The 56,772-nt window shown below is 70.1% G+C and carries 49 protein-coding genes (1 of these 49 only partly in view); 20 read left to right on the plus strand and 29 right to left on the minus strand.

From position 1 onward, the window contains the following. Window positions 1–136: 136 nt before the first annotated feature. The 14 genes from KY661_RS25335 to KY661_RS25400 form a co-directional block, all read right to left on the minus strand. Window positions 137–2,773, minus strand: coding sequence for a glycoside hydrolase family 44 protein (locus KY661_RS25335; protein ID WP_225412670.1), 2,637 nt, complete (start codon window positions 2,771–2,773; stop codon window positions 137–139). After that, window positions 2,770–3,876, minus strand: coding sequence for an exopolysaccharide biosynthesis glycosyltransferase EpsD (gene epsD / locus KY661_RS25340; protein WP_225412671.1), 1,107 nt, complete (start codon window positions 3,874–3,876; stop codon window positions 2,770–2,772). Before epsD ends, KY661_RS25335 begins: the two co-directional genes overlap by 4 nt. Further along, the gene (locus KY661_RS25345) at window positions 3,873–4,520 is read right to left on the minus strand and encodes a hypothetical protein (RefSeq protein ID WP_225412672.1); all 648 of its coding nucleotides are present in this window, start codon (window positions 4,518–4,520) and stop codon (window positions 3,873–3,875) included. The genes epsD and KY661_RS25345 overlap by 4 nt, the downstream gene beginning before the upstream one ends. Before the next feature lie 104 nt (window positions 4,521–4,624). Next, window positions 4,625–6,169: an exopolysaccharide repeat unit polymerase gene (gene wzy / locus KY661_RS25350; RefSeq protein ID WP_225412673.1), complete on the minus strand. Its 1,545-nt coding sequence runs from the start codon at window positions 6,167–6,169 to the stop codon at window positions 4,625–4,627. Window positions 6,170–6,205: 36 nt separating this feature from the next. Next, a complete protein-coding gene (gene epsU / locus KY661_RS25355; protein ID WP_225412674.1) occupies window positions 6,206–7,399 on the minus strand; it encodes an exopolysaccharide biosynthesis GT2 family glycosyltransferase EpsU in 1,194 nt (397 codons plus the stop codon). A gap of 30 nt (window positions 7,400–7,429) precedes the next feature. Continuing rightward, a complete protein-coding gene (locus tag KY661_RS25360) occupies window positions 7,430–8,926 on the minus strand; it encodes a GumC family protein (RefSeq protein ID WP_225412675.1) in 1,497 nt (498 codons plus the stop codon). Continuing rightward, window positions 8,913–9,338 (minus strand): response regulator transcription factor, encoded by a 426-nt coding sequence (locus KY661_RS25365; RefSeq protein WP_075009141.1) that lies wholly within the window; start codon window positions 9,336–9,338, stop codon window positions 8,913–8,915. The genes KY661_RS25360 and KY661_RS25365 overlap by 14 nt, the downstream gene beginning before the upstream one ends. Window positions 9,339–9,368: 30 nt before the next feature. After that, entirely contained in the window at window positions 9,369–9,542 is a 174-nt protein-coding gene (locus KY661_RS25370) for a hypothetical protein (protein WP_177241467.1), read from the minus strand. 18 nt (window positions 9,543–9,560) lie between these two features. Then, window positions 9,561–10,775: a hypothetical protein gene (locus KY661_RS25375; protein WP_225412676.1), complete on the minus strand. Its 1,215-nt coding sequence runs from the start codon at window positions 10,773–10,775 to the stop codon at window positions 9,561–9,563. A 4-nt stretch (window positions 10,776–10,779) separates the two neighbouring features. After that, window positions 10,780–11,421, minus strand: coding sequence for a polysaccharide biosynthesis/export family protein (locus KY661_RS25380; protein ID WP_225412677.1), 642 nt, complete (start codon window positions 11,419–11,421; stop codon window positions 10,780–10,782). A 17-nt stretch (window positions 11,422–11,438) separates the two neighbouring features. Continuing rightward, window positions 11,439–12,998, minus strand: a complete 1,560-nt coding sequence (locus tag KY661_RS25385; protein ID WP_225412678.1) for an oligosaccharide flippase family protein — start codon at window positions 12,996–12,998, stop codon at window positions 11,439–11,441. A gap of 76 nt (window positions 12,999–13,074) precedes the next feature. Then, the gene (gene epsZ / locus KY661_RS25390) at window positions 13,075–14,589 is read right to left on the minus strand and encodes an exopolysaccharide biosynthesis polyisoprenyl-phosphate hexose-1-phosphate transferase EpsZ (RefSeq protein WP_263437353.1); all 1,515 of its coding nucleotides are present in this window, start codon (window positions 14,587–14,589) and stop codon (window positions 13,075–13,077) included. Window positions 14,590–14,963: 374 nt separating this feature from the next. Continuing rightward, on the minus strand, window positions 14,964–16,016 hold the full coding sequence (locus KY661_RS25395; protein ID WP_225412680.1) for a glycosyltransferase family 4 protein: 1,053 nt from the start codon (window positions 16,014–16,016) through the stop codon (window positions 14,964–14,966). A 98-nt stretch (window positions 16,017–16,114) separates the two neighbouring features. Beyond that, window positions 16,115–17,923: a response regulator gene (locus tag KY661_RS25400; protein WP_225412681.1), complete on the minus strand. Its 1,809-nt coding sequence runs from the start codon at window positions 17,921–17,923 to the stop codon at window positions 16,115–16,117. Between the two features lie 368 nt (window positions 17,924–18,291). On the opposite strand from KY661_RS25400, the gene nudC reads away from it, so the two are divergent. Beyond that, window positions 18,292–19,131 carry an NAD(+) diphosphatase gene (gene nudC, locus KY661_RS25405; RefSeq protein ID WP_225412682.1) on the plus strand — a complete coding sequence of 280 codons (840 nt, stop codon included), beginning with the start codon at window positions 18,292–18,294 and terminating at the stop codon, window positions 19,129–19,131. A gap of 10 nt (window positions 19,132–19,141) precedes the next feature. Here nudC and KY661_RS25410 read toward each other — a convergent pair whose 3' ends face one another. Both KY661_RS25410 and KY661_RS25415 read right to left on the minus strand, forming a co-directional pair. Next, window positions 19,142–19,585, minus strand: coding sequence for a hypothetical protein (locus KY661_RS25410; protein ID WP_225412683.1), 444 nt, complete (start codon window positions 19,583–19,585; stop codon window positions 19,142–19,144). Between the two features lie 7 nt (window positions 19,586–19,592). Beyond that, complete coding sequence (locus KY661_RS25415; protein WP_075009148.1) at window positions 19,593–19,874, minus strand: hypothetical protein; 282 nt, start codon at window positions 19,872–19,874, stop codon at window positions 19,593–19,595. A 98-nt stretch (window positions 19,875–19,972) separates the two neighbouring features. On the opposite strand from KY661_RS25415, the gene KY661_RS25420 reads away from it, so the two are divergent. Next, a complete protein-coding gene (locus KY661_RS25420) occupies window positions 19,973–20,275 on the plus strand; it encodes a hypothetical protein (protein WP_225412684.1) in 303 nt (100 codons plus the stop codon). A 1-nt stretch (window position 20,276) separates the two neighbouring features. Here KY661_RS25420 and KY661_RS25425 read toward each other — a convergent pair whose 3' ends face one another. Beyond that, window positions 20,277–22,352: an ATP-binding protein gene (locus KY661_RS25425; protein ID WP_225412685.1), complete on the minus strand. Its 2,076-nt coding sequence runs from the start codon at window positions 22,350–22,352 to the stop codon at window positions 20,277–20,279. A gap of 115 nt (window positions 22,353–22,467) precedes the next feature. Between KY661_RS25425 and cysQ the strand changes: the two genes are divergently transcribed. After that, window positions 22,468–23,268 (plus strand): 3'(2'),5'-bisphosphate nucleotidase CysQ, encoded by an 801-nt coding sequence (gene cysQ / locus KY661_RS25430; protein ID WP_225412686.1) that lies wholly within the window; start codon window positions 22,468–22,470, stop codon window positions 23,266–23,268. Here the strand turns inward: cysQ and KY661_RS25435 are convergent. After that, a complete protein-coding gene (locus KY661_RS25435) occupies window positions 23,265–24,209 on the minus strand; it encodes a hypothetical protein (RefSeq protein ID WP_225412687.1) in 945 nt (314 codons plus the stop codon). The two genes, cysQ and KY661_RS25435, sit on opposite strands and share 4 nt — an antisense overlap. A gap of 142 nt (window positions 24,210–24,351) precedes the next feature. On the opposite strand from KY661_RS25435, the gene KY661_RS25440 reads away from it, so the two are divergent. Further along, window positions 24,352–25,404 (plus strand): hypothetical protein, encoded by a 1,053-nt coding sequence (locus KY661_RS25440; RefSeq protein ID WP_225412688.1) that lies wholly within the window; start codon window positions 24,352–24,354, stop codon window positions 25,402–25,404. Here the strand turns inward: KY661_RS25440 and KY661_RS25445 are convergent. The 3 genes from KY661_RS25445 to KY661_RS25455 all read right to left on the minus strand — a co-directional run bounded on the left by KY661_RS25445 (window position 25,382) and on the right by KY661_RS25455 (window position 26,962). After that, window positions 25,382–26,200, minus strand: a complete 819-nt coding sequence (locus KY661_RS25445; protein WP_225412689.1) for an alpha/beta fold hydrolase — start codon at window positions 26,198–26,200, stop codon at window positions 25,382–25,384. The genes KY661_RS25440 and KY661_RS25445 overlap by 23 nt on opposite strands. 105 nt (window positions 26,201–26,305) lie before the next feature. Beyond that, the gene (locus tag KY661_RS25450) at window positions 26,306–26,548 is read right to left on the minus strand and encodes a GIY-YIG nuclease family protein (RefSeq protein WP_225412690.1); all 243 of its coding nucleotides are present in this window, start codon (window positions 26,546–26,548) and stop codon (window positions 26,306–26,308) included. A gap of 63 nt (window positions 26,549–26,611) precedes the next feature. After that, entirely contained in the window at window positions 26,612–26,962 is a 351-nt protein-coding gene (locus KY661_RS25455; protein ID WP_317987299.1) for a CBS domain-containing protein, read from the minus strand. Window positions 26,963–27,072: 110 nt separating this feature from the next. Here KY661_RS25455 and KY661_RS25460 point away from each other — a divergent pair, with 110 nt between their 5' ends. From KY661_RS25460 to pdxA, 4 genes are read left to right on the plus strand one after another with little or no spacing between them, the layout of a single operon-like run. Then, window positions 27,073–28,092 (plus strand): alpha/beta hydrolase, encoded by a 1,020-nt coding sequence (locus KY661_RS25460; RefSeq protein ID WP_225412692.1) that lies wholly within the window; start codon window positions 27,073–27,075, stop codon window positions 28,090–28,092. A 57-nt stretch (window positions 28,093–28,149) separates the two neighbouring features. Continuing rightward, a complete protein-coding gene (locus tag KY661_RS25465) occupies window positions 28,150–29,142 on the plus strand; it encodes a peptidylprolyl isomerase (protein ID WP_225412693.1) in 993 nt (330 codons plus the stop codon). An 8-nt stretch (window positions 29,143–29,150) separates the two neighbouring features. Further along, complete coding sequence (locus KY661_RS25470; RefSeq protein ID WP_225412694.1) at window positions 29,151–30,119, plus strand: peptidylprolyl isomerase; 969 nt, start codon at window positions 29,151–29,153, stop codon at window positions 30,117–30,119. A 26-nt stretch (window positions 30,120–30,145) separates the two neighbouring features. Continuing rightward, window positions 30,146–31,102, plus strand: coding sequence for a 4-hydroxythreonine-4-phosphate dehydrogenase PdxA (pdxA, locus tag KY661_RS25475; RefSeq protein ID WP_225412695.1), 957 nt, complete (start codon window positions 30,146–30,148; stop codon window positions 31,100–31,102). 6 nt (window positions 31,103–31,108) lie between these two features. Here the strand turns inward: pdxA and KY661_RS25480 are convergent, their stop codons facing one another. Further along, window positions 31,109–32,323 (minus strand): AgmX/PglI C-terminal domain-containing protein, encoded by a 1,215-nt coding sequence (locus KY661_RS25480; RefSeq protein ID WP_225412696.1) that lies wholly within the window; start codon window positions 32,321–32,323, stop codon window positions 31,109–31,111. Window positions 32,324–32,561: 238 nt separating this feature from the next. Between KY661_RS25480 and KY661_RS25485 the strand changes: the two genes are divergently transcribed. Next, complete coding sequence (locus KY661_RS25485) at window positions 32,562–33,329, plus strand: outer membrane beta-barrel protein (protein WP_225412697.1); 768 nt, start codon at window positions 32,562–32,564, stop codon at window positions 33,327–33,329. 42 nt (window positions 33,330–33,371) lie between these two features. Next, window positions 33,372–34,622: an extracellular solute-binding protein gene (locus KY661_RS25490; protein ID WP_225412698.1), complete on the plus strand. Its 1,251-nt coding sequence runs from the start codon at window positions 33,372–33,374 to the stop codon at window positions 34,620–34,622. Window positions 34,623–34,635: 13 nt separating this feature from the next. Here the strand turns inward: KY661_RS25490 and KY661_RS25495 are convergent, their stop codons facing one another. Continuing rightward, window positions 34,636–36,006: an FAD-binding oxidoreductase gene (locus tag KY661_RS25495; RefSeq protein ID WP_225412699.1), complete on the minus strand. Its 1,371-nt coding sequence runs from the start codon at window positions 36,004–36,006 to the stop codon at window positions 34,636–34,638. Between the two features lie 112 nt (window positions 36,007–36,118). Here KY661_RS25495 and KY661_RS25500 point away from each other — a divergent pair, with 112 nt between their 5' ends. The 5 genes from KY661_RS25500 to KY661_RS25520 all read left to right on the plus strand — a co-directional run bounded on the left by KY661_RS25500 (window position 36,119) and on the right by KY661_RS25520 (window position 43,559). Continuing rightward, window positions 36,119–36,700 (plus strand): DJ-1/PfpI family protein, encoded by a 582-nt coding sequence (locus tag KY661_RS25500; RefSeq protein WP_225412700.1) that lies wholly within the window; start codon window positions 36,119–36,121, stop codon window positions 36,698–36,700. 199 nt (window positions 36,701–36,899) lie between these two features. Beyond that, window positions 36,900–38,804, plus strand: coding sequence for a CBM96 family carbohydrate-binding protein (locus KY661_RS25505; RefSeq protein ID WP_225412701.1), 1,905 nt, complete (start codon window positions 36,900–36,902; stop codon window positions 38,802–38,804). A gap of 217 nt (window positions 38,805–39,021) precedes the next feature. Next, window positions 39,022–41,007, plus strand: a complete 1,986-nt coding sequence (locus KY661_RS25510) for a hypothetical protein (RefSeq protein WP_225412702.1) — start codon at window positions 39,022–39,024, stop codon at window positions 41,005–41,007. Between the two features lie 32 nt (window positions 41,008–41,039). Further along, window positions 41,040–42,260 (plus strand): hypothetical protein, encoded by a 1,221-nt coding sequence (locus tag KY661_RS25515; RefSeq protein WP_225412703.1) that lies wholly within the window; start codon window positions 41,040–41,042, stop codon window positions 42,258–42,260. Window positions 42,261–42,320: 60 nt separating this feature from the next. Then, window positions 42,321–43,559, plus strand: a complete 1,239-nt coding sequence (locus tag KY661_RS25520) for a DNA cytosine methyltransferase (protein WP_225412704.1) — start codon at window positions 42,321–42,323, stop codon at window positions 43,557–43,559. 245 nt (window positions 43,560–43,804) lie between these two features. On the opposite strand, the gene KY661_RS25525 is transcribed toward KY661_RS25520, so the two are convergent. Further along, window positions 43,805–44,788 (minus strand): lytic polysaccharide monooxygenase, encoded by a 984-nt coding sequence (locus KY661_RS25525; RefSeq protein ID WP_225412705.1) that lies wholly within the window; start codon window positions 44,786–44,788, stop codon window positions 43,805–43,807. A 127-nt stretch (window positions 44,789–44,915) separates the two neighbouring features. Then, window positions 44,916–46,748, minus strand: a complete 1,833-nt coding sequence (locus tag KY661_RS25530; RefSeq protein ID WP_225412706.1) for a potassium transporter Kup — start codon at window positions 46,746–46,748, stop codon at window positions 44,916–44,918. A gap of 268 nt (window positions 46,749–47,016) precedes the next feature. Between KY661_RS25530 and KY661_RS25535 the strand changes: the two genes are divergently transcribed. Genes KY661_RS25535 through KY661_RS25545 form a run of 3 tightly spaced genes read left to right on the plus strand, consistent with a single transcriptional unit; the run spans window position 47,017 to window position 48,517 of the window. After that, a complete protein-coding gene (locus KY661_RS25535) occupies window positions 47,017–47,556 on the plus strand; it encodes an RNA polymerase sigma factor (RefSeq protein ID WP_075009168.1) in 540 nt (179 codons plus the stop codon). Further along, window positions 47,553–48,215, plus strand: a complete 663-nt coding sequence (locus KY661_RS25540; protein WP_225412707.1) for a DUF1109 domain-containing protein — start codon at window positions 47,553–47,555, stop codon at window positions 48,213–48,215. The genes KY661_RS25535 and KY661_RS25540 overlap by 4 nt, the downstream gene beginning before the upstream one ends. Beyond that, entirely contained in the window at window positions 48,212–48,517 is a 306-nt protein-coding gene (locus KY661_RS25545; RefSeq protein WP_225412708.1) for a Carotenogenesis protein CarS, read from the plus strand. The genes KY661_RS25540 and KY661_RS25545 overlap by 4 nt, the downstream gene beginning before the upstream one ends. Before the next feature lie 21 nt (window positions 48,518–48,538). Here the strand turns inward: KY661_RS25545 and KY661_RS25550 are convergent, their stop codons facing one another. The 4 genes from KY661_RS25550 to KY661_RS25565 form a co-directional block, all read right to left on the minus strand. Beyond that, window positions 48,539–49,198: a hypothetical protein gene (locus KY661_RS25550; protein WP_225412709.1), complete on the minus strand. Its 660-nt coding sequence runs from the start codon at window positions 49,196–49,198 to the stop codon at window positions 48,539–48,541. Further along, window positions 49,195–51,897 carry an AHH domain-containing protein gene (locus KY661_RS25555; protein WP_225412710.1) on the minus strand — a complete coding sequence of 901 codons (2,703 nt, stop codon included), beginning with the start codon at window positions 51,895–51,897 and terminating at the stop codon, window positions 49,195–49,197. The genes KY661_RS25550 and KY661_RS25555 overlap by 4 nt, the downstream gene beginning before the upstream one ends. A 79-nt stretch (window positions 51,898–51,976) precedes the next feature. Beyond that, window positions 51,977–53,371 carry a hypothetical protein gene (locus tag KY661_RS25560; protein WP_225412711.1) on the minus strand — a complete coding sequence of 465 codons (1,395 nt, stop codon included), beginning with the start codon at window positions 53,369–53,371 and terminating at the stop codon, window positions 51,977–51,979. Between the two features lie 3 nt (window positions 53,372–53,374). Beyond that, window positions 53,375–54,694, minus strand: a complete 1,320-nt coding sequence (locus tag KY661_RS25565; protein WP_263437354.1) for an SPFH domain-containing protein — start codon at window positions 54,692–54,694, stop codon at window positions 53,375–53,377. Between the two features lie 166 nt (window positions 54,695–54,860). Here KY661_RS25565 and KY661_RS25575 point away from each other — a divergent pair, with 166 nt between their 5' ends. Continuing rightward, a complete protein-coding gene (locus KY661_RS25575) occupies window positions 54,861–55,898 on the plus strand; it encodes a serine/threonine-protein kinase (RefSeq protein ID WP_225412712.1) in 1,038 nt (345 codons plus the stop codon). 24 nt (window positions 55,899–55,922) lie between these two features. Next, on the plus strand, window positions 55,923–56,772 hold the 5' portion of the coding sequence (locus tag KY661_RS25580; RefSeq protein WP_225412713.1) for a vWA domain-containing protein. Its footprint extends 128 nt past the window's final position; 850 of the gene's 978 nt are visible here — the first part of the coding sequence; its start codon is at window positions 55,923–55,925; the stop codon falls past the right edge of the window.

Raw genomic sequence — 56,772 nt, forward strand, 5'->3', positions numbered from 1 at the left:
CGTCCATCCGCTTTCCTCGTTGCCAAGTTCATTGGTTCAACAACTGAAAGTGGAAAAGTTATTTCCTCCAGCCTCCTAACAGGAATGTTGAGGGCTCCGGCGGTGATGTGCGAGGAGCCCTCGGAGAACTTGAAGGCTATTTCCGGGCGGGCGCCAGCGTCAGGTCCAGCACCGTGATGGAGTAGGGCGGCAGCAGCGCATCCAGCCCATCCGTCTGGAAGGACCCTCCCGGCTGCTCGGCGAAGCCATCGGGCTCACCCGTGTACGTCAGCACCCGCGCATCCCGCAGCGCCCCGCAGCCCTTGAGCTCCACCCGCGCCGCGCGGGCCGTCTCCGGCTGGAGGTTGAGGGCAATCGCCACCACGCGCTGTCCATCCACGCTGCGCGAGGCGAACAGCGAGGTTCCCTCCACCGCCTTGGTGGGCACGTACAGGTCCTGGAAGCGCCCGCCCTTGCCGTCGAAGTCCCGGTACGCCCGGAACGCCCACCACGTGGGGCTGCGGTCCGGCGGATAGGTGAAGTGGAACGCCGCCGTGAGGTTTCCCTCCGCGAAGCGCCCCAGCGCCTCGGCCTGCGCTAGCCCTCCGCTCATGTGCCGCGTGGCGCCGAAGTTGTACTCCCCGAGCGCAATGCCCAGCCCCGGGTAGTTCTCCGCCACCATCTTCTTCAGCCGGGGAATCAGCCGCACCGGCTCGCCAATCCAGGACTCGTCCTTGTAGTTGTCGTCCCAGAGCGCGCGCGTGGAGCGGATGCGCAGCGCCGAGGTGGCCTCGTCCGTCTCCCCCTCCTCCTCCAGGCCGATGCCCTTGCCCTGCGGGTAGAAGTGCACATCCAGCACATCCAGGAGCCGCACGCCCGTCTTCTTCTGGTGCTCCTTCAGCTTGCGCAGGTACCAGGGCAAGAGCGGCACGTTGCCGTGCGCCTTCCGGTCCGCGTCCGCCGGGCGCGACTTGTCCACGTCCGCCGCCGAGCGGAAGTACGCCGTCCACCCCCACTCCGCCGGCCCCGCGATGACCGCCTCTGGATCCGCCTGCCGCACCGCCGTGCCGTAGGCCACCGTGCGCTCCAGCAGCTCGTCGTACGTGGTGGGCTGCGGGTGCACGTCCCGGTGCGTGGAGTTCCACAGCATGGGCTCGTTATCGAGGAAGTACATCTGCACGCTGCGCCCCCGCCCTCCGTCCTTCTGGCGGATGGTGCGCACCCACTCGGCGATGAACTCCGGCGGCGCGGCCACGCTCGTCTGCTCCGGCGGCAGCGGCGGCAGCAGCGCCCCCGAGGGCGACTTGCCGTTGCCCGCCTCCGGCATCTCCGGGGCCGTCTTCTCCTGGGACTTGAACTTCGACACCGGGAAGCTCACCGACGCCGTGTCCTTGGCCACCCAGCCGAGAATCGGCAGCGTGAGCGCCGACTGGAGCCCGCGCGCGCGGTTGCTCAGCAGGAACTCCTCGTAGGTGAACTTCGGCTCATCCCCGGGCGAGGTGTTGCGGAAGTACCAGTCATTGGCCGTGTTCCACGCGTTGATGCGCCAGTTGTAGCGGCTCGTGGGGTTGCCGCCCCAGCGGCGCGCCGTGGCCCCCATCTCCCACAGGTGCGCGTCCTTGCTCTCGCGCAGGGCGTTGAAGGCGATGCCGTAGATGAGCGGGTTGATGGCGTGGGTGGGCGCCGTGCACAGCACCGACAGGGCCGCGGCCTTCGGCGGCCCCACCGCCACGCGCCCCCCGCCCACCGAGAGCGCGCCCACCGCCGCCTCGCTCGTGCCCGTCAGCCCAATCCGGTCCAGTTCCACCCAGTCCGTGCCCACCTTCTTGTAGGCCCGCATGACGATGCGGCGGAAGGGATTCATCTCCGGGTTCAGCTCCGCCAGCGGCACGAGCACCTGCACCCAGTCCTCCTGCCGGCTCACCTGGTGCCGCGCCTCCACGCGCACGCGCGGGAACACCGTCGCGTCCTCGGTGTCCAGCCGCACCTCCAGGAAGTCCCCGTAGCCCGGGGGCGCGCGGTAGCGCAGCGCCAGCCCCCCGAAGGTGCCCTTCAGCGGCTCCTTGTGCCGGAGCGTCCACCCGCCCAGCCCCGCCATCATCACCTGCGCGGGCCCCGTGTCCACCACGCGCTCGGTCCACCCGCTGGCCTCCCAGCCCGGCTTCACCCCGCCGTCGTAGGCCACCTCCTCCAGCACCAGCGACGCCTGCCGCCCGCGGCTCGCCACCTGCGCCCCGGGCCGCGTGAGGCCGATCTGATCCAGCTCCACCCACTCGCGCCCCACGCGCTTCCGGGCCCGCAGCACGAGCCGCTCGAAGGGCCGCTGCTCCGGGTTCAGCTCGCCCATGGGAATGAGCAGCTGCACCCACTCGCCCTCCTGGGCCACCGCGTGCCGTGCCTCCACGCTCACCCGCGGAAAGGTGGTGCTGTCCTGGGAGTCCAGCCGCACCTCCAGGAAGTCCCCGTAGCCCGCGGGCGCGTGGTAGCGCAGCGCCACCCCGCCGAAGGTGGCCTGCACCGGGCCCTCGTGCTCCATGGCCCACGAGCCCAGCTCCGCCATCAGCACCCGCGCGGGCCCCGGCCCCGTCACCTCGCGCTCGGCCCAGCCCACGTCCTTCCAGCCGGACTTGAAGCCGCCCTCGTAGATGACCTGCGCCAGCTCCACCTTCAGGTGGGCCTTGGCCGCGGCCGGCCGGGCGGTGGCGGCGGGGGGACTGCCGCGCGCGGACTCCTGACAAGCCGTGAGCACCAGGGCCCACGCAAGCCCCAGGGCCACCCACCGCCCCGTGCTCATGACGCTCCGCTCGTGTCCTTCCGCCCAGGCCCGGGCGAGGGCTGCGCTTCGCCCCCGGCCGCGGCGCGCCGGTACCGGGAGATGCGCCGCGCCACCTCGCGCCACGAGCCGGCCTCCGCCCGCGCCCCGCGCAGGTACTCCATGGTGTAGGCCACCGACGTGCTCTTGTAGGCCACCTGCGCCAGGCCCAGCCGGTCCGCCAGCTTCGCGGCGCCCATCAGCGCGCCCGTCACCGGCCGCGTCGGCCCCGGCAGCACCACCGCGGTGGCGAGCAGGGGCCGCGCCAGCGCGTTCATCTCGAAGAGCATTCTCCACGGGTCCACCTGCGGCACGTCCGAGTGCCGCTCGGACAGACGCGAGTCCATGATGCCGTAACGGTGCGCGCGCGCGAGCCACTTCTCGAAGCTCGTGTGGTCCGAGCCGTGGAGCACGTACGCCGCGTTGCAGAACCCCACCCGGCAGCCCGCCTTCTCCAGGCGGATGCCCAGCTCGATGTCCTCCGACTGCTTCAGCGCCGGATCAAAGCCCCCCACCGCCAGGTAGTCCTCGCGGCGGAACGAGACATTGCCCGTGTACAGGTTGAAGCCCCGCGCCCCGCCCGCCTCCAGCCGCTGCGCCAGCCGGTCGTGCAGGTACGCATACCAGCGCTCGAACAGGGGCATGTCGTGGATGGCCGGGTCCGGATCAATGCGCCCCAGGATGACGTGGCGCGAGCCGGGCGGGTGCTGCTCCAGGTGACGCTGGAGGAAGTCCTCCGGCACCTGCATGTCGTCGTCGGTGATGAGGACAATGTCCCCGCGCGCCCGGGTGACGCCGCGGTGCCGCGCCGCCGCCGCGCCCGCGTTCTGCTGCACCTCCACCTGGAGCGCGTAGGGCAGCGTCTTCGCCAGCGCCTCAAGGGGCTCGCGGACGGGCTCCTTGGAGCCGTCATCCACCACCACGACTTCGTAGCCGGAAGGGGGCAGCGTCTGCCGCCCGAGTTGCTCCAGCAGCCGCGTCAGCAGGGCCAGCCGGTTGTACGTGGCCATCACCACGCTCAGGCGAGGCCGCTGCGCATCGGCCCGCGGCGCAGCCTCTCGGCTCGCCGGGGGCGAGTCGCTCACTTCTTTCTCCCCTTGGGCTGCAGCGTCACGCTGCCCAGGAAGCGGTGCTTGCCGATCAGCTCCAGCGTCTGGCGCGCCGCGGAGAACTGCGTGGAGCCCAGCGGCACGCACAGGAGCGCGCGCTCGGACGCCATCGCCACCTCGATGCACACCGGGTTGGAGAGGACCGAGTCAATGCAGACCACGACCATCCCACCCTGCTCGACGTGGGCCCGCATCTCCCAGGCCAGGCGGGACCCAGCGCCCGGAGGAAGGCCCTCGGCGCTGATGAAGCGGATGGGCTTCTCGCGGTACTGGTTGCCCACCTCGACGATGGCGCGCGCCGCGTCGATGCCCGAGGCGCCCGGCTGGGCCGGCACCACCACCAGCGAGGACCACTTCTCGCGCTGGGTGAGCATCGCCCACAGGTGCAGCAGCTCGTGGGGGATGGGTTCGGGTTGCGGCGGTGGGGCCGGGACGACCTCGTTGTACAGAGGCTCTTCCGGAACCAGTGGAAGCGGAACAGGCGTCGGCCCACGCACCACCGACCACGGCCGGGGACGGCCCTGTCCTTGCTTCGAGGCATTGGCCTCCCCCCCACGGGGAGTGCCTGCACCACCGGACGTGTCATTCGGCTCGAACATGGACTCGTCCAGTGTACTCATTTCCCGGCGTCTGCCCAATGGCGACACCGTCGCCGGCGGCCGAAGCGTTGACGAGGTGAAATCGCGCCTTTGCTCCGCTCGCCGGGAGTTCCCACCCTTGCGGCTCATGTGCGTCCCACTCCTTCCTTCACCTCCACCATCTCCCCGGTCATTTCGGACGGGGAGGGCGTTGTCGACCCCCACGCCCCGGCCTGCGTCGCCACCTTGCCCGCGCACGTCACCGCCAGCGCGATGAGCAAGTTGCAGTACCAACTGCTGAGCCCCATGTCGCCGAAGCACTGGTTGGTGTAGGCAAGCACCACCGAAACACATACCAGTGCGCCCGCACGCCATACGGGCGGGTGGGCGCGGTGGTAGGCGCGCACGGCGAAGAAGACCGTGAGTGCGACGAACATCCACATGCCGCTGAAGCCCACCACGCCGCCGAAGGCGAGCAGGCCCAGCACCGAGTTGTGCGGGTGGTAGAGGTAGTCCTCGAAGAGGTGGGAGATGTCCGCGAGCTTGATGACCTCTTCAAAGCCGTGGCCGTACCCGGTGCCGAGCATCGGGTTGCGCTGCCAGGTGCTGATGACGTTGAAGTTCTCCACGTCGCGGTAATCCATCTCGCCGGTGTCGTTGTGCTCGCCCACGAGCATCGACTTGAACGTGTTCACAGGCGAGAAAAAGCCCGTGGGATTCGCCCAGCCCACCACGACATAGAGCAGGAACACGGGGGCCAGGATGATGCCCGCGCGCGCTACATAGCGCTTCACCCAAGTCCACGGGCTGATCAGGAAGATGGCGACCAGGCACTGGTTGAAGCTCGCGTACGCCAGGCGCCGGTCGTTGTAGTGCATCCCCATGAGGATGACGCCGCAGACAATCACCATGCGCCAGAAGTTGCGGCGCGTCGGCTCCTCGGAATACGAGGTCACCCCGATGGCCAGCCCCGTCACGTAGATCATCGTGTCCGAGTGCGTGGTGGCGTACTCGGTGTAGAGCCCCCGGGGCCGGGCGATGAAGACGATGAAGAAGGCGCCCAGGAACGCCTTCACGAAGGCGGACGCGACGATGATGCGGCCCAGGAGCTTGAAGTCCTCCGCGCCCTTGATGGACACGGTGAACAGCATGACGATGATGGGCAAGAGCAGCATCTTCTGGAGCTGCCACTTCGCCGGGCGCGGGTCTCCGCCCCGGGCCATGCCCCACAGGTACATCCACACCACGGTGCCAATCACCACCAGCAGGGCAATCACCAGGGGCTTGGGCAGGGGCGTCATCACCCCGTCTATCTTCAGCCCCGCCGCGCGCCGGTAGATGTAGAGCGCGCTCAGCCCGAACACCGACAAGTCGATGAGCGTGAAGCCCAGGCCGGGCACGCCGGTGACGACGTTGAGGTTGATGAAGCACAGCCGGCCGATGAAGGTGAGCGGCGAGTTCCAGTGCCCCGAGTAGGGGTTCTCCACCGCGCAGTCCACCACCAGCAGCACGGTGAGCAGGACGAGCACCGGGTAGCGCACCGGCACCTTCGCCAGCACCCACACCATGATGGCGGCCACCATGGGCAGCAGCGCCACGGCCGGGAAGAGCACGAGCAGGCCCAGCGTGGCCAGCACCAGGCCCGCCAGCAGCGTGAGGAACACCGGTGTGCGCGAGAGGAAGGCTTCCATCACCGCCCGGGGGCAAGACCGTGCCGCACCGCCCCTTTAGGGCTTGCGCGCTTCACGGGTGGTCCGCACCCACTCCCCCTTCTTCTCCTGCGGCCGGCTCAGCACCAGCCACAGCTTCCACACCACGTAGAAGGGCGCTCGCCCCAGGTCCATCAGCCCGCGCACGCCCATGCCCGACACCCACCAGCCGCGCAGCACGTACAGCCCCAGGCTGCCCACGCAGAACGCCGCCAGCAGCGTGGAGAGGGCCACCTGCCCCTGCCACGCCGAGAGCGCCCCCGCGGCCACCATGAGCCCCACAGCGCCCAGCACCACGTAGCTCAGGGGCGGCACCAGCAGGTCCATGGCCAGGTCCAGCAGCACCCCGTCGCGCTTGCGCAGGGCCTCGCCCAGGAGCGGCACGCCGAACTGCTTCGTCATCGCCCACCGGCCGCCCTCCCACCGGCGGCGCTGCGAGCGCGAGGCCTTCTCCGAGGAGACCATCTCCCCGAGCACGTCCGCCTCCCACACGTAGTGCACGCGGTGCCCCGCGCGCCCCAGGCGGATGCCGTACTCCAGGTCCTCCACGATGGAGAACGCCTCGTGCGGCACCTCGCGGATGACGCGGTGGGTGAAGCACATGCCGTTGCCGCGCAGGCCGCAGGAGACGCCCAGCCGCTCGCGCCCCATGGAGCGCACCTTGTGGAACAGCGCCAGGGCAATGGTCATCAGCCGCGTGCGCCACGAGGCGTGCGGGTTGAGCACGCCGTAGTGCGCCTGGAGCGCCTGCGCGCCCGCCTCCAGCCGCTGGGAGAAGGAGTGCAGCAGGTGCGGGGAGACGTGCGTGTCCGCGTCCACCACCACCACTGCATCGGCGAAGCCGTCCTTCAGGCTCTGCGCGAAGGCCAGTTCCAGCGCGTAGCCCTTGCCGCGGCGCTCGGTGTCGTGGCGCTCCAGCACCGTGGCCCCCGCCTCGCGCGCCCGGTCCGCCGTGGCGTCCGAGCAGTTGTCCGCCACCACGAGGATGCGCCGCTGCACCGCCGGGTAGTCCAGCGCGGACAGGTTCGCCACCGTGCTGGCGATGCCCGTCTCCTCGTTGTGCGCGGGGACGATGATGTCGAACGTGCGCGTGGAGGCCCCGCGCGCGGGGGCCGCCTTGCCCGCCGACAGGAGCGTGAGCAGCAGCAGGTAGCCGCAGCCCACGCCCACCGGCAGCCCGAGCACGAGCAGCAGCGCGTCCATCACCATCATGGTGTTACCCCCGGGGCCATCCGCGCCCGCTCACATTCCGCCCGGACGGCGGTCCAGCTCCGCCAGCACCGGCAAGCCCAGGCCGCGCTCCACCTGCCAGCTCTCCAGCACCCGCCCGCTGAGCACATCGCGCGCCAGCGCCGCGAACACCCCCAGCACCAGGCCCGCCACCACCGCGCCCAGGGAGATGACGAGCGCGTTGGGCTTGATGGGCTTCTTGGGGAACTCGGCCGGCGTGAGCAGCGTGAAGCGGTACTTGAACGAGCGCATGGCGATGTTGCGCTCAAGCTTCGCCGAGTCGATGCGCTTGAGGATCTGCTGCTGCGCGCTCAGCCGGCTGCGCAGCTGCTCCAGGGACACCGCCGCGCTCGGGTTCTCCGAGATGGCGGGCAAGAGCCCCATCAGCACGCGCTCCAGGCCGTACGGGTCCGGCACCGGCTCGTCCGGGAATGGCAGCGACTTGCCGCCCAGGTCCGCGTACTCGGCCAGCATCTCCTTCTCCTCGCCCACCAGCGCCTTCACCTGCGGCGAGCCCTGGCGCAGCGAGGCCACCCGGCCCTCCAGCTCCACCACCGAGGGGTGGTCCGGCGCGTACATCTCCCGCTTCTGCGCCAGGTCGTCCTGCATCTCCGTCACGCGCTGGTTGTGCTGCACCTGCGCGTCCGCGATGGCGCGGCGCTTGGCCCGGATGAGGAAGCGCAGCTGCGCCAGCTCCTGGTCCGTGGAGGAGAAGCGCGGAATGAGCCGCGGGTCGCCCACCACGCGCCGGCGCTCCAGCATGATGGCCGAGAACGTCTTCTCGAACTCGTCGTAGGAGAGCTTCACCGCCTCGGCCGCCTGGCGCTCGTGCTCCTCCAGGATGGTGATGGCGTCCTCGATGCTGGAGACTTCCTCGCGCTCGCGCGCGTGGAGGAAGCTCTGCTGCGCCGCGTCCACCAGCTCGTAGGCCAGCTGCGGGTCGCCCCACTCCACCCCGATGGTCACCTTGCCGTCATTGGTGCCCACCGAGAGCTTCTTCTCCAGCACGCCCACCATGCCGTCCATGCGCGCATCCTCGTCCGGCGGGGCGGTGAGCATGCGCATGACCGTGTCCTTGGCGCGCAAGAGCGGCGGCCGCGTGGCCTCCCAGCGGTCGAGCAGGTTCAGCTTCTTCACCAGCGACACCAAGTTGTCGCGGCGCAGCACGGCCTCGGCGGCCGCCTTGGTGGGCGCGTCCACCTCGTTGGCCGGGCGCATGGGGTTGGGCGGATCCGGGTTGAGCAGGTTCGGGCGCTCGGGGTTCACCAGCGCGGCGATGGCCGAGGCGCGCCGCGGCAGGAGCTTCGTCTCCGCGTACCAGGTGCGCGGCAGGAGCTTCGCCGCCGCCAGGCCCAGCCCGGCCGTGAGGAGGAACGTGCCCAGCACCAGCCACCGGTGGCGATTCACCGCGCTCTTCACGTAGCCGAAGTAGTCGCGCAGCTGCTCCCAGTCGAAGAGCTGCGCCTGCTGGCGCTCCACTTCCGGCAGCCGCTCCTCAGGTGCGGGCATCGTTCTTCCCTCCACCCGGTAGAGACTTCACGTTTCTGGCCAACATGGACAGGACTTGCTGGTTAAACTCGTCTTGCGAGAATGGCTTGGTCAAGTAGCCATCCGCACCGACTTCCTCCGCCTGTGCCCGGTCCAATAAGGTGCCTCTCGCGCTGATCATCAGTACTGGCACCGTCGCCAACGCTTTGGTGCCCCGGATGTATTCGCACAAGTCGTACCCCGACACGTCCGGCAGGGTCAGATCCAGGCACACCAGGTCGGGCCGTCCCGCCGCCAGGAACTCCATGGCCGCCCGGCCATTGGAGGCCTCCAGGACGCGCTCGATACCCAGGGCGTGAAGAAACTCCCCCACCATCTTGCGGAACAGGGGAGAGTCCTCGACCACCAGGACCGTTCGTTGCGAGGCGTCCATACGGGGGATTCCGGATCCTCTCCTTCAGGGTCAGTCGTCCATCTGCGGCCAGATGACGAGCACGGCGAACGCGTAAAAGAGGTTGAAGAGGACCATCAGCGCGATGGCTTTCTTGAGGCCTCGAACCGGGTGACGCTCCCGGGCCGCCACGCCCGGAAGCACGACCAATGCGTACAGCACCGACAGCAGCAGGAACTTCTTCATTCGTGCTTCTTGGTGGGATTAAAGCCTACCATTCTCCTGGCGAATCACCAATCCGACGCCCGCAAACCACTTATAGAGGGGGTCGTCGGAGATCAGAAATTCTCGCAGCCTCAAGAGTCGGCCAGACGCCACCACGGCCGAGGTGCGAGTAAGCGGCCATTGGAACTTGAGGGTGACGCGCTCCTCGCCATCCGGCGCGTGGAAGCCCCGCGTCGCCGACTGGGCCAGGGCCATCTCCAGGTTCACCTGGGCCTGGCGCCGGCCCTTCCACTCCAGGGCCACGGCCTGCTCCATGCGGGGGTAGACGATGGTGGTGAACGGGCTGATGTAGGGCACGTACCGCGCCGACAGCTTGGCCTGCACCGGCCAGTGGTAGCCCACCGGCACCGGCACCGTGAGCGAGGCATCCCCCATGGGCTGGAGCAGGAACGGCTTGAGCCCGGAGAACTCCTCGCGCTGCGGCAAGCGCTCGCCCACCGCCACCCCCAGCTCCAGCTTGCCCTGGACGAGCGGGTGGAACTGGTACTGCGTCACCTGGGTGGACTGGAGCTGGGTGAGGCGCGCGCCCGTGGAGAAGTCCACGTCCCGCCCGTACAGGTGCAGCCCCAGCACGAAGCGGCGCGTGAGCGAGTGGAACGCCTGCGCGCGCAGCTCCACGCTGTACTGGGCCGGGGTGACGCGGTCCGTCTCGCTCCGGGTGCGGATGGTGGTGGGCGGATCCAACAGGCCGTTGATGACATAGGCCACGTACGCGCCGATGTAGGTGCGCCGGATCCCCGTCACATCCACGCCCGCCATGGTCTCCGCGTAGATGTAGCGGTTGGCATCCAGCAGCCGGTCCCCGCCGCCGCTCACCGGCGCGGGGACGCGGAAGTCCTCGAAGGGGAAGGTGCCGTAGGTGGCCGACTCCATGGCCCAGACCTTCAGCCCGCGCCGCAGCTGGTACTCGCCCCGGAGGAAGAAGAAGGTGAGCACCTCCAGCGTGGGCTGGGACAGGGTGCGGCGGAGCATGAACTGCGGCTCGAGGATGGCCTTCACCTCCAGCCGCGGCGTGTAGAGGATGGCCTGCCCCCGGGGCGTGAGCACCACGTCCTCCAGCACCGAGCGGTCCGCCCGCTCCGCCAGGCCCGGGGTGCGCACGAACGTCTCCGCCCGGAACGCGCTCGAGTAGCGGATGGCCGGGGAGCTGGCCAGCACGAGCCCCGTCACCAGCGCGGGCAGGAGCGTCGCCATGCGGCTACTCCACCACCACCACGTCGCCGGTGCGCAGGAGGAAGGAGGCCCCCTTGCCCCGCGTGCGGGTGACGGCCTCGTAGTCGAAGCGGATGCGCACCGGCAGCGGGGAGTCCGGCTGCTGCCGCAGCACGAAGATGCCGTCGAGCTGCGCGTAGTCCGTGAAGCCGCCCGCCTGCGCGAGCGCGTGCAGCACGCCGGACTCCGGGGCCAGCTCCTTCATGCCCGGGCTCTTCACCTCGCCCAGCACCGACACCCGGAGCGGCTCGGGCCGGGAGATGCGCACCGAGACGACGGGGTTGTTCACCATGGGCTTGAAGAGCTCCTCCAGCCGCCGCGCCAGCACCGGCGGGGTGACGCCCGCGGCGTCCACGTCGTTGAGCAGCGCCAGGGTGATGCGGCCGTCCTCGCGCACGAGCGTGTCCGCGGACAGCTCGCGCTGGTTCCACACGTTGATGTTCAGCAGGTCTCCCCGGCGGATGATGTAGCCCTCGTCCTGGAGCGACGGGGGCGCGCGGTAGTCATCCACCCAGACATAGCGGCCCGGCCGGTAGCAGCCGGCCACGAGCACGGGCAGCACCAGCAGCAGGGCCCACCAGGCGGGGGGGCGGGACACGGACAGCGCGGAGAGATTCGAACGGCTCATCACACCAAGACTCCAGCTCACGCGGGGGAGGCCGGGGCGGGGGCTCCCCGGCGGCGCACCAGGCGCATCAGGTTTCGCAGTTCCTCCAGGCGCACCGCGCCCGTGGCGAACACGAGAAGGACATACAGCGCGGCGCCCACGGCCAGCCGCACGGCCCCGAGCCCCGCGAGCGCCACGTGCACGCCGCCCACCCCCGCGCAGATGCCGAGCGTCTTGCCCAGCCGCACGAGGCTCTGCCGGTCGAAGGCCTGGTGGCCCACCGCGCGCACCAGCAGGAACACCACCACCGACTCGCAGGTGAAGAGCGCCAGCGCCGAGGCGCACGCGCCGCCCACCGGGCCAAACCACGCCAGGAAGGGCCGCGCCAGCGTGAGGTTGAGCGTGGCGTTGAGCACCATGGACACCACCGAGGTGCGCGTCACCCGCCAGCCCTGCCCCGTCACCGTGAGCACGCTGGCGCACACCATGGCCACGTACGTGAGCGCGAGGATGGGGGCCTGCAGCCGCAGCACCGCCGCGGCGGGCGTGAAGGCCTCGCCGTACACCCAGCCGATCCACACGTCCGCGCCCAGCCCCATGGCGAGCGTGAGCGGAATGGAGAAGGCGAGCACCGCCTCCAGGGTGCGGCGGGTGATGCGGGTGAGCTCCTCGGGCGACTGGGACGCGGCGCGCGACAGGAGCGGCAAGAGCACCCAGGTGAGCACCGGCGCCGCCATGAGCGTCATGCCCGCCAGGTTCCACCCGGCCCCGTACCAGCCCACCTCCGTGGTGTTGGTGAGCAGGCCCAGGAGGAAGATGCCCATGGGACCGTTGGCCGCCAGCGCCGCCTCGTTGAGGAAGAAGGGCAGCGCGCCCGTGAGCGCCTCGCGGGTGCCGCGCGCGTTCACGTGGAACTGGAGCCCCGCGTGCCGGCGCGACAGGCGGAAGAGCACCGCGGCGCGCAGCACCTCCGAGGCGAGGATGGGCGCGCCCAGCCACGGCAGCGGCAGCCCCAGCGCCAGCACGAGCAGCTGCCCGCCGCCCCACACGCACTTGGTGGCGATGTTCGCCACCGAGAGCCCATCCACCCGCTCGCGCGCGTGGAGCACCGCGGCCAGCGTGCCGTTGCACCGGAAGAAGAGCTGGTAGACGCCCAGCAGCAGCACCAAGAGACGCAGGTGCGCCGGCTTGCCGTCGGCCACCATCAGCCCCTGCATCAGCGCGAGGAGCCCCGCGGCCAGGCCCACCTGGAGCAGCAGCGTGCCGCCGAAGAACTCGCTGGCGTGCTCTGGCCGGAGCGCCACCTCCTTGCGGATGTAGACCTCCAGCCCCAGCCCCACGAGCACGAAGAAGACCGCGGTGAAGCCCTCCGAGGCCCAGTTGAACTGGCCGAAGGCCTCCGGCCCCAGCACCCGGGGCAGCAGCAGGCGCACCGCCAGCGCGATGCCGTACGTCACCATCAGCGAGCCGCCCAGCTTCAGGGCATTGCGCACCGACGCCGTGACATCCAGCGCGGGAGACGGTGAGGAGGGGCGAAGCGCCGCGGCGCTCGGGTCGGGGGGCGGCATGGACATGGGCGCGGAAGGAGGGCCAGTCAACGACAGCACCGCACCCGCGTCAATTCGGGGACCGCTTCCCCGCCCCGTCTCCAGCCTGCCACCCGGCCGGGCGCCGCTAGCTGGCCCCGCTGCCGGTGAGCACCACGGGGACCGTCTTCAGGATGAGGTCCAGGTCGGTGCGCAGCGTCCAGTGGTCGATGTACTGCATGTCCAGGTACATCCACTCATCGAAGGTGATCTGGTTGCGCCCCGACACCTGCCAGATGCAGGTGAGCCCGGGCCGCACCGACAGCCTCCGGCGCTGCCAGGCCGCGTACTTGGCCACTTCATTGGGCAAGGGCGGCCGGGGACCCACCACGCTCATCTCCCCGCGCAGCACGTTGAGCAACTGGGGCAGCTCGTCGATGGAGTACTTGCGGATGAAGCGGCCCACGCGGGTGATGCGCGGATCATTCTTGATCTTGAACACGGGGCCCGTCTGCTCGTTCATCGCCTCCAGGCGCGCCTTGAGCTCCTCGGCGTTCACCACCATGGAGCGGAACTTCAGCATGCTGAAGGGCTTGCCGTGCAGCCCCACGCGCTTCTGCTTGAAGAGCACCGGCCCGCGCGAGGTCATTTTGATGAGCAGCGCCACCGTCAGCATCAGCGGCGAGAGCACCAGCAGCGCCGCGGAGGACGAGGTGATGTCGAACAGGCGCTTGATGGCCATCTGGTGCGGCTGGGGCGCGTGCGTGACGAAGTGCAGGTAGCCGTCGGCCACCGCGTGGCCATGCTCGGGGCGCGCCCGGTCCATGCGGAACGGGTGGGCCGGCAGCGCGAACGGGATGCCGAACTTCTCGCACAGCTTGATGGCCGCCTGCATCTCGGTGCCGTGCTTCTGCACGTTGCCGGAGATGTAGACGACATCCACCGGGACCTGGCAGAGCACCTCCTCCAGGCGCTCCACCTTGCCCAGCACGTTCGGCGGGGAGTTCGCGCCCTGCACCTCGTTGCTGAAGGCCAGGTGGCCGCACACCCGGCGCCGCCCGTGCTCGGCCAGGTGCTCGCCGGTGAGCCGGCCCATGGCGCCAATGCCCAGGATGAGCGCCTCGTCCAGCGGCTCCTCGCGCACCGCCAGGCGGCGGAACACCAGGTGGCGCAGCGTCACCACGCCCGTCCACAGCATCAGCGGGAAGAACGTCAGCGCCACCACCGGCATGCCGCCCGCGATCAGCAGCCGCTCCAGGTAGAGCACCCCGGTAATCACCACCACCGTGATGGAGGTGAGCGCCAGGTCATCCAGCGGCGCCCGGTCCGAGAAGCGCGCGTCATACAGGCACAGCGTGGTGCCCACCAGCACCCAGCCCAGTCCCGCCACGCCCAGCAGCAGCCAGAAGTCCAGGTTGGAGAGCTGCAGCGAGTGCCCCGCCAGCAGCGTGGAGCCCAGGAGCGCCACCACCACCCAGGCCAGGTCCGCCAACAGGTTCAACTTCGCGGCGAAGCCCGGCGCCAGGCGCCCGCGCACGGGCTTGTTGGTCCGCATCGGCGCGACAAAGACCCGCGGGGCCTCTGCCACGGCGGCAACCTTGTTAGGTTCGCGCGACGGCGCCGAACTCTCAGCGCTTTCTTTCGGGACCGATGCGGTCTGCATGCCAACCTCCCCACGACCCAGGGAAAAGCCCGGGGCTCGAGTCCCCCGGAATACAGGGGGCGGACTTCACGGCGCCTCCCTGCTCTTAACCTCCTAAGATTGTACGGGTCCTCGAAAAGTGCACGCAAGCACGCTGAAATTCGACGCCGTTAAAATACCTGTTGGGTAGGAGATGCCGGCCTCGTTCCGGAAGAGCAAGCAAGCTCAGCACTTACAACTTCCAGCCACCGACATTCCGCCCCCGGGGCAGGGCCCCGTTGCCTACCCCGCACGTGGGTTGGAGGAACCCCAACAGGTTTTTCCAGGAGTGTACGCATGGCCTTTTTCCGGCTCAACTTGACGCGCCGCGCCAACGTCTGGCCCCCCGGTCGGACTCAGGTGTGCGGTGGCGGCGCATCGCCGGCGAATGGACTGAGGATGCGCTCCACGTACCGCTCCACGGAGAAGTCGCGCACGGCTTTCTCGCGGGCGCGCTGCCCCATGGCCTCGGCCTCGGCGGGGTGGGCCAGCACCCACTGGATGCGCTCGCGCAGCTGGGCCGGGTTGCCCGGGTCCACGAGGAGGCCTGTCACCCCGTCCTCGATGAACCCCTCCACATAGGGGTTGCGCGTGAGGATGACGGGCTTGCCCATGGCCATGCCCTCCAGCACCACGGTGATGCCGCTGATGATGGGCCGCGCCAGGGGCACCACCACCACGCGCGACTCGGCGTAGAGCTGGCGCAGGTTGAGGTAGTTGCCCCAGGAGCGCATCTCCACGTTGGGCGGCAGGGCCTGGGCGTCCTTCTGCTCCTTGCCCGCCACCGAGTAGCGCCAGGCGGTGTCCGCGGCGATCTTCACCTCGGCGTCCAGCCCGGTGGCCGCCGCGATGAGGGTGCCGTAGTCGCGGTTCACCGCGCCCGCGGCGCACACCCGGTGGAGCACGGGCTGTGCTGGCTGGGGCTGGAAGTAGGCCGTGTCCACGCGCGAGTAGATGACGGTGATGCGCTCGCGCGCAATGCCGTATTCCTCCACCAGCACGCGCCGGCTGTGCTCGGACAGGCACAGGAAGTGGTCCACGCGCCGCCCCAGCCCCACCTTCGCCAGCGCCAGCAGGCGCTTCTTGCTCGCCACGTTGTGCACCAGCAGCACGATGCGCCGCTTGCGCCGGCCCAAGAGGGCCTCCCACGCCAGGAATTGGATGCCGGGGAACTCCTCGCCCAGGAGGATGTTCTGGCGCCGGCGCGTGGCGCGCCACGCGGTGAGCGCGAAGCGCGCGCAGTCCACGTTGGAGGCGGGGTTCAGCCCCTGCTGCGCCATGGAGAGCACCTGGGTGAAGGGCCCCTGGCTCATCTCGACGAACTCGCCCCGGGGCACCTTCTTCTCCAGCGCGCCGCTGACATGGCGGGCTGGCTCCCCCACGGCGATGAATGCGGAGTCTTGCGGCATGAAGTCCTCGCGCGCCCCAGAGCCCGGGCGCGGGCCTCATGTAGACGCCGGCCCCCGCGCCGGTCAACCACGGGGCCGCGCCGCCCGCGGGGAGCGGCTCAGCCCATCCCGGGCAGCAGCAGCCGGAAGGTGCTGCCCCCCGAGGCGGCCGGCAGCACGGCCAGGTCCGCGCCCATGCGGCGCAGAATCTGGTACGCCAGCGCCAGGCTCAGGTTCAGCCGCATGGTGCGCCCGCCGTGGGAATCCTCCTGGATGCGCGCATCGAAGATGTCCGAGCGCCGCTCCTCGGAGAGCACCAGCATCGGGTCCTCCAGCCAGATGACGGGCCGGTCCTTGTCGTGGCCCGCGCGCAGGACGACGGGCTCGCGCGAGGCCCCCGGCCGCTCCAGCGGCATCTCACACAGGAACGTCACCAGGCGCGCCAGGCTGCTCTCCAGCTCCTTGCGCCCCACGTGCGCGATGACGGCGTTGGGGGCCTCCACGCGGATGGGCCGCGGCAGGTGCTCCTTCTCCGTCCACGCCTGCAGGAGCGGGGTGACATCCATCTTCTCGAACTGGACCACGGGACAGTCGCCCGACAGCGTGCGCAGCTCGGAGAGCAGCCCCTCCACGCGGCGGATGCCGTCCACGGCGTCCTCGGCCGCGTCCGCCGAGTCCTGGATGACCGCCTGCGCCTCGGAGCCCGTCACCGCGAGCAGCCGCCGGGCCAGCTCCATCAGGCGCGGCTCGCCGCGCGAGGCCAGCTCGTGCGCCACGTCGCGCGTCACCGACGAGAGCGTCTTCACGTTGCGCGAGTAGCCCGTGAGCGCCTGGAGGCTCGCCTTCGTGAAGGCCAGCGGGTTGCTCAGCTCGTGGGTGAGGCCCGCGGCCAGCTTGCCCGCGGTGGCCAGCTTCTCGGCCTTCACCATCTCGCCGCGCGCCGCGAGCATCTCCTTGAGCCGCGCGTCCATCTCGCTGTTGAGCCGCGCGGTCTCCAGCGCCAGCGCGAGCTGGGCGCAGAAGAGGTTGCCCCTCTGAAGCTCGGAGACGGAGAAGGCCGGCTGGGCGATGCCCCGCATGAGGATGAGGCTGCCCGCGGGGGCGCTGCCCGCCTGCAGCGGGTAGGCGATGGCCGCACCCAGGCGGGAGACAGGCGAGAAGGGCCACTCCTTCGCCGCGTGCGTCACGCTCACGGGCTCCTGGCGCCCGATGGCGCGCAGGGCCAGCTCGCGCAGCGCCTCCAGCGGCAGCTCCAGCCCGTCCGGCGGGGAGCAGAGGTGGAGCACGCCCGTGTCCGGATCCGGCAGGAGCAGCCGGAAGGCCTGGTGCGGCACGAGATCCAACGCCAGCTCGCCCAGGTGCGCGAGCACCTCGGCCCGGGTGCGCAGCGACAGCAGCGCGCAGCTCACCTCGTAGAGCGGCACCAGCGAGCGCAGGCGCCGCTTCTCCACGGCGCGCAGCAGCACGTGCCGCAGCTCCTCGATGTCGTACGGCTTGCGGATGTAGTCGTACGCGCCGTAGCGCATGCAGGCCCGCGCCGTCTCGGCGCTCACGAAGCCCGTGGCGACGATGACCTCCATGTCCGGATCCATCTGCCGCAGCACCGAGACGGTCTCCATGCCCTGGGCGTCCTGCGACTTGAGGTCCGTGATGGCCACGTCGAAGCGGCGCGTGGCCAGCAGCGCCACGGCGGCGCGTCCGCCCTCGGCCATCACCACCTCGAACTCGGTGGAGGGCAGGGAGAGGCTGATCAGCTCGCGCATGTCGGGCTCGTCGTCGATGACGAGCACGGAGATGCCGCCCGAGGAGGCCAGTTCCTGCACGGTGCGCCGGGGCAGCGACGAGCCCCCGCGCGGCGGAGCGATGCCCGCGGCGCTGGCGTGCCGCGAGCCAAAACCGTGTCTGCGCCGAGGAGCTCTCTGGTTCATCTCCATGCCGTCATCTCCCTGCCGCCCTCATCCGCGCCGCGCACGTCCCGGGGCCCAACCCGCTTCTTTGCCCCAGGACGGAACCCCTTTACTGAAACACGTTTCCTTGTAACCGGCACGTCAGGTCCTGTCTCTTGGATGACCGGGCAGGCCGTGTAGAAGAAATCAATTTGGGCCCGTGGCACGGCTCTTCCTGCCCGCTCCTGTTCATAGCGAGTTTCTGGAAGATCCCACTTGGCTGCCTAATAGGGCGGGGCTTCGGCTGAGCGCCCGGGGGGGAGGGCATCATCCCCTTCCCGTAACGCTTGCCCTGCGCGAATGCCTCCCCGGATGCGCGCGTCTGCGGCGCCCACGCTATGGTGTCCCGTGTGAATCCCCCCCGCTTCGTCCCAGGCCATGTCCCCCCTCCCCGCGCACGCGAGGCGTGTCTGCTCTTCGCCGCGCGCGGGCTGGAGCTGCTCGTCGCCGAGCGCGAGGGGACGCCCACCGTCCCCTCGGGGGCCGAGCTGCCCAGCCTCCTGGAGGGCGCGCACTTCCTGGGCACCCTGGAGGGGCGGGACTGCTACGCGGTGGCTTACCCCAAGGAGCTGGAGCCGCCCCCGGGCATGAAGCTGGTGACCGCGCGCGGCCTGTTCATGGTGCTGGATGACGTGTGGCTCGGCGTGGCGGGCCGAGCCCTGGCCATCGCTGAGTGGGATGTGACCCACCGCTTCTGCGGCCGGTGCGGCCAGCCTACGGGGCTGGTTCCCGGCGAGCGCGCCCGGCGCTGCCCGGCGTGCCGCACGCCGTACTACCCGCGCATCTCCCCGGCCATCATCGTCCTCATCTCCCAGGGGGAGCGCATGCTGCTGGCGCGCGCCTCCAGCTTCCCCGACGCCTTCTTCAGCACGCTGGCGGGGTTCGTGGAGCCGGGCGAGTCCCTGGAGGAGACCGTCCTGCGCGAGGTGAAAGAGGAGGTGGGCCTCGAGCTGAAGAACCTACGTTACTTCGGCAGCCAGCCCTGGCCCTTCGGGCGCTCGCTCATGGTGGGCTTCAACGCCGAGTACGCCGGGGGCGAGGTGCGGGTGGACGGCCAGGAAATCATCGAGGCCAACTGGTACACCATCGACGCCCTGCCCCGCATTCCGCCCCCGCTGAGCATCGCCCGGCGTCTCATCGACGCGTTCATCGCCCAGGTTCAGGCAAGCAGGCAGGCAGGCGGGCGATGACGGGGAGCCCTCAGTAGATGGCGCCCCGGCTCCAGGCATAGAGCAGGGCCGCCGCCCACAGCCCCAGGAGCAGGAGGTTCACCCCGCCCAGCCCCCGGGCCACCTGGGCCTGGCGCACGCCGCGCAAGGGGCCCTCGCCCCGGTGGATGCGCCGCAGCTCGCGCGCGGGCCACCACAGCCCGGCCGCCGCGGCCAGGAAGTTGAGGAGGGGCACCGAGAAGCCGCACATGGGAAAGCAGACGATGGCCAGCACGTTCAGCGCGAGCACCGCCTGCACCGTGCGCGACGGCGCGCCGTGCTGCCGCAGCCAGAGGACACACGGCTCACAGTAGGCCGCCTCCCCCATCAGCTCCGTGCACTCGCTGCACAGGAAGGTGCCGCACCGGGCACACGGGGCCACCGCGGCCACCCCGGGATGCTTCGCGCACTGCGCGCCCGCGGGCTCCAGGCTCACGGCGGGTTCAGTACCCGGGAGGAGGCAGGCTGGACATGCTCTCCGCGAGCGCGTGCGCCCCCAGCCCCAGGCACACGGCCGCCAGCAACGAGCAGCCGAAGAACCCCGCCAGGATGAGGCTCTTGCGCGGGTGCTCGAACTGGCTGAAGGCGTAGAACAGCACGTAGAAGGGGATGAGCAGCACCATCATCCCGGTGCCCACGCTGCGGCGGAACGCGTGGAGCAGCAGGAAGGCGGCGCAGACGAGCGTCACGAGCGCGAACAGGGCGGCGAGCGGCAGGAGCGGCACGATGGCCCAGAGATAACACGGTCCGGGCTTTGCGGCGGCCCCCCGCGCATATAAATGACGGCCACCGCTTCCCGCCCCCCCCTGCCGAGGTGCCCCCCATGGCCGTGCTCAAGACCCTGCTGACCTTCATGCTCGCGGGGGCCTTCCTGGGCAACCAGGCCGCCACCTACGCGGCCCCGCACTTCATGGCCTGGTACAACGAGACGCCGCTGGCCGCCCAGACGGTGTGCAACCTCCCCCAGGTGGTGCGCGACGTCACCGCGGACCTCATCCAGGCCCAGCTCATCGGCTCGGGCATCGGCGCGGCGGTGTTCCTCGTGCTCGGCATCCTCTGGGTCCGCGCCCGGGCCCGGAAGCAGCGCCCCCAGCCCCCGGCCGCCCCCTCGCCCCACCCGGCCTGAGTCAGGGCGCGTCCGGCGGCGGCTGGGTCTCCTGGATGACGTCCTGCAGCAGGGTGCGCAGCGCGGGCAGCTCCACGGGCTTCTCCAGCCAGTACCGGGCCTGGCCGATGAACGCCTGGGCCCGGGGCGTGAAGGCCCCGCCGGTGAGGAAGATCATCCGCGCGGCCATGTCCGGGCGGTGCTCCCGGAGCCGGTCGTGCAGCTCCATGCCGGTGATGTCCGGCATGGCCAGGTCACACACGATGGCGTCGAACGTCTCGCCGCCCAGCAGCCGCTGCAGGGCCTCCATGCCCAGGAGCATGGTGATGTCGTAGCTGTCCTTGAGCGTCCGCCGGATGGACGAGGCCACCAGCGGCTCGTCATCGATGAGCAGCACCCGCGCCCGCGCCCGCGCCCCGAGGGAAGGCACCGGGGTCCGCTCCTCGGGGACGGCCGGCGGCGCCTCGGTGGCCGGCAGCGTCACGGTGAACGCCGTGCCCTGGCCCACCTCGCTCCAGGCGGAAATCCTTCCGCCCAGCGCCACGATGATGCCGTGGCAGATGGACAGGCCCAGCCCCGTGCCCACCCCCACGGGCTTGGTGGTGAAGAACGGCTCGAAGATGCGCGCGAGCACCTCCGGCTTCATGCCCGAGCCGGTGTCGCGGATCTCCACCTCCACCTGGCCAGAGGCGCCCACGCGCGTGCGCACCGTGACGCTGTGGGCCTCGGGGTTTCCCTCGGGGATGGCCTGCGCGGCGTTCACCAAGAGGTTCAGGAACACCTGCCCCAGGCGCGTCTCGTCGCCCAGCACCGGGGGCACCGGGCCGTAGTCGCGCACCAGCCGGGCCCGGGGGCGCAGCTCCGGGGCCGCCATGTTGATGGCGAAGTCCAGCCCCTGGTGCACGTCCACCGGCACGCGCCGGGCATCCTCCACGCGGGAGAACGTCCGCAGGTCCTTCACGATGGTGCGCACGCGGTTGGCGCCCTCGCGCGCGTCGGCCAGCGCCTTGCGCAGCTCCTCGTGGTGCGGGAGCTGCGCCGCGGCCTGCGTCCCCAGGTTCTCCTCCAGGTAGAGCAGGTTGTTGGTGATGAACGTCAGCGGGTTGTTGATTTCATGGGCCACGCCCCCCGCCAGCGTCCCCAGGGCGGCCATACGGTCGGCGACGGCCAGCCGCATCTCCAGCACCTTGCGCTCGGTGATGTCCTGCGCCGTGCCGCTCAGCCGCACCGGCCGGCCCGAGCCGTCGCGCACCACCTGGCCCCAGATGTGAATCCATCGCACCTCGCCCGAGGCCTGGAGCAGCCGGTACTCCCCGTGCAGCGAGGGCCGCCCCGCCAGCACCTGGTTCAGCTCCTGCTCGAAGGGCGTCCGCTCCTCGGGGTGCATGCTCGCGAGGAGGGCCTTGTGGCTCGCCTCGCCGGGGGCCCGGCCCAGGATGCGGTAGAGCTCGGCGGACCACGTGTGGAGGTCCGAGGAGATTTCCCAGTTCCAGCTGCCCATGTGGGCAATGGCCTGGGCCTCGGCGAGCGCCGCCTCGCTGCCCTTGAGCTGCTCCTCCATCTGGAGGCGCTTCTGCAGCTCGATGCGGGCCACCAGTTGTTCGAGCACCATCCGGGAGCAGATCAGCCCCAGCAGCCCCGCCATCAAGATGAGCCCCAGGTTGAGCAGCACCAGGCCGGGGTGCTCCATGAGCTGCCCCATCAGCGCCAGCATGGCCAGGTAGCAGCCGCTGATGAGGAGCGTGGAGAGCACCGTCGCCCGGGGCGTGTACCGGATGCCGATGACGACGACCGTCAGGCAGATGATGGTGAAGTAGTGGGTGTGGACGCCCCCGGTGGCGTACTGCCACGCCATCACGAAGCCGAAGTCGATGGCGGACGTCACCGAGGCCAGCAGCGCCGCCCGGTACCTCCGGTAGGGCTCCCACCAATAGAGGAAGAGCGCGTAGGCCATCGCCAGAACCAGCACCCCGTAGGCGAACCGGGGCCCCTTCCCGGTGAGGCCCTCCAGCCACGGGTAGGAGAGGCCCCCCACCACGATGATGAGCAGCCGCAGCAGCACCACGCCGCGCTCGGCGGCCAGGAACTTCTCCGCCAACGCCCCTTCCCTCGATGACTCCGACAACTGCGCCATGCTGCCCATGATGGATAATTCAAATATACATGTTTCCGGGTGATCAACGATGGCGCCGCCACCCGGGCGGAAGGACAGGATGCTCGAACTCGATGAGGCACGGGTGGCGGCGGTGTGCGGCGTGGCCCAGGAGGCGGGCCGCGCCACCCTGGCGTTTCATGGCGGCACGGTCGCCTTCGAGCGGAAGGCGGATGACTCGCCCCTGACGGCGGCGGACCGGGCGGCGCACACCCACATCGTGGGGGCGCTGCGGCAGCTCACCCCCCACCTGCCCATCCTCTCGGAGGAGTCCAGCGCGGAGGAGGCGGCCGGGCGTCACGCCTGGAGCACCTTCTGGCTGGTGGACCCGCTGGATGGGACGAAGGAGTTCATCAAGGGCAGCGGCGAGTTCACCGTCAACATCGCCCTCATCTCCGGCACCCGGCCCGTGCTGGGCGTGGTGCACGTGCCCGTCACCGGGGTGACGTACTGGGGCAGCGCGGCGGGCGGCGCCTTCAAGGCCCTGCCCGGCCAGGCCCCCGTGCCCCTGCGCACCCGCCCCGCCGTGCCCGGGCAGCTCACCGTCGTGGCGAGCAAGGACCACGCGGGCCCCCGGGTGGAGGCGCTGCTGCGCCGGCTCGGCACGCCGCGCACGGCCACCCTGGGCAGCTCGCTCAAGTTCTGCCTCATCGCCGAGGGCCAGGCGGACTTCTACCCGCGCTTCCTGCCCACCAGCGAGTGGGACACCGCCGCGGCGCAGGCCGTCCTGGAGGCCGCCGGGGGCAGGGTGACGGACCTCGCCGGGCAGCGGCTCGTCTACAACAAGCCGCAGATCCTCAACCCCCCGTTCCTGGCCTTCGGGGACCCGGGCTACGGCTGGCACGCCCTGCTGGAGGATTAGGGCCGGGGTGGCGTCCCGGGCGCGCTGTCCGGGTTCGCGGGGGGCTCGGGCTCGCGGTGGAACATCTGGGCCAGCAGCCGCTCGGCCGCATCCGCGAGCACGTCGCGCGCCAGCCGGTCCTCCTCGCCGAAGAAGCGCCGGCCCACGCGCGCATCGAGCACGTGGGTGGCCAGCAGCGTGAAGGCCGCCGCCTCGTCGAAGGACGTCTCCGAGGACAGGACGCGCTTGCCCGGGTGCAGGTCCTCCTGGTCGAAGCGGCCCTCCCACGTCTCCCCCAGGGTGACGGAGAAGTACTGCATGGCCACGTTGCCGGGGCGGGCCATGTGCGAGGTGGCCACCACCACGCGCAGCCGCTGCTGCTCCTCCGGCGTCATCTGCCGCTTCCAGGCCTCGACGGTGGCGTGCATCGTCTCGAGCTGGTCCCTCGCCGCGTCCTCCGCGTTGAGGAGCAAGTCGGGAGCCTGCGCGCGCGCGTAGGCGGTGAGCGCCTCGGGGGTGATGCCGCCCGGGGCCAGGGCCTGCACGAGGAGGCCCTGGGTGGACTCGAGGATGCGGCGCTGGCGCGCGGCCTCCCCGGGCGTGAAGCCCCGGTGTTCGAGGCTCTCCAGCGCGGCGGTGAGGAGCCGCTGAATCCCCTGGAGCCGCTCCCGCAGGGGCTCGCCGGGCACGCCCCGCCGCTCCCAGAGCAACATGTGGAGCGCCAGGGGCACGTGCGTGATGGACTTGAACGCGTGGTAGCGCCGGGTGCGCGCGGGGCCCTCGAAGCGCTGGCCGCCCCGCCGGAGAATCAGCACATCGTCGATCTGCGCAATCACCGGGCCCAGCCCCGCGAGGATCTCCTCCCGGCGCGAGGCATACGCCTCCCGGAACGCACCGTTGAGGACCGACAGGGGATCCGTGGGCTCCAAGGCGGCGGGAAGGGGGGCGGAGGACTCGGCCATGGGCCCCCTATAACGCAAGCGCGGCGAGGCCACCGGCCGTCTTCCCGCGGGCGGTGCGCGCCTCCCTGACGCCGGGCCGCGCTCCAGGCGGCCGTCCCTGCGATTCGGGGCAGGCGGTGCCGGGGTGGGCTAAGGTGGGGCCATGTTCTGCGCGCATTGCGGGCAACCGCTTCCCACACCCCCGGGCCGGTTCTGCGCCCACTGTGGCAAGACCACCACCGCCGAGGGCGCCTCGGACGGCCCCCGGCTTCCCCCCGAGGTGAGCCGGGCCGCGGCCTCCGCGGCGGAGGCCACCCGGCGGGCCGCGGAGCACACCGCCCACGCGGTGCAGAACGTCCTGGAGGACCCGCGCCTGCGGGGTCGCCTGCCGGGGCGCTCGCTGGCGCTGCTGGGCGCGGGGCTGGTGGCGCTCGCCATCCTCCTGACCCTGCTGCCCTTCTTCTCCGGCATCGGCTGGATCTGGTCGGTGCTGATGCTCGCGGGCAGCGTGCTCATCGGCGCGCGCGAGCTGCGGGCCGCGGGCCGCGTCCTCCCCACCCCGCTGGTGCGCGCGGCCCAGGTGGCCGAGCACCCGCACTTCCTGCCCCTCTTCACCCTGCTCACGTTCGTGCACGCGTTCATGGTGCTGTCGCTGGGCTTCATCCCGCTGCTGTGGCTGCTGGCCGCCCTCGTGCTCGGCTATGACCAGCGCCATGCCCTGCGCCCGCTCCTGGCCAGCCCGGGCACCCCGGAGCAGCAGCGCCTCGGCCGCTGGGTACTGGTGGGCGCGCTGGTGTGCGTCACCTCGATGTGGGTGCTGACCTGGGGCTACAGCGGCGGCGGCTTCCTCGGGGGCTTCCAGCCCTACCACGTGCGCGAGATGCAGATGGATGGCTTCACGCGCAACTACGTGGACCACTACGAGTTCCGCTACGACTCGATGGTGAACTACATGCCGCCCTATGCCACCTCGGGGCGCGCCCGGCCGTTCTCGGCCCTGGTGGTGCTGGCGCTGGGGGCGCTCGTGGTGCTCACCCGCGCGCGGCCTTTCGAGTTCAGCCGCTACCCGTGGCTGCTGCCCGCGCTGGCGGGGGGCATCACCCTGTGGGCGGTGCTCGGGCTCGTCTCCCGCCCGGGCCCGTGGCTCTTCCTCGCGGGCGCGCTCATCATCGATGTCGCGGTGGCGCGCGGCTTCAGGAGAGCAACGGCGACGTGAGGAACGCGTCCACGGCCTGGGTCACCGCCAGGGGCGCGCTCAGGTGGGGCAGGTGCCCCCGCGCCGGGATGGAGACGAGCGTCGCCTGAGGAATGGTCCGCGCCATGTAGTGGGCCACCGAGTCCGGCACCGCGAAGTCCTCGCCGGCCTGGAGGATGAGCGTGGGGGGCCGCACGCGGGCCAGCTCCTCCCGGTGGTCGGACTGGAAGGTGATCTGCGCGATGGACCGGGCGATGTCCGGCCGCATGCCGCACAGGGTCCGGATGAACTCCTGCGCCAGCTCGGGCCGCTCCGGGTTGCCCACGGCCGCCTTGCCGAAGCCGCTCGCCCACGAGACGAAGCACGCGGACATGGACGCGTACAGCGCGTCGATCTCCGTCTGCTCGAAGCCCCCGACATAGTCCTGGGAGGGATCATTCAGGTAGCGCGGCGAGGCCTTCACGAACACCAGCCGCCGGAAGCGCGTGGGGTCCATGGCCGAGGCCAGCACGCCCACCATGCCGCTCAGCGAGTGGCCCACCAGGGTGCAGTCCGTGAGCCCCAGCTCGTCGCACACCTCCAGCACGTCCTCCGCATAGCGGTGCAGGCTGCGGTAGCGGCGCGCGGAGTAGGCGTTGAAGTCGGACTTGCCGCAGCCCACGTGATCGAAGAGGACGACGCGGTACCGGTCCTGGAACGCCTCGGCCTGGAAGCGCCAGGCGCTCTGCTCCGACCCAAACCCGTGGGCCATGAGCAGCGTCTCCGGCCCCTTGCCCAGCACCGTCACATTGTTGCGCTTCGTGATGACTGAACCCATGACGCCCTGACCGATGGAGTGGAGGAGAGGTGGGGGGGCACCCCACGGGAATTCCTTCCCGGGGCCCGTGGGGAATCAACCACCGGCCCCCTCCCGTTGCTCACTTCAGGACGCCCGGCCTGCCCGGCCGCACACCAGCCGCAGCTTCTCGGCCCGGGTCAGCCGCTTGAGGGCGGCCTCGCGGCGCAGGGCGGCGCTTCGGTCCCCGGCGGGCTCGCTCCACACGAGCACCACGGGCAGCCGGGCCCGCGTGTAGGCCGCACCCCGTCCCTTTTCATGGGTCGCCACCCGGCGCTCCAGGTTGTTCGTGGCGCCGGTGTACAGCGTTCCGTCCCGGCAGCGCAGCATGTAGACGGTCCAAGGGGGAGAAGCGTCCTGCACGCGCGGGACTGTACCGCACCGGGAGAAACTTCAGTGGCTCCCGTGTCCTTCCAGGGTTCCTTCCAGAAGATCCTCCGCCCGGATCAGCTGGACCTCCTTGGGCTCCTCGCCCCCCATGCACAGCTCCATCACCCGCGACACCGGCAGCAAGGGGTCCTCCCCCCAGGCGGCCAGGATGTGGGCCTCGCTGAGGAGCCCCAGCAACCGCCCCGTGTCATCCACCACAGGGAGCAAGCGGACGTGGTGACGCTCCATCACCTGCAAGGCACTCAGCAGTGTGGTGGTGGGTAAAACGGTGACAGCATGGCGGGGAGTTTCTTTCCCATCTGCGCTTTGCTGCTGCATCCCATGGTCCTCCAGGTCAGTGTGGGGATGTGGCATTGCAACCTCCCTGCCGTTCTTGAGGATGCTCACTTTTCAACGAAGCGCACGGCGTGCCACCCAGGTACAATTATTTTGTGACGCGAGCACAGGAGCCCAGGCTCCACCGAATGGCAGATCTTTTCTCCCGGACGGTACGGACGGGGGCTGAAGGTCCGCTCACCCTGACCTTCCGGCCCGATGAGCTGTACCGGGTGCCCACCGATGACGGGGCGGCCATTTGTTTAGGCCGCTACCATCCCCGGGGGGAACGGCGCTACGCCGAGCCGGTCATCCTGTGCCATGGACTGGGAGCCAACCGCTTCCACATGGACTTCGACGAGCACTACAGCCTGGCCCGGCACCTGGCGCGTGCGGGCTTCGAGACGTGGGTGCTGGAGCTGCGCGGCCGGGGACTGGCGGGGCCCAGCGGGGACTTCACCTTCGATGACCAGGCCGAGCACGACGTGCGGGCCGCCCTGCGTACCGCGCTGTCCACCGGGGCCAAGGAAGTCCTCTGGGTGGGCCACTCCAAGGGCGGGCTGATGCTCTACGCGCACCTGGCCCGCAACCCCCAGGCCCCCGTGCGCGCCGCCGTCGCCCTGGGCAGCCCCTTCACCTTCGCCGTGCAGCCCGGCCTGCGCCTCTTCATTCAACGCATCGAGCCATTGTTGCGGCTCAAAATGATTCCCACGCGGCGCGTCGCGGGGCTGGCGTTCTTCGGGGCGCCGCCGGGGCCGCTGACGCGCTACATGATGCTCGCGGCCAACATGGAGACGGAGGTGGTGAAGCGGGCGCTGGCCAACGTGCCCTCGGACATCTCCGGCGGGGTGGCGCGCCAGTTCGCGCGGTGGGTCTCCACCAACGCCTTCACCTCCTATGATGGTGGGTTCGACTACCGGGTGCCGCTGGCCGGCGCGCGGATGCCGTTCCTGCTGCTGGCGGGCAACAAAGACTTGCTGGCCCCGCCGCTGGCGGTGGCCCGGGCGCAGGAGTACCTGGGGGGGCCGGTGAAGCTGGTCATCGCCGGGAGGGACCACGGGTTCGCGGAGGACTACGGCCACGCGGACCTGGTGCTGGGGCGCCGGGCGCCGGACGAAATCTTCCCCCTGCTGGAGACGTTCCTCTCGGCGCACGCCACCCGGCTCTAGGGGCGGGGCGGCGGGCACTGTTGCCCTTTGGCCCGGTCCTGCTACAGGAAGTTCCGCATGTGCCCCACCCTTCCGCGCGCCCCCCTGCTGGTCCTCTGCCTGCTCCTGGGCCTGGGGGGCTGTGACAAGCCGCAGCTCGAGGCCCCGGACGCCAACGTGGTGGCCATGGTGAACGGCGAGGTGCTGGGCCGGGCCGAGTTCGAGCAGGAGCTGTGGCGGGAGCTGTCCTCCGCGGAGGGGCCCGAGCGCACCCCCGAGGAGGTGGAGCCCTTCAAGCGGGCGCTGCTGGACACCCTCATCAAGCGGATGCTGCTGTTGCAGCAGGCCAAGCAGTACAACCTCACGGTCACCCCGGACGAGGTGGACCGGCGGATGCTGCGGCTGTCGGGGGACTACCCTGCGGAGGGCTTCAGCGACGTGCTGGCGCAGGGGCAGCTGTCGCTCGCGGAGCTGCGGGCGCGCGAGGCGAACCGGCTGCTCATCGAGAAGCTCTTCACGCACCATGTCTACTCGCGCGTGGCGGTGACGGAGGAGGAGCTCCGGGCGTACTACGCCGCGCACGAGGCGGAGTTCCAGGAGCCCGAGCAGGTGCACGCCGCGCAGCTCGTGGTGAAGGGGCTGGACGAGGCGCGGCGGGTGCAGGCGCAGCTCAAGGCGGGCAAGAAGTTCGCGGACCTGGCGCGGCTCTACTCGCTGAGCGCGGATGCCAAGGTGGGAGGAGACCTGGGCTTCTTCCCGCGCGGGCAGATGCCGCCCGCCTTCGATGAGGTGGTGTTCAACCTGCGGCCGGGGCAGGTCTCGGACGTGGTGTCCACGGAGTACGGCTACCACCTGTTCCGGGTGCTCGAGTTCAAGCCGGCGCGCAAGCGGGAGTTCGCCGAGGTGCGGGCGCAGGTAGAGGCCCGCGAAGTCAAACGCAAGCAGGCAGAGGCGCACGAGGCCTTCGAGAAGGCGCTCCTGGACAAGGCGAAGCTCTCGGTGAACGAGAGCACGCTGCAGTCCATCCGGGGGCGGCCTACGGCTCAGGCCGCGGCGGCCAAGGGAAGATGAGGAACGGGATGAAGACGAAGCTGGGTGTCATCGCGGCGGCCGCGCTCCTGTGGGGCAGCGGCGCGCGCGCGGAGCTGGTGGACCGGGTCGCCGCGGTGGTCAACCGCGACATCATCACGCTGTCGGAGGTGAACCAGCGCGCGGCCCCCGAGCTGGCGCGGCTCGCCGGGGAGAAGGATGCGCGCCGGCGCGCGGACGCGCGCGCGCAGATGATGAAGCAGGCGCTGGATGTGCTCATCGCCGAGAAGCTCATCGAGGCGGAGATCCGCGAGCTGGGCATGACGGTGTCGCCCTCGGAGGTGGACGAGGCGATGGCGGACGTGCGCAAGCAGAACGGCATGGAGACGCAGGAGCAGTTCGAGGAGCTCCTGAAGCGCGAGGGCTACACGCTCAAGAGCTACCGGGAGTTCCTCGGCAAGCAGATCGCCCGCGGCCGGCTGATGCAGATGAAGGTGGGCCCCAAGGTGAAGGTGTCCGAGGAGGACCTGAAGGCCGCCTACGCGCAGTACGCGAAGCTGGAGGGCGGCGAGGCGGAGGTGCACGCGCGCCACATCCTGGTGTCGGTGGACCCGAAGGCTTCTCCAGAGCAGGTGGAGGCGGCGCAGAAGAAGGCGCAGGCCATCGCGGAGGAGGCGCGCCGGCCGGGCATGGACTTCGCGGCGCTGGCGAAGGCGCGCAGCGAGGGCCCGAGCGCGGAGGACGGCGGAGACCTCGGCTTCTTCCGGCGCGGGGTGATGGTGCCCGCGTTCGAGAAGACGGCGTTCGCGCTGAAGGAGGGCGAGGTGAGCGAGCCCATCCGCACCAACTTCGGCTGGCACGTGCTGAAGGTGGAGGAGCGCCGCGCGGTGGGCGTGGCCCCCTACGAGGAGCTGCGCGCCAAGCTGGAGCAGCAGCTGCGCCAGGACAAGACGGAGAAGTACATCGACCAGTACGTGCAGGAGCTGCGGCAGAAGTCCTCCGTCGAGGTGAAGATCTGAGCCGGGAGGAGGCGCCCCGTCCCCGGGTGGGCATCTCGCTGGGGGACGTGTCGGGCATTGGCCCGGAGGTGACGGCGGCGGCGCTGGCGCTGCCCCGGGTGCGCCAGGCGCTGGTGCCGGTGGTGTTCGGCGACGGGCCCACGCTGGCGCGCTTCCCCGTGTTCGGAAGGTACGCGCGCGCCACGCCCCAGACGCTGGGCCAGGCCACGGGCCCCACGGTGTGCGTGGTGACGCAGCTTGCGGAGAAGGACCGGGTGCCGGGCAAGCCCACGCGCGAGGGCGGCCGGGCCCAGTACGCCTACGTCACCGCGGCCATCGAGGCGGCGAGAGGCGGGCAGGTGGACGCGCTGTGCACCGCGCCGGTGTCCAAGGAGCAGATTTCGCGCGCGGGCATCCCCTTCATGGGCCACACCGAGGTGCTGGCGGAGGCCTTCGGCGTGGAGGTGATGATGATGATGGACGGGCCGCGCGTGCGCGTGGCGCTGGCCACCAACCACGTGCCGCTCTCGGCGCTGCCCCGGCTGCTCACGGTGGAGGGGCTCACCGCGCAGCTCAAGCTGCTGTCGCGCTCGCTGGAGCCCGTGGTGGGGCGCAAGCCCCGGATCGCCGTGCTGGGGCTCAACCCGCACGCGGGCGAAGGGGGACTGCTGGGGCGCGAGGAGGTGGAAGTGCTCGCCCCCGCCATCCGCCGGGCGCGCGCGGCGCGGGTGGATGCGCACGGGCCCGTGCCCGCGGACGGGCTCTTCGCGCGGCCGGATGCCATCCCCTATGACGCGGTGCTGGCGATGTACCACGACCAGGGGCTCATCCCGGCCAAGGCGCTGGACTTCGAGCGCACGGTGAACGTGACGCTGGGGCTGCCCGTGCCGCGCACCTCGCCGGACCACGGCACCGCGTATGACATCGCGGGCAAGGGCCAGGCGAACCGCGTGCCCATGGTGGAAGCCTTGCTCAAGGCGGCCCAGCTCGCCCGGCGGGGCTAACCGCTCCTAAAAACGGAAGGGGAACTGGATGGGCGCCTGCTGCACGCGGTGGCGCGGGAACTTCCAGCCCCGCACGAGCCCCTCGATGCAGCGGGCCAGGGGCGTGCCCCGCATCTCCTCGGAGGCCATGCCCACCTGCGCCGTCGAGCCGCTCGACAGGATGGTCCAGCGCAGCACGAAGGAGCCCCCCTCGCTGCCCGTGGCCTCCTTGTGGCGCCGGATGCACGAGGCGATCGCGGGCTGGTTGGCCACCACCACGCGCTGAATCTCCGAGGGCTCCAGGCGCTCGGGCAAACCGCTGCTGTGGGCCCCATCGCTCGAATCGCCGAGGTCCTCCTCCTCCACCTTCGAGGGCCCCCACCCGGGCGCGGCGCGCTTGCGCCCGGGTGCCGGGGCACTGCGCTTGTCCGCGACGCTGAGCTTCTGGGCGAACTCCGCGTCCAGGTCCTCCGCCGAGTCCAGCTTGGAGGGCTCTGGAGCGGCCTTCACGGCCGTGGGCACGGGGGTCGGCACGGGCGCCTTCGGAAGGGTCTTGGCGGGCTCCGGGGAGGCCACGGTCTGCCGCACCGGCGGCTTGGGACGCGGCGGCTCCGGAACCGGCTCGGGCTTCGCGGGAGCCTGCGCCACCGCGGCGACGGTGCCCGCGGGAACGGAGGCCTCCTTCACTTCCTGAGCACGCAGCACCGCGGGGCGCATCGCCCAGAACGCGCAGGCGGCCCCCACTCCCAGGGCCCCCACCCCCAGGACCCCCACCGCCAGCAGCACGGACGTGAGGCGGCGGCGCGAGGCCGGGGGCCGGAGCGTGTCCTCCAGCGTCTGCCACGGCTTCTGCAAGGAGGCAGTCTCCTCCTCGGACAGCGGCGCGGGCTCGGCGCCCCAGGCCAGCTCCGGCAGCAGCACCTGCGTCGTTTGCGTCTCGCTCACCTCGGGAGGCTTCTTGCTGGCAGCAGCCTCGCGGACCCGCGGCGGGGACTCGGACTGCCCCTCGGGCCCCGGCTTCGAGCCCATCCACCGCTCCTCCTCGGCCGCCAGCGCGAGCATGCCCTGGAGGCTCTTGCGAGGCTTCCGCGGGGCCGTCACGGCGCGGGAGGCGGGCTTCGGCTCGGGCGCGGGCGGGCGGAGCAGCTCACGGTCCAGATAGGCGTCCAGGTCTTCTCCGAGCGCGTCGTGTACGTCCGCGGACACGGCGGGCTCCAGCTCCAGCTCTTGATGACGGCCCATACTCCCCCCACTTCGCGCCTGCGAAGCCACCTCGTGATGAGGCAGGAATTCAAGCTAAGAACGAAAAACTGGAGCGCCACCGGGGCGTTCACCGGTGAGCGCGGCGAGCTTCCGCTACCCACCACTGGCGCGCGCGACCGTCCGCTGCCGGGCGTTCGCATTGAATCTTCAGGAGGGGCCCCCGTCTGAGGGAACGCATTCCGCAGCGCACCGCTGCCCTCTTCTCTGACGGAACATCATGACCGCCCACGCTCTCTGGAAGCTCTCCGCGCTGACCCTCTCCCTGATCGCCCCCGCCGCCATGGCGGACTGGCGCGGCACTGGAGACTTCAAGCGGACCCAATCCAACGACGGTGACTACGCCGAGGATCGCTCGCGGAACGAAGCGTCCTTCGAGGACAGCGAAGACGGCTCCGGGCAGGACGGCCGCGGGTTCGCCTTGGGCCTGCGGGCCGGCTTTGGCCTGCCCCTCGGAAAGGCGACGGGCGAGGCCGACGCGAACTTGAGCGATGTGGTCTCGGGCATCATCCCGCTGCAGATCGACGCGGGCTACTTCCTCACCTCCCACCTCTACCTGGGCGGCTCGTTCCAGTACGCCCCGGGGCTCCTCGCCGAGGATTGCGAGGAGGGCGCCAGCTGCTCCATCAACGTGATGCGCTTCGGCGTCAACCTGGCCTACCACACCGCCCCGTTCGCGAAGGTGGATCCCTGGGTGGGCCTGGGCATTGGCTACGAGCGCTTCAACCTCAGCGCCTCCGCGGAACTCGGCGGCGACACCTTCGAGTCCAGCGTCACCTTCAGCGGCTTCGAGTTCGCGGCGCTCCAGGGCGGCGTGGACTTCAAGCTCAGCAAGAACTTCGCGGTGGGTCCTTTCGCGACCTTCACGGTGGGCCAGTACTCCAGCGCCAGCCTCTCGGACGGTGAGGACTCCGAGTCGGTGGACATCGACGAGAAGGGGCTCCACTTCTGGCTCATGGGTGGCATCAAGGCGCAGTACCGGTTCTAACCCCCGGAGGAGCACCGCGCGGAATCCGGCTATAAACCGGACATGCCCTCCCCCAAATGGATGCTGCTGATCAGCGCGGTGACGTGCCCCCTCGTGGGCTGTGGTGACTCGGAGCCGGAGCCCACGCCCGGGCCCCGGACCCAGCTCCGCGTCCCCCTCTACTCGTACATTCCCGACGCGGCGGGAGACCAGTTCCGCGCCCTCGGCGAGCGGCTCGAGCGTGAGTTCGAGCAGCTGCACCCGGACGTGGACCTGGTCATCAACCCCACGTGCTTCAAGGACGACCTCTACGAGCCCGCCGAGCTCGCGCGCTCCCTGCGCGGCGAGGGTGACTGCCCCTACGACGTCGTCGAGACGGACACGTCCCTGCTGGGCGAAATCGTGGAGACGGGCGCCGTGCGCCCCTGGCCGGCGCTGCCGCAAGGCCCCCAATGGCACCCCGCGAGCCTCGAGGCCTCCACGTACCAGGGCCAGCTCTACGGGGTGCCGCACTGGCTGTGCGCGCACTACCTCCTCTCGCGCAGCGAGGCGGTAAGCAGCGCCCCGACGGTGGACGCGCTGGTGCAGGCGCTCGACGGGCTTCAGACCCCGGCCATGAACCTGACGGGCAACTGGCTGGGAAGCTGGAACCTGCCCGCGCTCTACTTCGACGCGTGGACGGACTCCTACGGCGCCGGGAACGTCCAGTCCGCCGTCTCCACGCAGTATGACCCGGACGTGCTCGCCGGCATGAGGGCGCTCGTCCAGGGCTGCGAGACGGCCAACGGCAACCCCTGCATCGATGGCACCTACGACGCCAGCGAGAACTTCGACCTGCCCACGCACCTGTTCGCGGACGGCCAGGCGGACGCGCTGCTGGGCTACTCCGAGCGGCTGCACACCGTGCTGAAGCGGCGGCCCGAGGAGGCCACGGCGGGCACGCTGCGCATCTCGCTCGCGCCGCTGGGCCAGGGCAACCAGCCCATCGTGTTCACCGACTCCTTCTTCCTGGGCAAGAACTGCACCGGCGCCTGCGAGCAGGCCGCCCTCCGGTTCACCGAGTACATGAGCCAGGCGAGCACCTACTCCTGGCTGCTCATGAGCGAGGATGCGCCCGCCACCGGCCGCGTCCCGCGCTACCTCATGCCCGCCGCGCTGGAGGTCTATGACACCCCGGCGCTGAAGGCCGACCCGTTCTACCCCTCCATCGGCGCCGCCACGCGAGAGGCCGGGGCCTTCCCCAACCGGGGGCTGTACCCCATCCGCAAGCAGATGCGGGACGACCTCCAGCGGACCCTCGCCGGCGAGGGCTGAGCCCGGGGCCTGCTCAGAGCAGCTTGCCGGGGTTGAGCAGGCCCAGCGGATCCATCGCGGCCTTGAGCGTGTGGTGAAGCCGCATCGTCCCGGGGCCGAGCTGGGCGGCCAGGAAGGGGCGCTTGAGCAGCCCCACCCCGTGCTCCCCCGTGAGGGTGCCGCCCAGTTCCCTCACCACGTGGAGGATGTCCTCGAACGCCGCCTGGGCGCGGGCTACCGCGTCCGGATCGTTCCGGTCGAACACGAGCGTGGGGTGCATGTTGCCGTCGCCCGCGTGCCCGAACGTGCCGATGAGCACCCCGCGCTGGGCCGCGATGCGCTCCACCGCCGCGAGCAGCTCCGCGATGCGCGACAGCGGCACCCCCACGTCATCCAGCAGCGTGGTGCCCAGCTTCTCCAGCGCGGGGAACGCGAAGCGGCGCGCGCCCAGGAGCAGCTCCCCTTCCGCCTCGTCCGCCGACTGCGCCACGAAGGTGGCCCCGGCCGCCTCGCACACCGCCGCCATCCGCGCGCACTCCTCCACGCCCTGCTCGCCCCCCGCGTCGGAGCGGGCCAGCAGCAGCGCCGCCGCCTCCCCATCCAGCCCCATGGGCCGGGCGGCCTCCACCGCGCGCACCGTGGTCCGGTCCATCAGCTCCAGCAGCGAGGGCCGCAGGCCCGCCATGATGTCCATCACCGCCACGCCCGCCCCCACGAGCGAGGGAAACGAGGCCAGCAGCGTGGTGGCCTTCGGCGGCCGGGGCCGCAACCGCAGCGTGGCCTCGGTGATGATGCCCAGCGTGCCCTCGGAGCCGACGAACAGCCGGGTCAAGTCGTAGCCCGCCACGTTCTTCACCGTGCGGCCCCCGGTGCGCACCACGGAGCCATCCGCGAGCACCACCTCGAGCCCCAGCGCCGCGTCCCCCGTCACCCCGTACTTCACACAGCACAGCCCGCCCGCGTTGGTGGCCAGGTTGCCGCCCAGGGTGGAGAACTCCCAGCTCGCCGGGTCCGGCGCGTACCAGAGCCCCTGCTCGGCGGCGGCCGCCTTGAGCGCGCCGTTGATGACGCCTGGCTGGACGACGGCCAGGAGGGCGCGCCGGTCGATTTCCAGGATGCGGTTCATCCGGGCAAGCGACAGCAGGATGCACCCCTCCACAGCATTGGCGCCCCCGGACAGGCCCGAGCCCGCGCCCCGGGCCACCACGGGCACCCGGTGGGCGGTGGCCACCCGGAGCACCGCCTGGACTTCGGCCGTGGACCCCGGGCGCACCAGCACGCGAGGCTTCCCCGCCGGGGCCCAATCCGCCTGGTCGTGGCGGTGCGCATCGAGCACGTCCGGATCGGTGACAAGCCCCTCGGGTGGCAACACGGCCGCGAGGTCCCTCTCCAGGTGCTCGCTCATCACTCAACACTCCCGTGGAAAGGACTTGCCCTGACTTCCTGCGTCACGCGCCGAAGACGGTGGGCCACACGGCATGTTATCCCAACACACGAACCACAACCCGGAGTGAACCATGTTGGGCAAGAAGCTGCTGATGCTGGTGGGCGACTACGTGGAGGACTACGAGGTGATGGTGCCATTCCAGGCGTTGCAGGCCGTGGGGCACACGGTCCACGCCGTCTGCCCGGACAAGAAGGCCGGTGAGTTCGTCCGCACGGCCATTCACGACTTCGACGGGGCACAGACGTACAGCGAGAAGCCCGGCCACAACTTCATCCTCAACGCCACGTTCGCCGAAATCGAAGCCTCTCATTATGACGGGCTGGTGGTTCCCGGGGGCCGGGCGCCGGAGTACCTGCGCCTCAACCCCCAGGTGCTCAAGGTGGTCCGCCACTTCGCCGAGACGCGCAAGCCCATCGCCGCCATCTGCCATGGCTTGCAGATCCTCGCCGCGGCGGGGGCGCTCGAGGGCAAGCGCTGCACGGCCTACCCCGCGTGTGGCCCCGAGGTGGCCCTGGCCCGCGGCTCCTATATCGAGGTGGCCTCCGACGAGGCCGTGGTGGATGGCAACCTCGTCACCGCCCCCGCCTGGCCCGCCCACCCGCGGTGGATCGCCGGCTTCCTGCTCCTGCTGGGCACGCGCATCCAACACTGAGCCACGTCTTTCCCCAACACCGTGCCCGTTGGACCCTTCACAGTCCGTGACTTTTCCCCGGGAGGAAATGCCTTTCCTCCCACAGAGGCCCTTTCGCACGGATCTCCCGGCTCCCACGCCCCGGCACTGTGAATGCAAGTGAGGCATCGCACGTGCGCACCCCGGCGGGTGACGGCACGCGTGATGGTGGGGGCCGAACGTGAGCAAAGGGAAGCGCGGGGCGAAGTGGGCCGTCTGTGCCACTGCGGTGGGACTGACGGTGGGGTGCAGTGGGATTGCCGGACCGGAGGAAGGGCCGGCGGGGGAAACACAGTCACAGGAGCTGCTGGAAACACAGACCTTCGGGTCCATCGCCGATGCCCGGGTGGAGTCCTCCAACCCGGCGCAGAACTTCGGCACCTCCAGCACGCTCAAGGCGGATGCCTCGCCGGACTACTCCTCCTATCTGCGCTTCAACGTGAGCGGGCTGAAGGGCCCCGCGCGCAGCGCGAAGCTGCGGCTGTACATGACGGATGCGTCCACCACCGGGCCCGCCGTCTACACCACGGGGAGCGGCTGGCAGGAGGGCACCCTCACCTACTCCAACAAGCCCGTGCCGCAGACGCGGCTGGCCAGCGTGGGCGCGGTGACGGCGAACACCTGGGCCGAGTGGGATGTGACGGCCGCCGTGCAGGCCGATGGCGAGCTCAACCTCGTGGTGACGTCCACGGGCACGGACGGCACCGTCTTCTACTCGCGCGAGACGTCGAAGACGGACCTCCGGCCGCAGCTCGTGGTGACGGTGGACAGCGGCACCCCGCCGCCGCCGCCGCCCACGGGGGATTGGACGTTCTACAGCGCGGCGCAGGGCGTGCCCCGGTACGTCTACGGCGTGAGCGCGGACGCAGGGGGCAACCTCTGGGTGGCCGGCGGCGAGGAGGGGCTCTTCGTGCTCCGGAAGGGGCAGACCCAGTTCCGCCGCTTCACGATGGCCGACGGCCTGCGCCCCTACGGGTACATGCCCGATGGCAGCGCGCCCCCGGGCGTGAAGTACCTGAAGGTCATCTCCGTGGCGGGAGGCCCCGCGGGCGTCGCCTTCGTGGGCTACGAGGGCAAGAAGCCCGCGGCGGGCATGCCCAACTGCGAGGACGAGTGGGACCAGGCCTACTACGCGGGCCGCACCCCGGACGCGAGCATCTACAAGAGCGGGGACGCGGACCGGGTGACGCTCACGGCCACGGGCATCCAGGTGATGCACTACGACTTGTCCACCGGCCCCAACAAGGTCGCCGCCGAGCCGCGCGGGCGCGAGAAGGTCTGCAACATCTGGCGCATCGCCTATGACCCGAAGACGCAGAGCGTCTGGTTCGGCGGCAACCACGGCTTCGCCTGGGGCAGCGCGAACTTCGAGGGCTATAGCTGCGCCCCCGGCACCTGGGACTACGCCTGCGCCGGGGTGAAGGAGCACGTGCACCCGGCCATCAACGCGTGGAACGCGGATGCGACGCGGTGGGTGCTGCTCACGGATGCGTACTGGGGCGTGTCGGTGGCCTCCAACGGGGATGTCTGGTTCGGCGGCGCCAACCGCTCCACCCGCTTCCGCTATGGCACCAACGGCAACAACTACTGGCTCGCCCAGAGCCAGACGGAGGACAGCGGCTACGCCTGGAACCGCTACGACATCTGGCCAGATGCCGTGAGCGAGCCCACGCCCCCCACCCGCGAGCAGCGCGTGGATGACCACGTGTCCGGCATGGCGGTGATGGCCAACCAGAGCGTGTGGGTGGGCAGCTTCACCCGGGGGCTCGCCCTGCTCGACTCGAGCGGCCAGCGCCTGCGCACGCTCTCCACGGAGCTCGCCGACAAGAAGGGGTACGTGGGCGCCGTCGCGGCGGACTCGCTCGATGACAGCGTCTGGGTGGGCATGCGCTGGGGCGGTGGCGTGAGCCGGGTGCGCGGCAGCACCGTGGTGAACTACGGCGCCGGCGTGATTCCCAACCACCTCCTCTGGGTGCCCATCCAGGACGTCCAGGTGGACCGCGCGTCCAGCCCCCGGCGGGTGCTCTTCGCCTTCCAGGGCTCCGACACCGCGCCCGGCACCATCGGCATCTACACGGGCCCGTAGGAAGGACTGACGCCTGCCTGCCTCCCAAGCGTGCATTGCTGGGCAGGGCGCTTCCGTCCTCCTGAACGCCATCGTTCACTTTCTCAGAGTTTTCCAGCAATTCTTGAAGTACCGCCTTGTCTCATTCCGGGCGTCTCTGTACGAATAGAGCGGTCGACCGCCCCACGGCACCCGCTGCCGGGGGGACGGCCGATTCATTTCCCGGGGGGGACAGCTCATGCGACAGAAGCGAGGATTCATCGCGCACTCGGTGCTTGGCACGCTCGTGACCTTGGCCGCGCTGGCCGAAGACGCCATGGCGCAGGGCAGTCCGGAGCTGGTGCCGCAGCAGCGGCTCGTGGCCGGCGACACGGTGGCCTATGACTTGTTCGGCTTCTCGGTGTCCTACAGCGGGGACACGATTGTCGTCGGCGCGCCCTACAGCGACCACTCGGACCGGGGCAGCGCCTCGGGCTCCGCGTACGTGTTCGTCCGGACCGGGAAGACCTGGAGCCTGCAACAGAAGCTCACCGCCGAGGATGGGGCCCCGGGAGACCTCTTCGGCTACGCGGTCGCGGTTCACGGCAACACGGCCGTGGTGGGCGCCCCGCTGGACGATGACTCCGGCACGGACTCGGGCTCGGCCTATGTGTTCGTGCGCAGCGGCACGGTGTGGACCCAGCAGCAGAAGCTCACCAGCCCGGGGACGGCGGCGGGGGATGTCTTTGGCCATGCGGTGACGGTCTACGGCGAGAGTGCCGCCATCGGGGCGCCGCATGACGGCACCGCGGGCAGCCGCTCGGGGGCCGCGTATGTGTTCACGCGCAGCGGGGCAAGCTGGACGCAGCAGCAGAAGCTCACCGCCCCGGATGCGGCGGCGGAGGTGCGCTTTGGCTTCTCGCTGAGCCTGAACGGCACGGCGGTGCTCATTGGCGCGCCCTATGACAGCGGGAACGGCGGCGGCTCGGGCGCGGCGTACGTCTTCGCGCGCAGCGGGGCGGTGTGGAGCCAGCAACAGAAGCTTTCCCCGCCGGATGCCGTGGAGGACAACCTCGTGGGCTTCTCCGTCGCGCTGAGCGGGGGCACGGCCGTGCTGGGGGCGCCGTTCGGGAGCGACAAGGCCCACGGCCCGGGCTCCGCCTATGTCTACGCGCGCGGCGGGGCGGGATGGGTCCAGCAGCAGAAGTTCACCGCGGCGGAGAACAGCCAGGGCAACCTGTTTGGGTACTCGGTGGCGCTCAGCGGCGAGCAGGCCGTGGCCACCTCGCCGGGAGACGATGCGGACGCGCTCAACGGGGGCTCGGTGCATGTGTTCGCCCGGAGCGGGAACCTCTGGAACGAGCGGCAGCGGGTGTCGGTCCGCGCCTCGGCGGAGAATGACCGCACGGGCCACTCGGTGGCGCTCGGGGAGGAGCTGCTCGTGGTGGGCTCGCCGGGCGAGGACTCCACGGACACGGACGCGGGCGCGGTGCACATCTTCGCCCCGGCGGTGCGGCCTGGGTATGACTCGGATCCGGCCCCGGGCGCGGAGGTGAACGCGGGCAGTGCCCCCGTGGGCGCCTCCTCCAGCACGGTCATCACCGTCCGGGAGACGGGCAACGCCACGCTGGAGGTGACGGGCTTCACGCTGACGGGCCCGCAGGCCGCGGAGTTCAGCGTGGCGCCCAACACCCTGACCCTCGCGGATGGGGGCGCGCCCCAGCCGCTGACGGTGAAGTGCACGCCCAATGGGCTCACGCCGCGGAAGGCGACGCTGGAGGTCCACCACAACGCGCCGGGCAGCCCGGCCCTCTACTCGCTGACGTGCAGGGGACTGCTGCCGAGAGACCCGTACGCGGATGCCGTGTCGCCCAACACGTCCTCCATCGTGCTCAACCCCAACAACGCCGTGGGTGCGCCGGATGGGAAGCCGGCCACGGTGGTGGGCGCGCTGGGCAGCGCGCTGGTGCTCGACATGGGCGTGGGCGAGGAGGGCACGGGGGACCTGAAGGTGTACTACCAGGGCCTGGCGCTCGGGGTCATCACGCAGGTGGACTTCCTGCGGGCCGACAACACGGTGATCAGCAGCGGCGCACTGCGGATGCTGGACCTGGGCTTCGGCACGCGCATGACGACCGTCACCTATACGGGCAACGGCACGCCGTACCGCTACGTGCGCCTGCGCGGCGTGCTGACGCTGCCCTACAAGGTGGATGCGGTGGAAGCGGTCAGCATCGTGCCTTGAGTGGCCCAGCCGCAGCAGGCGGGAAATGCTCCATGCGTTTCTCGCCTGCCCCGAGTCTGCACCGTAATCTCCTGTCCATGGATTACCGTGTCTACTCCGTCAGCCGACGCGCCAAAGAGCCGTTGCTCCAGTTCATGCTCTCGGCACTCCAGAATTCAGGCTGCCGGGTTCTTCAGCATTCTCCTGCGGACAAGGCCCCGTTCCGGATCACCTTCGAGACTCCCTCTGGAGAGCGCATGGGAGTCCTGGCGTACGCCTTCTTCGCCAACTCGAAACCCACCAAGAACAGGCCGGACGATGAGCACCGGTTCCAAGTGAAATACGGCCCCGACGACAAGAGGCTCCATGCGCTTTGGCAGGATCCTTACCTGCTCTACACCACTCTCTTCTGCGGCATTGATCCGAAGCGTGGTATTTTCGTTGGGGCAGATCCTGAACTTCACAATCCCACCCGCTTCTTCATCAGCATCGAGTTCAAGGACCACCACGTCGAGGCGATCGAGCGTCAGGGATGGCATTCCTGGGAACGAGACCATCGTGCTGGGGATGACAAGCCAGTGGAGATCCTCGTTGGGGGAACTGCCAAGCACTTCTTGCGCTACATCCAGTTCGAACGGGAAGCCCTCCGAGAGGACCAAGGACACCGCCAGCTCTTGGCGGAGCGCATTCCCGATCCTCAACGGCTAGTTACCGCCCCCTCCGCCGGAGAATCTCTCAAGCGAGGGCCTTCTCCCAGCCGCCTTCATAAGCTCGCGCACGAGTTCGAGATGGATGAAACCCACGTACTCGACCTCATTGAAAATGCCCGTCGCTTGAAAATGGCCGTGCGTGGATGGGTCGCCGAGGCGCATCTTGTGCGTAAACTCCAGCAGGTCCCTGGAGTCACCGAATGTGCGCGCGACGATACTGAGGGACATCCCGACGTGCGCTTGCGCTTCGAAGGCAGCCGTTTTCTCTCCATTGAGTGCAAGAACGTTCTCCGGCAGACCACGGCCACCCACTTGCCACGTCTCGACTTCCAGCGAACCCGCGCAGCCAAGGGGAACCCCTGCTCCCGCTACTACAGCCCCAAGGATTTTGACGTGGTGGCGGCATGCCTCCATGCTGTCACGGAACAATGGGAGTACCGCTACATTCTCCCAGGACGGCTTGAGCCACACGCCAAGTGCTTGGGCAAGCTCGCGAGCAACGTTCGAGTGGACGCCCGCTGGCAAGCGGAGGTAGAGGCGGTCCTTCGCGCCGCCGCCGCATGAGCCCCCTTCTCCGGTCCTCAATAGTGGCGCTGTCACCGAAGCGTGCTACTGGATCTCCTCATGGGTAAGCCGAAGGTCATCAGCCTCTTCACGGGCGCTGGAGGGATGGACTACGGGTTCGAAGCAGCTGGCTTCGAAACGGCCGTCTCCCTGGAGATTGATCACGACTGCTGCGAGACCCTGCGGGCAAGCCCACGCCGGACTGCCGTCATCGAACGCAGCATCTTTGAGGTCCCCACTGAGGAACTCCTTGAAGCCGGACGGCTTATTCGTGGAGAGGCAGACCTCCTCATCGGCGGACCTCCCTGTCAGCCGTTTTCGAAGTCCGGCTACTGGGCACGCGGTGACGCACGGCGCTTGGATGACCCACGGGCAGACACCCTGGCCGCCTACATGCAGGCGGTAGAGAAGGCGCTCCCCCGCGTCTTTGTCCTTGAGAACGTTACTGGACTGGCATTCTCGGGCAAGGATGAGGGGCTCCTCCTCTTGCTCGACAAGATACAGCGCATCAATGCCGCAACAGGAAGCAACTACCGGCCCTACTACCAAGTACTCAATGCAGCCGCCTACGGTGTGCCGCAGATGCGTGAACGGTTTGTGCTGGTGGCTTCGCGCGAGGGGCTCCCATTCGAATTCCCAGCCCCTACCCACGTTGAGCCCTCGAAACAACCTGATTTGTTGGATGCAGGACTGCCTCCGTACCGCACCGCTTGGGATGCAATTGGCGACATCAAGCCAGACCCAAGCGAGGACCTGACCGTCAGGGGCAAATGGGGTGCACTCCTGCCCTCGATCCCCGAAGGCCAGAACTATCTTTTCCACACTGACCGGGGCGGCGGCTTACCGCTCTTTGGATGGCGGCGCCGCTACTGGACATTCCTTCTGAAGCTGGCCAAGAACCGGCCTTCTTGGACCATCCAGGCCCAACCTGGTCCCGCAGTCGGGCCATTTCATTGGGAAAATCGCCGCTTGAGCATCAAAGAACTCGCCCGGCTGCAGACGTTTCCGGACAACGTGCACGTGCAAGGGGGCCGCACCTCAGCGCAACGTCAGCTTGGCAATGCGGTGCCCTCACTCTTGGCCGAGGTTCTCGGCCGAGCCATCCGTACACAGCTTCTCGGACTAACCTCTTTGCGCGGTGGGCTCAAACTCCTTCCTGCGGATCGCCGTCCCATGCCCCCACCGGAAAAGGAAACTCCTGTCCCCAAGGCGTTTCACCAGCTTATCGGCGCGCACGAAGCACACCCTGGTACCGGCAAAGGGTACGGGACAAAGTCCAGGCTCCAGTCGGTCGCATAGAGCGGCTGGCGCAGCACCTTGTCAGCCGCCATACTTCTGGCTCTCAAGCTGTTGTCTCCAACAAGACACGCAGTGAAGCGCGAGGACTGCTCGTCTTTGCAGCCCTCGCGCTAAGACACCGTTTGCTACTGCTCTTTGGGAAACTTGCGTGTCAGCCTTTTAATGGGCAACAACTCAGTCCTCTTGGCCTTATAGCGCGTGCGCATGCGCCTTTCCTGGCTTGATTGAGAACTGTACTAGAAGGGTCAGTGGTTGCAGGACTTCTCGGGCGTGGTGGAGGGCTTCTCGATGTCGATCTGGAAGCGGTAGCCGTCCTCCTGCACGTACACGCTGTTGCCCTGGGCCGACTCGATGGGGAGGATCTTCCCCTTCTCATCGGGCGTGCCCACGCGCACGTAGCGCGAGCTGTTGTTCACCTGCTCGGCCAGCCGCAGCAGCCAATTCGCCGCCGCGCTGGTCTCCGTCAGCCGCAGGTCATGCAGCTCCGCGTCCCGCCCGTCCCGGTCGAACACCCGGAACGTCACCCGGGTCCCCGCCGGCAGCTCCTCGCGCGCCTGCACGCTGTCCAGCTCCTTCCAGCCCGTGTCCACGTGGCTCAGCGCCGTGGCGCCCAGGTCCACGTCGATGCACGCGTAGAAGGCCTCCGGGCTGTCCGAGCGCTGCCAGATGTTGTAGATGACGTGGCGGCCCTGCTTGCCCGCCGGCAGCGGGCAGCGCACCCGGTAGCGGCTGTTCACCGGCGTGAGGCTGTTCACCTCGCAGAACGGCGTGGACTCCAGGTCCGACCACTTGAGCGGCTGCGACGGGTTGTAGCCCGCGCGCGTCACGTAGAACCGGAAGTACTTCGTCGCGTGGGGCGCCGTCACGTGGTAGACGAACTCGAACTTCCCGTCCGAGCCCGGGACGATGCGCCGCGCCGGCCAGTCGCTGCGCGCCAGATCGATTCCCTTGTGCACCTCGTTGTTCGCGCTGCACAGCTTTCCGTCGGGAATCAGCGCGCGGTGCTGGTCATTGGCATTGCCCTGCCGCACCCCGTTCCAGTCGTACAACCCCTGCGTGCCGCCCGCCGCGATCGCCGCCTTGCAGGCCGCCGTGTCCGGGCTCTCGGGCCCCTCCTTGTAGCAGTTGTACACGCGGCTCACCGGCACCTCCATGGAGCCGTGGGCCCACGACGCGCCCGCGGACAGCAACGACACCAGGGCCAGGGAGGCAGGAACATGCTTGGTCATGACGGGTCTTCATCCTTGTGAGGGGGTTGCCCTCTCCAGGAGACGAAACCGGGGATTTTCGGGTCAACCTAAAATCCCTGCCGCGGGGCGCACCGTCCAGGCCTCAACACGGCCGGGCGCCTGGGCGTCAGAGTTCCACGCGGGCGCCCAGCTCCATCACCTGCCCGGAAGGCAGACGGAAATAGTCCGGCGTGTGGTACGCATTGCGCTGCATCACCCCGTAGAGCCGCTTGAGCCCCCGGGGCATCCCTCCGCCCCGCTGCGCACGCACATTCACCCAGCCCACGTAGTACGTCACCGCCTCGGTGGGCACGGCCAGCCCCTTCGCCTGGGCCAGCCGCAGCGCCTCCGGCACGTCCGGCCGCTCCATGTAGCCATAGCGCGCCAGGACGCGGGAGACGCCCTCGCCGAGCGGCTCCAGCTCCACGCGCTCGGGCGGGCTCACCGTGGGCACCGGCTCGATGTGCACCGTCAGCAGCACCACGTGCTCGTGCAGCAGCCGGTTGTGCTGCAGGTGGTGCACCAGCACCAAAGGTGGCCCTTGGCGGATGCCACTCAGGAACACCCCGGTGCCCTTCACCCGGGGCAGGCCGCCGCGGACGGCCCCGTGCAGGAGTGTGTCCAGCGTCAGGCCCTTCGCGTTGTGGTGCGCGAGCAGCAGCCGCTGCCCCCGCTGCCAGACCTCCATCCCCAGGAAGACCCCCAGGCCCATCACCAGCGGGAGCCAGCCCCCTTCGGCCACCTTGAGCAGGTTGGCGCCCAGGAAGGATAGGTCCACCGCGAGAAACGCCCCCGTCACGAGCGCCAGCGCCCAGGTGGTCCAGTGCCAGCGCTCGCGCGCCACCGCCGCGAAGAGCACCGTGGTGATGGCCATGGTGCCCGCCACCGCCAGCCCGTAAGCCGACGCCAGCGCCGCGGACGAGCGGAACCCCAGCACCACCGCCACACAGGCCAGCATCAATCCCCCGTTCACCCCGGGCAGGTAGATTTGCCCCCGGTGCCCGGGCGAGGTGTGGACGATGCGCAGCGGTGGGCAGTAGCCCAGCTGGATGGCCTGCCGCGTGAGGGCGAACACCGCCGAGATGAGCGCCTGGGAGGCCACCACCGTGGCCAGCGTGGCCAGCGCCACCATGGGGTAGAGCGCCCCGGAGGGCAGCGAGCGGAAGAAGGGCGCATCGGCCGTCTCCGGGTGGTGCAGCAGCCACGCCCCCTGGGACAGGTAGCTCAGCACGAGCGCCGGCAGGGCCAGGGTGAACCACGCGAGCCGGATGGGGCGCCGGCCAAAGCTGCCCATGTCCGCGTAGAGCGCCTCCGCGCCCGTGAGGCAGAGGATGACGGCCCCCAGCACCCGGAAGCCCTGCCAGCCCGACGCCTGGAAGAAGCGCACCGCATGCCAGGGATTGAACGCGGCGAGCACCTCCGGCGCCCGCGCGATTCCCCAGGCCCCCAGGACGCCGATGCTCACGAACCACAGCGCCACGATGGGGCCGAACACGCCCCCCACCTTCCCCGTGCCGAGGGGCTGCACCGCGAAGAGCGCCACGAGGATGAGCACCGTGAGCGGCACCACGTAGGGCTCGAAGATGGGCGTGGCCACCTTCAGCCCCTCCACCGCCGCGAGCACCGAGATGGCCGGCGTAATCACCCCATCGCCGTACAGCAGCGCCGCGCCGAACAGCCCCAGCCCCACCACCCAGCCGTTGCCCCGCCCCTGCCGGCCCGGCTTGAGCATCGCCACCAGCGCGAGGATGCCCCCCTCGCCGTGGTTGTCCAGGCGCATCAGGAGCGTGAGGTACTTCAGGCACACCACGAGCAAGAGCGACCAGATGAACAGCGACAGCACGCCCAGGATGTTCTGCGGCGTCGCGGGGACGGCCTCCGGGCCGTGGAAGCTCTCCTGGAGCGCGTACAGGGGGCTCGTGCCCAGGTCTCCGAACACCACCCCCATGGCGGACAGCATGAGGAGCAGGGGCCTCTTCGGACCCGAGGCTTCGCGCCGATGGGGGACAGGACCGGTCACTCCGCGCGTAGGTAGCACGGCGCCGTGGGCCGGCTGCCCCGCGGCTACGGGCCTTTTCCGCCGCGCGGGGAGCCGTGCTCAGTCCCCAACGTCCCGGATGCCGTCTGCTGGACTTTTCTCAGTCCTTCCGGTGGGTTACCCCCGTTGACGCGGGGAGCCAGGAGGACCTGGAAACGTTTTTCGAGGGGAATCGTCCGTGAGCCAGAGGATGGGGAGCCCGACGGACGAAGAGCTCATGGGACGTTTCTGCCAGGGAGAACAGGACGCGTTCGAGACCCTCTTTGCCCGGCATGCCGGGCGGGTGCAGGGGTTTCTCACGCGCATGGTGCGCGACGGCCCCCTGGCGGAGGACCTGCTGCAGACCACCTTCCTGTCCGTCATCCGGGCCCGGGGCCGCTATGAGCCCGGCACCCGCTTCGCCCCCTGGCTGCTGACCATCGCCGCCAATGCCGCCCGGGACGCACTGCGCCACCGCCAGCACGTGGAGGCCTATGCGCGCGACAGCCAGGCCGCCCCCGCCTCCGTGCCCCCCGCCGTGGGCGACCCGGGCGCGCGCAAGCACATCGAGGATGCGCTCCAGCAGCTTCCCCCCGACCAGCGCGAGGCCGTCATCCTCGCCAAGGTCGAGGGCTGGTCCTTCGAGGAGATCGCCTCGCTCCGGGAGATCAGCGTGGGCGCCGCCCGGCTCCGGGCCCACCGGGGCTACGAGAAGCTCCGGCAGTTGCTGGGCGGGCTGGAGGAGCCATGAGGCCCGGCACGCTCGACACCCTGCTCGCGCAGGCCCCGCCCGCCAACGCCGCCGCCCTGCAGCGGGCCCTGGCCGGCGCGCGCGAGGAGCTGGCCCTGAAGCGGCCCGTCCGGCGGTGGCGCACCCAGGCCGCCTGGGTCTTCGCCGTCCCCATGGCCCTGGTCCTCGTGACGGTCGGCATCTTGCTCGTGGCGGGGCAGACGTCGCTCCCCATGCTGCTCGGGCGCGGGCCCCTGTTCGCGCTGCTGTGGCTCACCGCGGGCGTCTGCGCCTGGGGCGCCCTGTCCCCGCACGGGCGCCAGGCGCGGCGCGTGGGCATCGCCCTGTCCGCCGTCAGCGCCGCGGTGCTCGTGCTCGGCCGCGCCACGCCCCATGCGGCCCCTACCCTCTCGGGCTGGGTGTGCACCGCCAGCCACGCCGGCGTGGCCCTGCTGCCCATGGCCGTGGCGCTGCTCACCCTGCGCAGCGCCGCCTTCCATCCCCTGCGGGCCCTGAACGCGGGCCTCGCCGTGGGCACTGCCGGCGCGCTCGTGGGCGAGCTGGCCTGTACGCAGGACTGGCGCCATGTCGCTGGCTACCACCTGTCCGCCTGGGCCCTCGTCGCGGGTGTGTCGCTCGCGCTCTCCAGGTTCCTCAAACCCCGCTCCTTCGCGCCATGATCCGAGACCCTTCGCTCATCCTCACCGTGGACGTGGAGGGCGCCCCCGTGCGCATCGGCGAGCGCGTGCGGATTGTCCCCACCTCGCCCGAGGGCTCCGTGGATGAGCGGTTCCTCGGCCACACGGGCATCGTCGTGGCCCTGGTGTTCGATGACCCGTGGCTTCAGTACCCCGCGGATCCGCTCATCCGGGTGCGCGTCTCCGGGCTGGGCGAGGACCTGTTTTTCGTCCGCGAGCTGGAAGGGATTTCCGAACGGGCCGGGCTTCTGCGCCGGGCCAGCCCTCCCACCTGGGCGTGCTAGAATGGGGGCGTCCCTGACACCTCAGCGCTGGGGGCGCCACCAGAGTCCCTTCAAGCCGGCGGTGTCACACGCCCGCTTCGCCTCCTCCGAGAAACAGTAGTAGAGCAGCTCCGGGACGAAGAACACCGGAGGGAAGCCGCCTTCGGGCTCGCGCAGTTCGAGGTGCTCGGCGACGCCCCGGCCCAGACGCTTCTTGCCGCTCTGACTGAAGGGCACACCCTTGACGAGGGTGGCTTCGCGGTCGAGGCAGTCCACCTGGTTCAGCACCTGCAGGATGACAAAGCCGTCATTCCGCAAGGCGGGGTCCTGAACCTGGTACCAAGTGCGCCGTCCCGTGTCCGGGTCCTGGACGAGGTGTTTGATCCTCTCCGAGTAGATAACGGTGGGGATCAACCGGCACGGAAAGGGTCTCACGGACTCAAGCACCCGCACCATCCGCTTGGAGATGAGCAGGAACCCCATCGGGGAGGTGCCGATGTGATCGATCGAGGCCACGTTCTCCAGCTTCCCGACGAACTCGATGACCTCGGGAACGCCTTCCCGCTCGTGGTAGTCCACGTCCGGCAGGAAGAAGCGCGCATCCTCGAAGCCCTCGAACTCGATGAGGACCGCGTCGTAGAGGATCTCCGGCGACTCCTCCTCTTGGATGTGCGAGGTGTCGGCCGACAGCGCGTAGATCATGCGTAGGAGAACTCCCCGGCGGGCCGGACCTCGAGCATCGCCAGCTTCTTGCCCACCAAGATGCCATCCTCGATGAGCTCCTTGGTCACCTCGGACGGCAGACGGTTGGTCTCGATGGCGTCGCGCAACCGCTTCTCGACTTCGAGGATCGCCCGGTCAATCACCTCGGGGGGGACCTCGCGAAGCGCCCTCTTCCCGCTCTCGGCCACTGCACCTTCCATCGCGTCATCGAGCATCTCGACCACATACCGGCTGTATTTGTTATGGCTGCCCAGGTGCATGAGCAGCCCTTCCTGGTTCGGGGCGGAGGGCATGTCGAGCATGTTCGTCCCGCGATCGATCGTGTATTTCTCGAGCCGCTCGAGGGCCTGCTTCACCAGCGGGTGGCTCTGGGCGATCTCGTCTGGAATGAGGTGGTGGAGCTGGTTGCCTTTGGCGAGGCGGGCCGCCGCGGCGTCCCGCGCTGCCTTACCGTGGGTCTGCTCGATGAGGTCCAGGTAGTTCTTCCGGTAGCGGCTGTGCACGCTGATGCGGACCGTCTTGCCCGACTGGAGCATGATGATGCCGTCCTTTGAGACGGTGACCGCGGCCAGGTCGTCCTTGCCGCCGAGGCGGCGCAGGCGGAACGGTTGGCTGCCCTCCTTCATCACCTCCAGCTGATAGCCCACCGCCTCCAGCTCCTTCTTGAGCGCGGCGAACTCGGGCGAGCCCGGCTTGGGAATCTTGCGCCCGATGAAGTCCTTGAGCTTCTCCCAGTGGGGCAGGTGCTGCGCCAGCTTCTCCAGCGCCTCGCCCTCGGGGGGAATCTCCAGCACCGGCTTGGACTTCATCCTCGCGGCGTTGTTCGCCACGCCCGAGGCGGGGGCGGACAGCGGATTGAGCGGCAACTTCACGGCGGCAGCGACGATGATGCCCGAGTCGAACACGGGCACCGTTCCGCCCTCCACGAGCTGCACCATGTCCAGGCGGGGCGGGCTGAACTTCAGGCCCTGGGTAATCTTCAGCGCGCGTCCCGTGTTCGTCTTGGCGCCGAGCAGCGAGAGCGCGGCCATGGCGATGTTCACCACCATGTGGAGGAAGGACTTGCTGGCCGCTTCGAGCTTCTGCGCGTCCCCGTTGGCTTCCCAGGCCTGGACGATCCAGGCCTTGGCGTGCGTGAGGGCCACCGCCGCGGCCTCAAGCATGCCCTGGACGCCGAAGGCGGCCAGCCCGAGCTGGATGACGGCGGCCGCCAGTTGGCCAACGCCCGTGGGCGAGGCCGCCAGGAGGGTGGAGGCCGCCTCCGCCAGGATGAACAGCGCCACAATTCCGACGATCTTCTCCCAATTCTCCTTGATCGCATCCTCGTACACGCCGGCGATCTCGGAGAAGAACCGGGGTGACATTTCCACGGAGGCGATGAGGTCCTGGAGGTGCCGTCCCACCTCCTGGGCCTTGGCCACCATCCCTCCGGTGATGGAGCCCGATGCGACGAGGCCTTGGAGCGTGTTGGCGAAGCCCACGCTGACGAGCCAGATCCGGCTCCCGGCGACCAGCCGCACGTCCCCGTGGACGCGCTGCACGCCCGTCCGGCCCGCCTCCTGGTTCACGTAGTGGATGACGTTCTCGTAGAAGCGCAGGTCCCGGCCTGGCTCGATGGCCTGGTGATAGATGCGAGCGGCGAGGGGCTCCAGTCTATCGCCGGGTTGGACGAAGTAGAGCGTAGCGGCGGGCTCGGGGAGCGCGGTGGTGATACGGAATCCCTGCACATACCCCTGGAGCAGGGTGCCTTGGGTGACGGCCGTCACGTGGAGCCACTCAGGACTCTGGGGATGGGGACCGGTGAGGAAGACGCGGGTGCCGGGCGGCAGGGGCCGGGTTGTCAGACACTGAGAGCCGGGCTGCTCGGCCGGGCTCGTCCTTATGTTGGCGCCCTCTTTGTGGTCAATAAATCCGGGACCGAAGTCCTTCTTGAGCGCGGCGCGGGTCTCCTGCTGGCGCAGGACTTCGTCCTGGAAGAGCCCTCGGAGCAGCTGATCCTCTGCCGCCGCCTGGGTCCCCGCGTACGCGCGGCCGGTGCGCCGCTTGAACTCGGTGTCCACCTGCTTGCGGATTGCCTCCTTGTCCGTCTTGAGGCGCCCCTCGAGCCGCGCGGCCCTCTCGGCGGCCGCCTTCTTGAAGGACGCCACGTCCTTGCCAGCCCTGGCGGCCAGCACGCCCTCGTACAGTTCCGCGCTGATGCGCACCTTTTTGACCCGCGCGCGAATCTCGGCGTCCGTGAGCGTGAAGACACCGCTGATGGCAGCATGCCGCTGGGCGATGAGCTCCTTGGCCTCCTGCCGCGTCAGGGAGAAGACCTGCATGCAGGCCAGGATCACGAACTCGTCTTTGCCGACAGGGCCCGAGAGCGCCACCTGGAACGGACCGTAGAAGCGCGTGGCCATGTCGCCGGTGACAGACACCCGGCTCAGGCCGATGAGCCGCTCCTGAGCGAAGGCGGATTGGACCTGCTCCTGGACCGTGAGCTTGTCGGCCAGCATCGACCGGGAGACCCCTATCGAGACGGCCATCTCCTGCAGTTGATGGTCCCTGAGGGCGCTGGAGAGGGAGAGGAACGAGCGGCGCTCCCGTTTGTTCTGGGCGCGCTGGCTCTCTTCGGCTGTGAGCGCCCGCACATGGATGATGATGGCGTCCGGCGTGGTCCAACGGCTCTGGCTCATGCATGGCCCCAGGCAGGAACAGGACTTCCTCGTCCGTCTGAGAGGATAGGCCGGATGTCTCTGCCTTTCGAGAGCCCCCTCACCGCAGGGCCACCGTCCCGGCCCGCCACTCCGCGGTGCTCCAGCGCTGGAAGGTGCCCGAGTCCTGGGGCCGCCCGGCGCTGGCCACCGGCATCAGCGTGTCGCGCTTGAGCACCTGGAAGAAGGACTGCACCTTGCCCTCCACCTGCGCCTCGCGCGCCACCAGCAGCCGCGTCCCGTCCGGGGTGAAGCCCGCCAGCTCCACGTAGCCCAACCCCGGCTCCGTGGCCGCCGGCGACAGCGTGTCCAGCCGCCACTCCGCCCCCTCTTGGTGGAACACCCACAGCTCCGTCCACCCCTCCAGCATCTGCACCGCCACCGTGAGGGCTGACCCATCCGAGGCCCTCCGGAGGGAGCCCGGCCACACCACGCCGTAGGTGCAGCGCTCGGCGAGCGGCGTCTCCCCCTCGCCCAGGCGCAGGCACGTCTCGCCCAGCCCCCTTGGGCTCAGTTCCAGCACCGGCCCCGCGCCCGTGCGCTCCGGCACCCGCTCCGAGGCCCACCGCGAGGCGCCCACCCGCACCGCCGCCACCGCGTAGGCCGAGCGGTCCTCCTCCGCCAGCTCCGACTTCAGCACGCGCGCCAGCGACTCCACCGCGCGCTCACTGGCCTGGGCGCTCGCCTCCGCCTCCCCGCGCCGCGCCCGGTGGTAGGCCAGCGCCGCGAACACCTCCGCCCGCCGCAAGTGCAGCCGGTTCGCCTGCCACGCGGGCAGCTCCGCGGTGTCCACCTGCTCCAGCACCTCGCCCCGCCACACGTCGATGGCCTGCCGCTGCACCGGCCCCAGCGCCGGGTCCACGCACTCTGGCCGCGTCAGCGCGAGCGCCGCCCGGAGCCTCGCCTCCGGGCTCCCCCCCAGCGCCAGCACCCGGCGGAATGCCTCCCCGTCGTAGCAGATGCGCGTGCGCCCCTCCGCCTCCAGGCTCACCAGCTTCACCCCGTACGCCCCCGCCACCTCCAGGTGTGCCGCCAGTGTCTCATCGGTGCTCTTGCGCACCGAGGCCCTCCGGGCCAGCCGCTCCGCCAGCGTTCCCAGCGCGTCGAACAGCTCGGGCCCCACCTCGTTCGCGGGCGCCGCGCGCAAGAGCGCCGCCGCGTAGCCGATGCCCAGCGCCTCCGCGCCCGGCGTGTCCCTGTGGAACTCCAGCACCGCCCGGAGCGCCGGCACGCTCTGCGCGTCCAGCGGGTAGACGCGGACCTGGTGCGCGCGCACGTAGCCGGGGCGCTCGCGGCGATGGTCGTACACCTGGAGGTAGCCCTGGCGCTCCCCGCGGACTTCCAGCCACTCCCCCTGCCAGAGCGTGGCCTGGCGGGTGGCCGTCTCCTGGGGGGCCGCGCGCAGGGAGACCGGATCCTGAACGACGATGGCAATGGTGAGCAGCGTGGCGAGCATGGCCTATTCCTCCTCGTAGCCGGACGTCTCGGGGGAGGCCTCGGGGACCTGGGAGTACGCGGGGGCCGGGGGGGCCTGCTTCGCGTACCGCGCCTCCTGCGGCTGCCCGAGCAGCCCGCCGGCGATGAAGCCTCCCGCCTGGGGCGGCGCAATGATGACCTGGATCTTGTCGGACAGCTTGTCCGCGAGCGTCTTCTGGATGAGCAGGGGGTTGCGGCTGATGAGCTCCGCGTCCCGGGCGAGCTGCTCGGAGGCCGCCTTGCCCGTCACCTCCACGCGGTAGGCATCCGACTCGGCGAGCTTGCGGCGGGCATCCGCCTCGCCCGCGGCCTCGATGCGGCGCGCGTCCGCCTCGGCGCTCGCCTGGGTGAGCCGGCTCACCTTGGAGGCCTCCGCCTCCAGCCGCCGCTGCTCGATCTCCTTCTCCTTGAAGGGCAGCACGTGGCGCATCGCCTCCGCCTTGGCCTTGGCGGCGATGATCTCCTCGTTGCCCGCCGCCTCCGCGCTCTTCTCGCGGCGCACCTTCTCCGCCTCCGCGTCCAGCTCGGACTCCTTCACCTGCTTGGACTTGAGCTCCAGCGTGTAGCGCATCTTCTCCGCGCGCAGCTCCTCCGCCAGCAGCGCCTCCACCCCGGTCCGGTACTGCTGCGGCAGGTCCACGTTGCCCAGGGTGATGGAGCGCAGCACCACGCCGTCCTCCTTCAGCAGGGGGGCAATCTCCGCGGTGAGGTCCTTCTGAATCTGCGCCCGGTGCGTGGCGAAGATTTCGCGGACCGTGTGCTGGGCGAAGTGCCGGCGCAGCACGCCATCCACCACGGGCTCGACGATTTCACGGCCCACGTCTCCCGGCAGCCGCTGGGCCAGCTCGGGGATGCGCGCCGGGTCCAGCGAATAGCGCAACGTGACCTCGATGCCGATGGACAACCCCTCCGCCGCCTGGAAGGGCGCGGGGCCGTCGGCGCTCAGGCTCCGCTCGGTCCGGTACACCTGGTCCTTCAAGCTATAGAGGTAGAGGCGGTGCACGTGGGGAAGCCTGACGACCCATCCCTCGCGCACCTCCGAGGCGCCACCCGTGAGCAGGTTCACCCGGATGCCCACCTGGGCGGGCTCAATCATCTGCACCGGCGGGTGCGCCACCAGCGTGCTCCCCACGGCCACCAGCCCCCCGGCCGTCACCAGCCCCGCCGTGAGCCACCGGCCCTGCCGCGTCATCACCAGCCAGCGCAGGCTGGCCACCGCCGCGGCCACCAGCGCCACCATCGACGCCGTCACCGCGGCGCCTCCCTGCTTCACCACGTCCTTCAGCTTCTCTTGGAATTTCATGAGTGCCCTCCCTGTCCCGGAGGCATTGCAGGAAGAGGGCCCACGCGCGGGACAGGCCGCGCCGCTCCACGCGCCCCCTTCGCCCGTGGGTCCACGGACGCAGGGTGCGGCTGCCTGCCCCCACGGGACGCACACGGATGCGTCCCGCCGTCCACGGCGCCGGGCTATGCTCGCGCGCACCCGCATGAACTATGAGCTGCTGAAGTGTCCGGGCTGTGGCGCGAACTTCCCGCCCCCCGCCTATCTCTGGGGCTCGCTCACGTGCGCGTACTGCGGCGCCACGGCCGTGGCCGCCACCGGGGGCTGGCCCCTCGCGCCGCCGCCCCCGCCCGAGACGCCCTACGCCCCGCACCTGCCCCGCGCCACCGTGGCGGGCGTCCGCTACGCCGTGCTCGGGCGGCTGGGCCGGGGGGACAGCAGCGACGTATTCCTCGTCCGCCGGGACTCCCGGCTCAGCGAGCTGGGGGTGCTCAAGGTGGTGCGGGCCCTGGAGGATGCGCCTCTCATCGCGCGAGAATTCGAGCTCCTCCGCGAGCTGATGGACAGCAAGGCCCAGGGCGCCGAGCACTTCCACAGGCTCCTGCCCCAGCCCGTGGCCCAGGGGCCGGTGAAGGACCCCGAGGGCACCCCGCGCGCGGCGGCCGTGTACCGCTGGCGGAGCGGCTTCCAGCACACCTTCTCCGAGGTGCTCGAGGCGTACCCCTCGGGCGTGGACCCCCGCGCGGCCGTGTGGATGTGGAAGCGCGTGCTGGAGCTGCTCACGTTCGTCCATGCCAGCGGGTACGTGCACGGGGCCGTGCTCCCCCCGCACCTGCTCGTCCACCCGAGGGACCATGGGGTGGTGCTGGTGGGCTGGGGGTGCGCGGTGCGCTTCGCCTCACGCCAGCCCCTGCCCGCATGGAGCCAGCGCCACCGGGCCTTCTACCCCCCGGAGGTCTGGGACGGCGCGCCCCCCACCCCCGCCACGGACCTGGCCATGAGCGCGCGCTCGCTCGTGGCCGTGCTCGGCGGAGACCCGGAGACCGGGAACGTGCCCACGGCCGTGCCCCCGCCGCTGGCGGACCTGCTGAAGCAGCAGGTGAACCCAGGCCACCGCAAGGCCCTGGACGATGCGTGGACGTTGAAAGAACAGCTCGATGCCGCCGCGAGGGAGGCCTTCGGGCCCCCGCGGTACACCCCCTTCACCCTGCCCGGGTGGCGCTGAGCCCCGGCGCCAAGGAGAGACGCGATGGGACACGGAAGCTATAGCTACGAAGCGCACGAGGCGATGACCCGGGCCCGGTCGGACCAGCCCGTGCAGGAGGTGTTCACCCAGGTCCACTGCCACCCGCTGATGGACCCGCGCGGGGTGAAGGTGCGCGAGAGCCGGGACAGCGCCGCGCACCCGCGCTCGCTGGGCATCGTGTTCGCGCTGGATGTCACCGGCTCCATGGGCGAAATCCCCGAGCTGCTGGCGCGCCAGTACCTGCCCACCTTCATGAAGACGCTGCTGGACTCCGGGGTGCAGGACCCGCAGGTGCTCTTCATGGCCGTGGGGGATGCGGTGCATGACCGGGCCCCCTTGCAGGTGGGCCAGTTCGAGTCCGCCGAGCGCCAGATGGACCAGTGGCTCACGTGGACGTACCTGGAGGGCGGCGGCGGGGAGTTCGGCATCGAGTCCTACGAGCTGGGCATGTACTTCGCCGCCCGCCACATGCAGATGGACTGCTGGGCCAAGCGCAAGCACCGGGGCTACTTCTTCATGACCGGGGACGAGCGGCCCTACCCGTACGTGTCCCGGAAGCAGGTGGGCGAGCTCATCGGCGCGCCGCTGGAGAAGGACCTGCCCATCGCCCAGGTAGTGGACGAGCTGCAGCGCACCTTCGAGCCGTTCTTCCTGGTGCCGGACCTGGACCGGCTGCGCAATTGCGCGACCGAGTGGCGGGAGCTGCTCGGCGACCGGGTCATCAGCATGGAGAACCCGGTGGACACCGTGGCCGTGGCCGCGGGGCTGGTGGGGCTGTGCGAGGGCGTCTTCCCGGACCTGGACGCGCTCGCGCGCCGGCTGGAGCAGGAGAAGATGCCCCGGAACCGGCTGG

The sequence above is a fragment of the Allostigmatella hybrida genome (assembly GCF_020103775.1).
Lineage (GTDB): Bacteria > Myxococcota > Myxococcia > Myxococcales > Myxococcaceae > Hyalangium > Hyalangium aurantiaca.

Excerpts from the sequence above, each read along its gene's own strand:
- KY661_RS25335 (WP_225412670.1), bottom strand. The coding sequence starts at position 2,773 with ATGAGCACGGGGCGGTGGGTGGCCCTGGGGCTTGCGTGGGCCCTGGTG.
- KY661_RS25345 (WP_225412672.1), bottom strand. The coding sequence starts at position 4,520 with ATGAGTACACTGGACGAGTCCATGTTCGAGCCGAATGACACGTCCGGT.
- wzy (WP_225412673.1), bottom strand. The coding sequence starts at position 6,169 with ATGGAAGCCTTCCTCTCGCGCACACCGGTGTTCCTCACGCTGCTGGCG.
- epsU (WP_225412674.1), bottom strand. The coding sequence starts at position 7,399 with ATGATGGTGATGGACGCGCTGCTGCTCGTGCTCGGGCTGCCGGTGGGC.
- KY661_RS25360 (WP_225412675.1), bottom strand. The coding sequence starts at position 8,926 with ATGCCCGCACCTGAGGAGCGGCTGCCGGAAGTGGAGCGCCAGCAGGCG.
- KY661_RS25365 (WP_075009141.1), bottom strand. The coding sequence starts at position 9,338 with ATGGACGCCTCGCAACGAACGGTCCTGGTGGTCGAGGACTCTCCCCTG.
- KY661_RS25370 (WP_177241467.1), bottom strand. The coding sequence starts at position 9,542 with ATGAAGAAGTTCCTGCTGCTGTCGGTGCTGTACGCATTGGTCGTGCTT.
- KY661_RS25375 (WP_225412676.1), bottom strand. The coding sequence starts at position 10,775 with ATGGCGACGCTCCTGCCCGCGCTGGTGACGGGGCTCGTGCTGGCCAGC.
- KY661_RS25380 (WP_225412677.1), bottom strand. The coding sequence starts at position 11,421 with ATGAGCCGTTCGAATCTCTCCGCGCTGTCCGTGTCCCGCCCCCCCGCC.
- epsZ (WP_263437353.1), bottom strand. The coding sequence starts at position 14,589 with ATGCAGACCGCATCGGTCCCGAAAGAAAGCGCTGAGAGTTCGGCGCCG.
- KY661_RS25395 (WP_225412680.1), bottom strand. The coding sequence starts at position 16,016 with ATGCCGCAAGACTCCGCATTCATCGCCGTGGGGGAGCCAGCCCGCCAT.
- KY661_RS25400 (WP_225412681.1), bottom strand. The coding sequence starts at position 17,923 with ATGAACCAGAGAGCTCCTCGGCGCAGACACGGTTTTGGCTCGCGGCAC.
- KY661_RS25420 (WP_225412684.1), top strand. The coding sequence starts at position 19,973 with ATGGCCGTGCTCAAGACCCTGCTGACCTTCATGCTCGCGGGGGCCTTC.
- cysQ (WP_225412686.1), top strand. The coding sequence starts at position 22,468 with ATGCTCGAACTCGATGAGGCACGGGTGGCGGCGGTGTGCGGCGTGGCC.
- KY661_RS25435 (WP_225412687.1), bottom strand. The coding sequence starts at position 24,209 with ATGGCCGAGTCCTCCGCCCCCCTTCCCGCCGCCTTGGAGCCCACGGAT.
- KY661_RS25440 (WP_225412688.1), top strand. The coding sequence starts at position 24,352 with ATGTTCTGCGCGCATTGCGGGCAACCGCTTCCCACACCCCCGGGCCGG.
- KY661_RS25445 (WP_225412689.1), bottom strand. The coding sequence starts at position 26,200 with ATGGGTTCAGTCATCACGAAGCGCAACAATGTGACGGTGCTGGGCAAG.
- KY661_RS25450 (WP_225412690.1), bottom strand. The coding sequence starts at position 26,548 with ATGCTGCGCTGCCGGGACGGAACGCTGTACACCGGCGCCACGAACAAC.
- KY661_RS25455 (WP_317987299.1), bottom strand. The coding sequence starts at position 26,962 with ATGCCACATCCCCACACTGACCTGGAGGACCATGGGATGCAGCAGCAA.
- KY661_RS25460 (WP_225412692.1), top strand. The coding sequence starts at position 27,073 with ATGGCAGATCTTTTCTCCCGGACGGTACGGACGGGGGCTGAAGGTCCG.
- KY661_RS25465 (WP_225412693.1), top strand. The coding sequence starts at position 28,150 with ATGTGCCCCACCCTTCCGCGCGCCCCCCTGCTGGTCCTCTGCCTGCTC.
- KY661_RS25470 (WP_225412694.1), top strand. The coding sequence starts at position 29,151 with ATGAAGACGAAGCTGGGTGTCATCGCGGCGGCCGCGCTCCTGTGGGGC.
- KY661_RS25480 (WP_225412696.1), bottom strand. The coding sequence starts at position 32,323 with ATGGGCCGTCATCAAGAGCTGGAGCTGGAGCCCGCCGTGTCCGCGGAC.
- KY661_RS25485 (WP_225412697.1), top strand. The coding sequence starts at position 32,562 with ATGACCGCCCACGCTCTCTGGAAGCTCTCCGCGCTGACCCTCTCCCTG.
- KY661_RS25490 (WP_225412698.1), top strand. The coding sequence starts at position 33,372 with ATGCCCTCCCCCAAATGGATGCTGCTGATCAGCGCGGTGACGTGCCCC.
- KY661_RS25495 (WP_225412699.1), bottom strand. The coding sequence starts at position 36,006 with ATGAGCGAGCACCTGGAGAGGGACCTCGCGGCCGTGTTGCCACCCGAG.
- KY661_RS25500 (WP_225412700.1), top strand. The coding sequence starts at position 36,119 with ATGTTGGGCAAGAAGCTGCTGATGCTGGTGGGCGACTACGTGGAGGAC.
- KY661_RS25510 (WP_225412702.1), top strand. The coding sequence starts at position 39,022 with ATGCGACAGAAGCGAGGATTCATCGCGCACTCGGTGCTTGGCACGCTC.
- KY661_RS25515 (WP_225412703.1), top strand. The coding sequence starts at position 41,040 with ATGCGTTTCTCGCCTGCCCCGAGTCTGCACCGTAATCTCCTGTCCATG.
- KY661_RS25520 (WP_225412704.1), top strand. The coding sequence starts at position 42,321 with ATGGGTAAGCCGAAGGTCATCAGCCTCTTCACGGGCGCTGGAGGGATG.
- KY661_RS25525 (WP_225412705.1), bottom strand. The coding sequence starts at position 44,788 with ATGACCAAGCATGTTCCTGCCTCCCTGGCCCTGGTGTCGTTGCTGTCC.
- KY661_RS25530 (WP_225412706.1), bottom strand. The coding sequence starts at position 46,748 with ATGCTGTCCGCCATGGGGGTGGTGTTCGGAGACCTGGGCACGAGCCCC.
- KY661_RS25535 (WP_075009168.1), top strand. The coding sequence starts at position 47,017 with ATGGGGAGCCCGACGGACGAAGAGCTCATGGGACGTTTCTGCCAGGGA.
- KY661_RS25540 (WP_225412707.1), top strand. The coding sequence starts at position 47,553 with ATGAGGCCCGGCACGCTCGACACCCTGCTCGCGCAGGCCCCGCCCGCC.
- KY661_RS25545 (WP_225412708.1), top strand. The coding sequence starts at position 48,212 with ATGATCCGAGACCCTTCGCTCATCCTCACCGTGGACGTGGAGGGCGCC.
- KY661_RS25550 (WP_225412709.1), bottom strand. The coding sequence starts at position 49,198 with ATGATCTACGCGCTGTCGGCCGACACCTCGCACATCCAAGAGGAGGAG.
- KY661_RS25555 (WP_225412710.1), bottom strand. The coding sequence starts at position 51,897 with ATGAGCCAGAGCCGTTGGACCACGCCGGACGCCATCATCATCCATGTG.
- KY661_RS25560 (WP_225412711.1), bottom strand. The coding sequence starts at position 53,371 with ATGCTCGCCACGCTGCTCACCATTGCCATCGTCGTTCAGGATCCGGTC.
- KY661_RS25565 (WP_263437354.1), bottom strand. The coding sequence starts at position 54,694 with ATGAAATTCCAAGAGAAGCTGAAGGACGTGGTGAAGCAGGGAGGCGCC.
- KY661_RS25575 (WP_225412712.1), top strand. The coding sequence starts at position 54,861 with ATGCTCGCGCGCACCCGCATGAACTATGAGCTGCTGAAGTGTCCGGGC.